Source organism: Streptomyces sp. NPDC048664 (genome assembly GCF_040650555.1).
Classification (GTDB): Bacteria; Actinomycetota; Actinomycetes; order Streptomycetales; family Streptomycetaceae; genus Streptomyces.
Genome location: NZ_JBEZHK010000008.1, coordinates 113,509 through 170,252, shown reverse-complemented (window position 1 = coordinate 170,252; position 56,744 = coordinate 113,509). Strand labels below are relative to the sequence as shown.

Genomic DNA, 56,744 nt, shown 5'->3' with positions numbered 1-56,744 from the left:
TCGTCCACGAGGAGCACCATCTCGCGCGTCAGCGCGTTGAGCGCGGCCGGGCGGTTGAGGGTGATGCGGGCGACACGCCCGGTGGTGTGCAGCAGGACGGGAGCTTCACTGCCGGTCATCCGAAAGCCTCCGGGGGTGATTTCTTCTATTTTGCCGCTTGTATTCGCTTAAGGGCAGGGCAGGCGGGTAGGTGGCGGTCATGAGCCAGATTAGGTGGGAGAGCACGATGGGCGTGCCCGGGGTGCGACCGGTCGGAGTGCCCCCTGGCGAGACCCCGGCGGCCGAGGGGAGCATCGCCGAGACGGTTCCGCAGGGGGACTACCGGACGGCACGCGGCTGGTCCACGGCGCCGATGATCGTCATCACCGTCATGGTGGTCATGGTGGCCGGGTTCTTCCTCGCGTACGCCATCACCCTCATGCAGTGAGGCCGGCCGGGCGACCGGGGCCCCTGCGTCACCGGGCGGGTACGGAGCGAGTTCACCCTTCCGCCCGTCGATCAGTCATGTGAGACTGGCTTCCCGTCCGCAGTGTGGACCCGAACTCCGCACCGACCCCCACGAAATGTGCGCCCGTGCAGTCTCTTCCCCTGCCGCTCGCCCTGACCGCGCGCCTGCTGCCGGTCGTCGTGCTCGCCTCGGCGGGCTGGGCGCTGTCCACCGGACCGCTCGCCGCGGCCCCGGCCACCGGGCACAAGGCGGCGCAGGGGGGGCGGAGCACCGGCGGCACCGAGGACACCGGGAGCGGCGCCTCACCGTCCACGGCGCCCGCGGTCAAGACGTACGCGACGGCTCCCGCGCCGTGCGGCGGGGTCACCGAGGACACGGTCAAGTCGCTGGTCCCGGGCGCCCCGAGCACCGGCAAGGAGATCCGGTCGACGGACGAGTCCGTCCGGCGCACCTGCTCGTGGAACGCGCTCAAGGGCTTCGACTACCGCTGGCTCGACGTCACCTTCGAGATCACGGGTTCCGACGCGCTGGCTCAGAAGTCGTACACGCAGCGCACCACGGACAAGAGCGGGGGCGGCGCGGTCCCGGGCCTCGGCGACGCGGCCTACTCGGTCGTCGACCTCGCCACCGAGGACAAGCAGCAGACCCGGGAGGGCGTGGTGATCGTCCGCCTCTCCAACGCCCTGGTGTCCATCACCTACAACGGCAGCAACTTCGAGACGAAGAAGGCCCCCGGCACGGACGAGATCAACAAGGGTGCCATCAAGGCCGCCAAGGACGCGGCGGCGGCTCTGAAGGCCGCCGGCAGCGTCAAGAGCTGACCGGCCGACCGGTCCTGCGACCGGCCGGCCGTGCGTCAGGCCGCCCCCGTCCGGGTGTCCGGCGTGCTCACCGCGCGTCCGCCGGGTCCCCGGTCCGGTTCCTGCCGCGCGCCGCCATCAGGGCCAGGTACAGCACCATGGAGGTGCCGAGTCCCACCGCCCAGCCGTAGTCGGCCAGGGGCGACAGGGCCGGGACGGGCCGCCCGTCGAACAGCGGGTGGAAGTCCGCGCCGCCGACCGCGAGGAACCCGCCGACCACGAAGGCCAGTACCGCCCGCCAGTTCCAGCCTCGCGCGTACCAGTACCGGCCGCCGGCGCGGTAGAGGTCGGTGAGGTCCAGGTGGGCGCGGCGCAGGACCCAGTAGTCGGCGATGAGGATGCCCGCCACCGTGCCGAGCAGTCCGCCGACCAGTCCCAGCCAGGTGAAGATGTAGCCCTGCGGGTCGGAGTACAGCTTCCACGGGCAGATCACCACGGCCAGCACCGAGGTGATCAGCGCGCCGGTGCGGAAACTGACCTTGCGCGGCGCGACGTTGGAGAAGTCGAAGGCCGGGGAGACCAGGTTGGCGGCGATGTTCACCGACAGGGTCGCCACCAGCACGGTCACCAGCGCGTAGAGCAGCCCGACCACGTTGTCGGTCTTCGCGGCCAACTGCACCGGGTCCCAGACGGGCTTGCCGTACACCGCCTGCGAACCCGAGGTGACCAGCACCGAGAGGAACGCGAACAACGTCATGGTGGTGGGAAGACCCAGGGCTTGCCCCCAGGTCTGCGCCTTCTGGCTCTTCCCGTACCGGGTGAAGTCCGGGATGTTCAGGGACAGCGTGGACCAGAATCCGATCATGCCCATGAGAGAGGGCCAGAACAGCTTCCAGAAGCCGCCGCCCCAGCCGAGCTTCGAGGGCTGGTCGAAGAGCGGGCCGAAGCCGCCGGCCTTGTCGCTCATCCACCACAGCATCACGAGCGCGCCGACGATCACGAAGGGCGCGGCCCAGTTCTCGAACCGGCGGATGGTCTCCATGCCGCGGTAGATGATGGCGACCTGGATCGCCCAGAAGACGGCGAAGGACAGCCACATGGTCCAGGCGTAGCCGCCCACCCGGTCGGCGTTCGCCCAGCTGTCCCCGATGAGCTTGCCGGCGAGGAAGTAGATCGCCTCGCCGCCGATCCAGGTCTGGATGCCGAACCAGCCGCAGGCCACCAACGCCCGTACGACGGCCGGCAGGTTGGCTCCGCGCACGCCGAAGGAGGCGCGGGCGAAGACCGGGAAGGGGATGCCGTACCTGGGTCCCGCGTGCCCGGTGAGCAGCATCGGGACAAGGACGATCAGGTTGGCCAGGGCGATGGTGAACACCGCCTGTTTCCAGTCCATGCCCACGGCGATCAGACCGGAGGCGAGGGTCCAGGACGCGGTGTTGTGGGCCATGCCGACCCACAGCGCGGTGAAGTTGTAGGTGGTCCAGGTACGCCTCTCGACCGGGACCGGCAGCAGGTCCTGGTTGGCGTACGGGCCGCCGGGCGGCGGCGTGCCGGGCGCGAACTCCACGCGCCCGTCGGGACGGGTCACTTGTGCGGCCATCGGTATGGCCCCGGAGGCGGTGTCGGTCATGGGCGGGCCCATCGTGAGACGGAACGGGGAGGCCGTGCGGGTGGCGGTGCCGATGGGGGGTGCGCGTGAGCGCCCTGGCCCCTTCCCGCCGCGAGCGGGAAGGGGACGACCGGGGGAAGGACGGGTCAGCCGGCCAGGGCCGGGATGACCTTGCTGCCGTAGGCGTCGATCACGGCTTCCTGGGCGTCGTGCATGTCGTAGAGGGCGAACTGGTCGACGCCGAGGTCACGCAGTGCGGTCAGCTTCTCGATGTGCCTGTCCACGGGGCCGATGACGCAGAACCTGTCCACGATCTCGTCGGGCACGAACTGGGCGTCGGGGTTGCCGCTGCGTCCGTGGTGCGCGTAGTCGTAGCCTTCGCGGGCCTTGATGTAGTCGGTCAGCTCCTCGGGGACGGCCGAGGAGTGCTCGCCGTACTTGGCGACGAGGTCGGCGACGTGGTTGCCGACCATGCCGCCGAACCAGCGGCACTGGTCCCGCGCGTGGGCCAGGGCCTCGGGCGAGTCGTCCTCGGTGACGTAGGCGGGCGCGGCGACGCAGATCGTGACGTCGGAGGGGTCGCGGCCGGCGGCCACGGCCGCGTCCTTGACGGCTTTGACCATGTACTCGGTGAGGTAGAGGTCGGAGAGCTGGAGGATGAATCCGTCCGCCTCCTCCCCGGTCATCTTCAGTGCCTTGGGCCCGTACGCGGCCATCCACACGGGCAGTTCGGCGCCGGGCCTGACCCAGGGGAACCTGATCACGGCGCCACCGAGGTCGGCCTCCTCGCCGCGCCCCAAGGCCCGGATCACCTTCATGGCGTCGCTGATGCGGGCCAGGGTGTTGGGCTTGCGGCCCGCCACCCGCATCGCCGAGTCGCCGCGGCCGATGCCGCACACCGTGCGGTTGCCGAACATGTCGTTGAGCGTGGCGAACGTGGAGGCGGTCACCTCCCAGGTGCGGGTGCCCGGGTTGGTCACCATCGGGCCCACGGTCAGCCTCTGGGTGTTGGCCAGGATCTGACTGTAGATCACGAACGGTTCCTGCCACAGGACGGCGGAGTCGAAGGTCCAGCCGTGGCTGAACCCGTTGCGCTCGGCCCGCTTCATCAGGCTGATGACCCGTGAGGCCGGCGGATCGGTCTGCAGGACGAGTCCGAATTGCATGTGCGCCACTCCTAGTCGAGGTACTGGCAGGTGGAACGGGGGGTGTAGACGCCGTGTCCCGCGCGTCCGGTGAACTCCCGCTCGGTGATCACCGGTTCGCCGCGCGACAGGACCGTCTCGACCCGGCCGGTCGTGCGCCTGCCCTCGTAGGCCGAGTAGTCGACGTTCATGTGGTGGGTCCGCGCCGACATGACCTGCTCGGCGTGCGGGTCGTAGATGACGATGTCGGCGTCCGCGCCCGGGGCGATGGTGCCCTTCTTCGGGTAGAGGCCGAACATCCGTGCCGGGGAGGCGCAGGCGATCTCGATCCAGCGGCGCCGCGAGATGTGCCCGTCGACCACGGCCTGGTGCAGCAGGTCCATGCGGTTCTCGACACCGGGAAGCCCGTTGGGGATCTTGGAGAAGTCGCCCCGGCCCAGCTCCTTCTGGCCCGCGAAGCAGAAGGGGCAGTGGTCGGTGGAGACCACCTGGAGGTCGTTGGTGCGCAGGCCCCTCCACAGGGCCGCCTGGTGCTCCTGGGGCCGCAGCGGGGTGCTGCAGACGTACTTGGCGCCCTCGAAGCCGGGCTCGGCGAGGTTGTCGGTGGACAGGAAGAGGTACTGCGGGCAGGTCTCGCCGAAGACGGGCAGCCCCTCGTCCCGCGCCCTGGCCAGCTCGGCGACCGCCTCCTGCGCCGAGACGTGCACGACGTACAGCGGGGCCCCGGCGACCTGGGCGAGCTTGATCGCCCGGTGGGTGGCCTCGGCCTCCAGCAGGGCCTTGCGGACCTCGCCGTGGTAGCGCGGGTCGGTCTCGCCGCGGGCCAGGGCCTGCTCCACCAGCACGTCGATCGCGATGCCGTTCTCGGCGTGCATCATGATCAGGCCGCCGTTCTCGGCGGAGCGCTGCATGGCCCGCAGGATCTGGCCGTCGTCGCTGTAGAAGACGCCCGGGTACGCCATGAACTGCTTGAAGGAGGTGACGCCCTCCTCCACCAGCAGGTCCATCTCCTTGAGCGTCTCCTGGTTCACGTCGGAGACGATCATGTGGAAGCCGTAGTCGACGGCGCAGTTGCCCTCCGCCTTGGCGTGCCAGGCGTCCAGGCCCTCGCGCAGCGTGTGGCCCACGCTCTGCACCGCGAAGTCCACGATCGTGGTGGTGCCGCCCCAGGCGGCGGCGCGGGTGCCGGTCTCGAAGGTGTCGGAGGCGAAGGTGCCGCCGAAGGGGAGTTCCATGTGGGTGTGGGCGTCCACGCCGCCCGGGATCACGTACCTGCCGGTGGCGTCGATGACGCGGTCGGCCGTGAAGGCCTCGGCGGCGGGGGTGCCGGTGGCCGCGAGGGCGGCGATCCGGGCGTCCTCGACGAGGACGTCTGCGTGGAGTTCGTCGGAGGCGGTGACCACTAGGCCGCCGCGGATCACTGTGCGGGTCATGTTGCCTCGGTTTCTCGCGGTTCCGACATGCGCGCCTCCCCGCGCCCCGCAGAGCCGGGGCGCGGGGTCGCGCGGGCTACGGGGCCGTCAAGGGGGTGTAGGTCGACGGGGCGCGGTCCCGGTAGAACTGCCAGCGGGCCCGGACCTCCTCCAGCTTCGCCAGGTCCAGGTCCCGGACCACCAGTTCCGTCTCCTTGTCGCTCGCCACCTCGCCCACGAACTGCGCCTGGGGATCCACGAAGTACGACGTCCCGTAGAAGTCGTTGTCCCCCAGTTCCTCCACGCCCACCCGGTTGATCGCGCCCACGAAGTACTCGTTGGCCACGGCCGCCGCCGGCTGTTCCAGCTGCCACAGGTAGCCGGACAGGCCGCGCGAGGTGGCGGAGGGGTTGAACACGATCTCGGCGCCCGCCAGTCCCAGGGCCCGCCAGCCCTCGGGGAAGTGGCGGTCGTAGCAGATGTAGACGCCGATGCGGCCCACCTTGGTGTCGAAGACGGGCCAGCCGGAGTTGCCCGGGCGGAAGTAGAACTTCTCCCAGAACCCCTGCACCTGCGGGATGTGGGTCTTGCGGTACTTGCCGAGGTAGGAGCCGTCGGCGTCGATCACCGCGGCGGTGTTGTAGAGGACGCCGGGCTGCTCCTGCTCGTACATGGGCAGGACGAGCACGATGCCCAGTTCCTTCGCGAGCGCCTGGAAGCGCTTGACGATGGGGCCGTCCGGGATGCGCTCGGCGTACTCGTAGAACGCCGGGTCCTGGACCTGGCAGAAGTACGGCCCGTAGAACAGCTCCTGGAAGCACAGGACTTGCGCGCCCTGCGCGGCGGCGTCGCGGGCCGCCTGCTCGTGCACCCGGATCATCGACTCCTTGTCGCCCGTCCAGGCGGTCTGGAAGACGGCGGCACGGATCACTCTGCTCATCGGGACCTCCGGTCGCTCGGTGTGCGGTGAGCCTAGGAAGTGCGGCGGGCCGGTTTGAGGTGCACCGTGTCACGTCTGCGCACGAGGGGCGTTCCACCGTGTCACCCTGTCCGGTGCGCACGCGTTTCCCGTGCTTTTCCATGGTGTTTCAGCCTTGTTGGGCGTCGTGCGCGAGCAGCGCGATGTGCACGGAGGCAGCTTGTTCGAAGTCGTCCAGGTCGACTCCGAGCCGCGACTGTATGGCCTGGAGCCTGCGGTAGAGGGCGGGGCGGCTGACATGGTGGAGCTGCGCGGTGCGGGACTTGTTGCGGCCGGTGGCGAGATAGGTGCGCAGCACGGGCAGCAGTTCGGCCTCCGCGTCGTGGCCGCACAGCAGTCCGTCCAGCTCCCGTTCGGCGAAGGACTGGACGTGCGGGTCGTCGCGCAGCAGCCGGATCAGGCCCCGCAGATGGACGTCCCTGAGGCGGACGACGGACGGCAGGCCCAGCTCGGCGCGGCGGCCGGCGACGGCGTCGGCCACATGGCGGGCCTCGCGCAGCCCGGCGGGCACGTCCTCCCAGGCGGTGCGCGCGTCGGCGGCCGCGACGACCGTCGCGCCGGGCGCGGCGAGGCGCTCGGCGAAGTGCGCGGTCAGCACCTCGGCGTCCTGGTCGCGGGCGAGGCTGAGCAGGACCGCCGTCACCCCCTCACCGAGGTCGGCGACGAGCCCGGACAGGCCCAGCACCCGCAGGGTGCGATCGAGGTGGGCGGGGTCCCCGTCGCGCACGACCAGCGGGACGAAGGTGCGGCGGTTCACGGGCAGTCCGGCGGCCCGGGCGCGCGGCAGGAGCTGCCGGGCCGGCAGGGCGCCGCAGGCGAGGTCGGTCAGCAGGCTCTGCGCCGAGTGCTCCTCCCAGGTGTGGGTCGTGCCGCTGAGCATGCGGTGCAGGACGAGGGCCTCGGCCGCGCGTTCGGCGAGGAGCCGTCCGATGGCGTGGTCGCCTCGGAAGCCGCACAGCACGACCCGGCCCCAGCGCTCGCCGCGTCCGCCGAGTTCCGCGCGGACCCAGCCGTCACCCTCGGTCCCACCCGCCTGCCGGGCGATGCGTTCCCAGTCGCGCAGCACGTCGTCCACGGCGGGCCGCTCCCCCGCCGTGGCGAGGACCCGGTGGGCGAGGTTGGTGAGGACCACGGGACAGCCGGCGTGCACGGCGATCTCGTCCAGCAGCCGCTGGAGCGGCGCGCCCGTGGTGATGAGCCCGGTCAGCGCGGTGCGGACGGACTCCGACAGGCTCACGGCCGCGAACTTGCGCCGTACGAGCCGGGACTGGACCTCCTCGGTGAGTTCGGCGAAGGGGAAGGGCCGGTGCAGGACCACCATGGGCAGCCCGCAGCGCTCGGCGGCCCGGCGCATCACCTCCGGGGGCGCGGGGAAGGCCCGGCCGAGTCCGAGGACCACGGCCGCGGCCTCCGCGCGGTGCAGGGAGCGGATGTACTCGGCCTGCCGGTCCGTGTCGCCCGCGAGCAGCACCCCGGTGGTGAGGACCATCTCGCCGCCGGCGAGCATCACCCCGACGTCGGCGGCCTCGGCGACGTGCACCCAGCGCACGGGCCGGTCCAGGTTGCCCGCGCCGGCCACCACCTCGGGCTCTCCGGCGAGCACCCGGTCCAGGGTGAGGACCTGGCGGACCGACAGGGCGGGTTCCTGGGCGGTGGTCATGGCGGTGGTCCCTTGCTCAGCTTGCTCCGTTACCCCTGTGGACGGCCGTTTTACGGTCGTCAGTGCACACTCGCCAGGGCGCGGGCCAGGATGGCGGCGCCTTCCTCGGCCTCGTCGGCGGTGAGCGTGAGCGGCGGGGCGATCCGCAGCACGCTGGTGTCGTGGGCGCCGCCCTTGCCGATCAGCAGGCCGTCGGCGCGGGCGGCCTCGAGCACGGCGGCGGCCGCCGCCGGGTCGGCCTCGTCGGTACCGGGGCGCACCAGTTCGACGCCGATCATCAGTCCACGCCCGCGCACCTCCCGGACGGCGGGTGTGCGGGCGGCGGCGGCGCGCAGCCGTTCGATGAGCAGTCCGCCGACGCGCCGGGCGTTGCCCTGGAGGTCGTGCTCCAGCAGATAGGTGAGGTTGGCGAGGCCGGCCGCCATGGTGACCTGGGTGCCGCCGAAGGTGGAGATGGAGTTGGCGTCCAGGCAGTTCATGATCTCGGCGCGGGCGACGACCCCGCCGATGGACATGCCGTTGCCGATGCCCTTGGCGAAGGTCAGGATGTCCGGGGGGCCGCTGCGGCCGTGGGCCTGCCAGCCCCAGAAGTGGTCGCCGGTGCGCCCCCAGCCGGTCTGGACCTCGTCGGAGATCCACAGGATGCCGCGCTCGCGGAGCACGTCGCGGAAGGCCGCGTACAGCCCGTCGGGCGGGGCGGTGAACCCGCCGACACCCTGGACGGGTTCGGCGATCAGGGCGGCCGGGAGGCGGGTGTGCCCGAGCAGGTCCTCGAGGTCCTCGACGCAAGCCGCGATGAAGTCGGCGTCACCGAGGTGGGCGAAGGGGCCCCGGGTGCGGACACCTCCGTGGACGTAGAGCGTCTGGAGCGGGGACAGCGAGGTCGGGGACCAGGAGCGGTTGCCCGTGATGCCGACGGCGCTGAAGGAGCGGCCGTGGTAGCTGTTGCGCATCGCGAGGATCTGGTTGCTGCGCCGGTGGGTGGTCGCGAGCAGCAGCGCGGTGTCGTTGGCCTCGGTGCCGGAGGTGGTGAAGAAGACGCGGGCGTCCGGGATCTCACTCAACTGGGCGATGCGTTCGGCGAGTTCGATCATCGGGCGGTTGAGGTACAGGGTCGAGGTGTGGAGGACGCGCCCGGCCTGCTCGCTGATCGCCTTGGTGACCTCGGGGAGTGCGTGGGCGGTCATCGTGGTGAGGATCCCGCCGAAGAAGTCGAGGTAGCGGCGCCCGTCGGCGTCCCACACGTGGCGGCCCTCGCCGTGGGTGATCTCCAGCGGGTCCTGGTAGTACAGCGCCAGCCACTCGGGCAGGACGGCCCGGTGCCGGGCGTACAGGTCGCTCACGGCGTCACCAGCCCTTCGTAGGCGTCGGGGCGGCGGTCGCGGTAGAACGCCCACTGCTGCCGCACCTCGTCGATGAGGTCGAAGTCGAGGTCCCGCACGAGGAGTTCCTCGTCCTTGTCGTCGGCGACGTCGCCCACGAAGCGCCCGCGCGGGTCGACGAAGTAGCTCGTGCCGTAGAAGTCGTTGTCGCCGTACTCCTCCTGGCCCACGCGGTTGATCGCGGCGACGAAGTACTCGTTGGCCACGGCCGCGGCGGGTTGCTCCAGTCTCCACAGGTAGGCGGACAGGCCGCGCGAGGTCGCGGACGGGTTGTAGACGAGCTGGGCGCCGTTGAGCCCGAGTTGGCGCCAGCCTTCCGGGAAGTGGCGGTCGTAGCAGATGTACACGCCGACCTTGCCCACGGCGGTGTCGAAGACGGGCCAGCCCATGTTGCCCGGCTTGAAGTAGTACTTCTCCCAGAAGCCCTTCACCTGGGGGATGTGGTGCTTGCGGTACTTGCCGAGGTAGGTGCCGTCCGCGTCGACCACGGCCGCGGTGTTGTAGTAGAAGCCGGACTGCTCGACCTCGAACACCGGGACGACGATCACCATGCCGGTCTCCCGAGCCAGTTCCCGCATTCGGGTGACGGTGGGGCCGTCGGGCACCGGCTCGGCCCACCGGTAGTGCTCCGGCTCCTGCACCTGGCAGAAGTAGGGGGCGTTGAAGACCTCCTGGAATCCGATGATCTTCGCGCCCTGCCGGGCCGCCTCGCGGGCGTGCGCCACATGCTTGTCGATCATGGATTCGCTGTCGCCGGTCCAGGTCGCCTGGACCAGCGCGGCGCGTACGACGTGGGCCATTATGCCGCTCCTTCGCCTGGTGCCCCGCGCGGGGACGTCAGAGAGCCTCTACGCCCGTAGACACAGGCCGTAGACGCTTGAACGTAAGCCTCCGGGAGAGCCTTGCCAAGACCATCGTCGTGAACCCGCTGAGTCGATCACGTTTCGCACCCCTGCGGGTGAGTCGTCCGATTGTCGCCGCCGGGGCCCGGGGGCGGCGCGATCGGGCGGCGCGGTCAGGCGCTGAGACGGGCCGGCGCGCACCGGCCCATGAGGTCGTCCAGGGACAGGCCGAGCACCCGCGCCAGGGCCGCGACCGTGAAGAACGCCGGGGTCGGGGCGCGCCCCGTCTCGATCTTGCGCAGCGTCTCGGCGGAGATGCCGGCGCCGGCGGCCACCTCGGCCATGCTGCGGTCCGCACGGGCCTCGCGCAGCAACCGCCCGAGGCGCTCGCCTCGTTCGCGCTCTTCTGGGGTCAGCGGGTTGCGCACCATGGACCCATTCTAATACCGGTCCCCCACTGCCGGACCGGTATAGTAATTGGGGCGAGGCGGTATAGTAATTGGCATGGTGGAACTCAAGACGGACTCCTCGATCGATGCCATGTACGCGGCCGGCCAAGTGGTCGGCCGCGCCCTCACCGCCGTCCGGCGGGCCGCGGCCGTGGGCGTCAGCCTGCGGGAACTGGACGAGGTGGCACGCCAGGTGCTCGCCGACGCCGGCGCCGACTCGCCCTTCCTCGGCTACCGGCCCTCCTTCGCTACGGCCCCCTTCCCGGCCGTCCTGTGCACGTCCGTCAACGACGCGATCGTGCACGGCGTCCCCGACGGCTACCGGCTGCGCGACGGCGACCTCCTGTCCGCCGACTGCGGCGCCGTGCTGGACGGCTGGGCCGGCGACTCGGCCATCAGCTTCGTCGTGGGCGAGCCCCGTCCCGAGGACGTACGGCTGATCGAGACCGCCGAGCGGGCCCTCGCCGCGGGCATCGAGGCCGCGCGCGTCGGCAACCGGATCGGGGACATCGCCCACGCGGTCGGCACGGTGTGCCGGGCCGCCGGATACGGCGTCCCGCAGGACTTCGGCGGGCACGGGGTGGGCCGCCGGATGCACGAGGACCCTCCGGTCCCCAACGAGGGGCGGCCCGGACGCGGCATGCGGCTGCGGCACGGCATGGTCCTGGCCATCGAGCCCATGCTCGTCGGCGGCGGCACGGACGGCTACCACGAGGCCGGGGACGGCTGGACCCTGCTCACCGACGACGGCTCCCGCGCGGCCCACGCGGAACACACGGTGGCGATCACGGACCGGGGCCCCCGCATCCTCACGGCCCGGCAGCAGCCCGACCCCGCCCTCGCGCCGACCGCCCCCGCCGCCGGAGTCTGACGGCGCGCCGCCGCCCCGGCCCGGGAGCGCCTGCCTCGGCCCCGGCAGGCCGCGACGGGCACGACGGGCACGACGGGCACGGCTGGACATGCCGTGGGGGTGCGTTCGTGCCATCGTGGTACGAGCGCCGGGCGCGCCCTGGGCCCTGTCGGCACCGCTTCGCCTGCCCGCGACGCCTGGTGACAGGACCCGGCGGGCCTGGGCCCCCGCCCGGGCACCCGGCACCGGCACCGGCACGTCGATCAGCGAGCGTGTCCCGGGCCCCGCCGGGACGCCGGAACGGAATGCCATGACCAGCGGGTTCAACGGTCCGCAGGGCTACGGCTCGGACCCCTTCGCAGAGTTCTTCGCACGTATCTTCGGCGGCGGACAGCGCCCCGGTCCCCGGCAGGTCGACCTCGGACGGCTGCTCAGCGAGCCCGCCCGGCAGTTGGTCGCCGGCGCCGCGCAGTACGCCTCCGAGCACGGCAGCCGCGATCTGGACACCCAGCATCTGCTGCGCGCGGCGTTGTCCGCGGAACCCACCCGGAGCCTGCTGACCCGTGCCGGCGCGGACCCCGACTCGCTGGCCACGGAGATCGACCAGCGCGCCGGACCGGCCCGCCAGGATCCCGGCGAGACCCCGCCGCCGACCTCGCTGTCCCTGACGCCCGCCGTCAAGCGCGCCCTGCTGGACGCGCACGAGCTGGCGCGGGCGAGCGGCGCCGGCCACATCGGCCCCGAGCACGTGCTCAGCGCCCTGGCCGCGAACCCGGACTCCGCCGCCGGGCACATCCTGCACTCGGCGCACTACGCGCCCCCCTCCCTGCCCGCGGACGGCGGGGAGAGCACGCAGACACGCCAGGAGCGGCCCCGCCACTCCTCCACCCCGACCCTGGACAAGTTCAGCCGCGATCTGACCGAACTCGCGCGGCAGGGCCGCATCGATCCGGTGATCGGACGCGACGAGGAGATCGAGCAGACCATCGAGGTGCTCTCCCGCCGCGGCAAGAACAACCCGGTCCTCATCGGTGACGCCGGTGTCGGCAAGACCGCCATCGTGGAGGGCCTCGCCCAGCGCATCGCCGAGAACGACGTGCCGGACATCCTGCTCGGCCGCCGGGTGCTCGCCCTGGACCTGACCGCGGTCGTCGCGGGCACCCGCTACCGCGGCGACTTCGAGGAACGGCTCACCACCATCGTGGGCGAGATCCGCGCGCGCTCGGACGAACTGATCGTGTTCATCGACGAGATGCACACCGTGGTCGGCGCGGGCACCGGAACCGACGGCGGCTCCATGGACGCGGGCAACATCCTCAAGCCCGCGCTGGCCCGCGGCGAACTGCACATCGTGGGCGCCACCACGCTGGAGGAGTACCGCAGGATCGAGAAGGACGCCGCGCTCGCCCGCCGCTTCCAGCCGATCCTGGTTCCGGAGCCGACCCTGCCGGACGCCATCGAGATCCTGCGAGGTCTGCGCGACCGCTACGAGGCCCACCACCAGGTGCGCTACACCGACGAGGCGCTGGTGGCGGCCGTCGAGCTGTCGGACCGCTACCTCACCGACCGGCATCTGCCCGACAAGGCCATCGACCTGATCGACCAGGCGGGCGCCCGGGTGCGGCTGAGCGCCCGGACCAAGGGCACGGACGTACGGGCCCTGGAACGGGAGGTCGAGCGGCTGACCCGGGACAAGGACCAGGCGGTCGCCGACGAGAGCTACGAGCAGGCGACCCGGCTGCGCGACCGCATCACCGAGCTCAAGGACCGCATCGACCGCACCGCCGACGACACCGAGGCCGACGAGGGGCAGCATCTGGAGGTGACCGCCGAGGCCGTCGCCGAGGTGGTGTCCCGGCGCACCGGCATCCCGGTCAGCCGGCTCACCGAGGAGGAGAAGAAGCGGCTGCTGGGCCTGGAGGAGCACCTGCACCAGCGGGTGGTCGGGCAGAACGAGGCGGTCGCCGTGGTCGCCGACGCGGTCATGCGCTCACGCGCCGGACTGTCCAGCCCCGATCGGCCCATCGGCAGCTTCCTCTTCCTCGGCCCGACCGGCGTCGGCAAAACCGAACTGGCCCGGGCGCTGGCGGAGGTGCTGTTCGGCAGCGAGGAGCGCATGGTCCGCCTGGACATGAGCGAGTACCAGGAGCGGCACACCGTCAGCCGGCTGGTGGGAGCCCCACCCGGGTACGTCGGCCACGAGGAGGCCGGGCAGCTCACCGAGGTGGTACGGCGCCACCCCTACTCGCTGCTGCTGCTGGACGAGGTGGAGAAGGCCCACCCGGACGTGTTCAACATCCTGCTCCAGGTCCTGGACGACGGCCGTCTCACCGACGCCCAGGGGCGCACGGTGGACTTCACCAACACGGTCATCGCCATGACCAGCAACCTCGGCTCCGAGGCGATCACCCGGCGCGGGGGGTCGATCGGGTTCGGTTCGGGCGGCGCGGAGGCGGACGAGGACGCCCGCCGGGACCAGATCCTGCGCCCGCTGCGCGAGCACTTCCGCCCCGAGTTCCTCAACCGGATCGACGAGATCGTGGTCTTCCGGCAGCTGTCCGCCGAGCAACTGCGCCGCATCACCGACCTGATGCTGGACAAGACCCGGCGCCGGCTGCACGCCCAGGACATCGACGTGACCTTCACCGAGCGCGCCGTGGACTGGCTCGCGCAGCGGGGCTTCCAGCCGGAGTACGGTGCCCGGCCGTTGCGTCGCACCATCCAGCGGGAGGTCGACAACCAGCTCTCCCGGCTGCTGCTGGACGGGCGGATCGAGCGGGACGGCTCGGTCGTGGTGGACGTCGAGGACGGGCGGCTCGCCTTCCGCGGCGAACCGGCCGCCCCGAAGGCCGAGACGGCCTCGACGACCGGATGGTGGCAGACGGCGGCCCAACAGGAGGACGGCCCGCTGCGCCCCGGCGGAATCGGCGACGACAGCGGCGGCACGGCCTGAGCCCGCGACACCGGGCTCGTGAAGCCGCTCACCGACGAGCCCCGGCCGCCGCGACCCCCGAAGTCGGACACCCCCCGAACCCTGGCGTGTGGCCTTCTCCGGGCGCCGTAGGGGCCTTCCGCCGCCGGGTCTTCCCGCGGCGTGGGGGCCGCCGATGTGCGGCGGTCACCTCGTGGGGTCGACCACCATCGCGGAGCCTCCCCCGCGCCGTACCTTCTCGGCCGCCGCCAGCCACTGGCCGTCGGGCAGGCGTTGCACGCCGGTGGCCGCGCCGATCTCCGGGTTCAGCGTGAAGCGGTGGCCGATCGCCTCCAACCGCCCCCGCAGATCGCTGTCGTACAGGGCGGGTTCGAGTTCGGTGGTGGCGGCGTTGCGCTGGCTGGCGCGGGGTGCGGCGATGGCGTCCACCAGCGGCAGACGGCGGTCGAGGAACCCGGTCAGGGTCTGGAGCACGGTGGTGATGATGGTCGCGCCGCCGGGCGAGCCCAGGGCGACGACGGGGCGGCGCTGCCGGTCGAGCACGATGGTCGGGGAGATCGAGGAGCGCGGGCGCTTGCCCGGGCCGGGCAGGTTCGGGTCGTGGACGGCCGGGTTCGCGGGCGTGAACGAGAAGTCCGTCAGCTCGTTGTTGAGCAGGAAGCCGCGATGCGGGACCGTGATGGCGCTGCCGCCGGTCTGCTCGATGGTCAGCGTGTAGGAGACGACGTTGCCCCACTTGTCGGCGACCGTGAGGTGCGTGGTGTTGTCGCCCTCGTACGTCGTCGGCGCGGCCGTGCCGCCCTTGCCGCAGGGCGCCGGACGACGCGGGTCACCGGGTGCCAGCGGGCTGGTGAGCACCGAGTCGTCCTTGATGAGGCAGGCGCGCGAGTCGGCGTAGCGCTGCGACAGCAGTCCGGCGGTGGGCACGTGTTCGAAGGCGGGGTCGCCGACCCAGCGGCCCCGGTCCGCGAACGCGATCCGGCTCGCCTCGATGAAGTGGTGCAGATACTGGACCTGGCCGGCCTTGGACAGGTTCGTCCGCTCCAGGATGTTGAGGGCCTCGCCGACGGTGGTGCCGCCGGAGGAGGAGGGCGCGATGGAGTAGACGCCGAGACCGCGGTACGACGTCCTCGTGGGTGCCTGGAGTTTCGCGCCGTACACGGCGAGATCCCGTGCGGACAGCTTCCCGGGGCGGGCGTTCCAGCCCGAGGCGGGGTCCACCGGCGGCTTGTCGACGGTCGCGACGATGTCCTTGCCGAGGTCCCCGTGGTAGATCGCGCCGATGCCCTCGCGGCCCAGCTGCTCGTAGGTGCGGGCCAGATCGGGGTTCTTGAAGGTGGAGCCCACCGCGGGGAGCTGTCCGCCGGGCAGGAAGAGCCTGGCCGTGTCCGGGAAGGCGCGGAAGCGCGTCTCGTTGGACGCGGTCTGCGAGCGGAAGGTGTCGTCGACGGTGAACCCGTCGCGGGCTATGCGCTCGGCGGGCCTCAGGACGGTGCCCAGCCGCCGGGAGCCCCAGCTGTCCAGCGCCTTCTGCCAGGTGGCGGCCGTACCCGGGGTGCCGACGCTCAGCCCGCTGGTGACGGCGTCGGCGAAGGCCAGCGGCTTGCCGTTCTCCAGGAACAGGGAGGAGTCCGCGGTGCGCGGGGCCGTCTCGCGGCCGTCGATGGTGTGCACCGTACGGCTCTTCGCGTCGTAGTAGACGAAGTAGCCGCCTCCGCCGATGCCCGACGAGTAGGGCTCGGTGACGCCGAGCGCGGCGGCCGTGGCGACGGCCGCGTCCACCGCGTTGCCGCCCTGCCTGAGCACCTCGATCCCGGCGGCGGTGGCGTCCTTGTCGACGCTCGACACCGCCCCGCCGCGCCCCACGGCGACGGGCACCTTCTCCTGAGCCGCCGCGGAGGTCGGCGGCGGCGCCGCTCCCACCGAGACCACGGCGGCCGAGACCGCCAGTACTGCCAGATTCCGCGCGAGGGGGTGACGCATGCGTACCTCCAGTCGACGACGACCGTCCACGCAGGGTAACCGCACAACCCCGGTCCCGTCAGTCCCATCGAACACCGGTACACCCGAGCCCGCTACCATGCGCCGCCATGAACGACGACGTCCGCAACATCCTCCTCGGGGTGGCCGCCACCGGTGTCAGCGCCGCTCTCGGCTGGCTCGCCCGCACCTATCTGTGGCGGCGGAAACTGAGGCGCAAGCAGGCGTTCTTCGGCCTTCCGGAGAACTCCGAGTCGCTTCTGGTGGTCAACCGCAACGCGGGCGGTCCCGACCTGACGGTGACGCGGCAGGACGTGTTCGCCCTGCTGGAACTCTCGGCGCTCATCAAGGACTGCGGTGCGCGCGCCCAGGTCGTCGCGCACGACACGGCGCAGCAGGGATTCGGTGAGCGCACGGAGTTCTGCGTGGGCGGCCCGGGCTCGAACCACCGGATGGAGGCCCATCTGCGGTCCTTGCTGCCCGGTGTCCGGGCGGGCGAACCCGGCCCGGACCGCGCCGCGTTCGTGATAGGCGGCGAGCGGTATCCGCTGGAGAAGGGCAGGACCGAGTACGCGATCCTCGCGAGGCTCACCGCGGATCTGGGGCACGGCACGCGACCCGTCTTCCTGTTCTGCGGTCAGCGCGCGATCGACAACCAGGCGGCGAGCCGCTACCTCGCGCGGCACCACGAGCGGCTGGCCCGCAGATACGGCACGGGCTCCTTCGTCCTGCTGCTGAAGGTCGTCAACTCGCAGGCGTACGGGCCCGATGTGGTGGAGCTGGTCGGTGACGTCACCCGGGCCGCCCGCACCCCGGTCGCGGAGCCGGATCCCCAACCCGCCGGTGACACCGCGTAGTTGCTCGTTCACCTCGCAACCTTTACCCGTACGTAACTTACCGACGGGTTACCTCTGGTAAGCCTGGCCGGTTACCGTCGGGTCACTTTGCACTCGTTGAAGTTCGTCCCAGTGAGGAGTGACCCATGAGAAGTGCACGGGGGATCCTGCGTACGACCGCCGTGGGAGCCGTCTCGGCCACGCTGATCGCCGGGGGCGCCTTCGGGCTCGCACCCGCCGCGCAGGCGAGCGACGTGCGGTTCGTCGACATCACCGGGGACGGCGGCACGGTCCTGAAGGCGAACGTCGCCACGCCCGCGCACGCCGACGGCACGCACCGCTACCCGCTCATCGTGATGCCGACGAGTTGGGCCCTGCCCCAGGTCGAGTACCTGGCCCAGGCGCAGAAACTGGCCGACTCCGGCTATGTGGTGGTCGGATACAACGTGCGCGGCTTCTGGCAGTCCGGCGGCGAGATAGAAGTGGCGGGACCACCGGACATAGCGGACGCCTCCAAGGTGATCGACTGGGCGCTGGCCAACACCCCGTCGGACTCGGGCCACATCGGCATGGCGGGCGTCTCCTACGGCGCCGGCATCAGCCTGCTGACCGCCGCGCAGGACAAGCGCGTCAAGGCCGTCGCCTCGCTGAGTGGCTGGTCCGACATCGTCGGCTCGCTCTACTACGGTCGCACCCAGCACCTGCAGGCGGCGGCGATGCTGGCGGGCAGCTCGATGCTCACCGGCCGGCAGAGCGCCGGGACCAAGCAGATGTTCAAGGACTACTTCTCCGGTGACGTGTCCAAGGAGTCCTCGCTGATCGAGTGGGGCAAGGTGCGCTCGCCCTCGACCTACCTCGACCGGCTGAACCGCAACGGCACCGCGGTCATGCTCGCCAACGCCTGGGGCGACTCGATCTTCCCGCCCAACAGCTACGGCGACTTCTACGAGAAGCTGACGGGCCCCAAGCGCCTCGAACTGCGCCCGGGCGACCACGCGACCGCCGAGATGACCGGGCTCTTCGGGCTGCCCAACGACGTCTGGAACGACACCGACCGGTGGTTCGACCACTACCTCAAGGGTGACGACAACGGCGTGGACCGGGAGCAGCCGGTCGAGCTCTCCTCCCGTACCGGCGGCGGCTACGAGGGCTACCCGGACTGGAAGTCGGTGGGCGCGACCAGCCGGAAGATCGACCTCGGCGGCACGAAGAGGATCTACGCGAACGTCGACTCCGGTGCGGACGGCGGCATCCTCTTCCTGTCCAGCATCCTGGACCAGGTCGCGCAACTGCCCCCGATGGCCTCGATCCCGCTGCTGCCGCGCCTGTGGGCGGCCGTGTGGCAGTCCGGGAGGTACGACAGCGCCCAGCGGGTCCGCGGCACGGTGAAGCTGCACACCACGGTCACCGGCACCAAGGAGAACGGCACCCTCGTCGCCTACCTCTACGACGTCGGGCCGCTCGGCATCGGCAAGCTGGTCACGCACGCGCCGTACACCTGGTACGGGCAGACTCCGGGCAAGCCGTTCGGCGTGGACCTGGACCTGCTCTCGACGGCCTACGACGTGCCGGCCGGGCACAAACTGGCCCTGGTCGTCGACACGGTCGACCCGCTCTACATGGAGCACAACCCGTCCGGCGCGCAGCTGACCTTCTCCTCGCCGGCGGACGATCCGTCATACGTGTCCGTACCGCTGCGCGAGCAGTGATCACCGGCTGCGGCCGGCCGGGCCTGGCCCTGTGACTGCCGGTCCCCTCCCCCTACGGCTCAGGGGCCGTGGGGGGAGCCCCGTCCGGCAGCAGTGTCCCCGGCCCGGCCGCGGCCACTTCCACGGCACCGGTCTTGGGACTTCTGCGCTCCCAGCGGGCCACCCACTGCGCGACCCCTGAGAGCAGCATGCACATCCCGATGTAGATCGGCGAGATCACCATCACCACGGGGATGAACGGCAAATCGTAGTCGAGGTTCGATGCGATGAGCTTCCCGGCGTGGAGAAACTCCTCGTAGGTGATGAGGAATCCCAGCGAGGTGTCCTTGAGGGCGACCACCAACTGGCTGATGATGGCGGGCAGCATCGCCCGTACGGCCTGGGGTGCCAGGACGTGGGTCATGACCTGGGTCTTGCGCAGACCGAGTGCGTAGGCGGCCTCCTTCTGGCCCCGTTCCACGGAGTTCACGCCGGAGCGGAACACCTCGGCGAGCACGGAGCCGTTGTAGAGCGTGAGTCCCGCCACCAGCGCCGGCAGGGGCTGCACCTTGAGCGCCACGAAGATGAAGAAGATCATCACCAGCAGCGGCATGGCACGGAAGAACTCCACGACGAGCGTGGACAACACCCGCACCGGAGCATGGTCGGAGAGCCGTCCGGTGGCGAGGGCCGCGCCGAGGACGAGGGAGAGCACGGCGGCGAGCGCGAAGGCCTTGAGCGTGTTGCCGAGGCCGCGCAGCAGCAGTCCCTGGATTCCCGCGTACTCGAAGGGCAGCCACTTCGTGTAGGCGAACTGGCCCGTGTCGACCAGCAGATACGCGATCCAGACGACCAGGGCGAGCAGGACCGCGGTGGCCGCGAGGCCGTAGATCCGGTGCCTGGCACGCGTCTTGGGGCCGGGGACGTCGTAGAGGGCCGTGGCCGCGGCGGTCCTGACGGTCATCGGGCCACCCCCCAGCGGCGCTCCAGGAGATGGAACAGCACGCTCAGGGCGCCGGTGATGACGAGGTATCCGACGGCGATCCAGACGAACGTCCAGACGATGTTGTAGCCGAGCTCGCTCAGCGGCCGGTAGGTGCCGAGCAGTTCGGTCACGCTGAAGGCTCCCGCGATGGCCGAGTTCTTGGCGAGCGCGATCAGGATCGAGCCGACCGGTGGGATCACCGCGCGGAAGGCCTGCGGCAGGACCACGTGCGACAGGGTCTGCCCGAAGGTCATCCCGAGGCTGCGGGCCGCCTCCCCCTGCCCCGTGGGCACGGTGTTGATGCCCGAGCGCAGCGCCTCGCAGATGAACGCCGAGGTGTAGCAGCCGAGCGCGAGGACCGCGAACACCGTGAAGGGCAGCACCAGTCCGAAGCGGGGCAGGCCGAGCAGCACCGCGAAGAACAGCAGGGTGAGCGGGGTGTTGCGCAGCACCGCCACCCACGCCGTGCCGAGCACCCGCAGGGACCGCACCGGCGCGACCCGGAAGGCGGCCATCAGCGAGCCCAGCACCAGCGCCAGCAGGGAGGAGTAGACGGTGAGTTCCACGGTGCCGAGGAAGCCCGCGGTGAAGAGGGACAGATTGTCGGTCAGTACGTTCACGGGAGTCTCGCTGCCGTCTCGCTCAGGGCGCCGGATAGCGGTCGATGGGTGGTGGGGTGGGGGCGGGCACTCCGGACAGGCCGAGGGTCGCCTCGTACGCCCTCTTCCAGTCGCCGTTCTTCTCCCGGGCCGCGAGCGCGTCGTCCAGCGCGAAGCGCAGTGCGTCGTCGGCGCGGGGGACGCCGATGCCGTAGGGCTCCTTGGAGAAGGGGCGGCCGACGACCTTCAGTTCGTCCGGCGCCTTCGCCGCATAGCCGATGAGGATGGCGTCGTCGGTGGTGACCGCGTCGACCTGGTAGGTCAGCAGGTTGTCCACGCACACCGAGTAGGAGTCGTAGGCGACGAGGACCGCCTTCGGGTACGCGTCGCGGATCCGCTGGTAGGGCGTCGACCCCGCGACGGAGCACACGCGCCTGCCGTCGAGGTCCTGCGGACCGTGGATGTCGTCCTCGTCGCGGCGCACCAGCAGGGACTGCCCGGCCAGGTAGTAGGGGCCCGCGAAGCCGACGAGCTTCTTGCGCAGGTCGTTGATGGTGTAGGTGCCGACGTAGAAATCGATCTGCCCGTTCTGCAGGGCCGTCTCGCGGTTGGCGGAGGCGATGGTCACGAAGCGGGTGGTCGTGGGGTCGAAGCCGAGCGAGGCCGCCATCATCCGGGCGATCTCGATGTCGAATCCGGCGTAGGCGCCGGTGGCGGGGTCCTTCTCCCCCAGATAGGGCTGGTCCTCCTTGACGCCGACGACGAGATGGCCGCGCCTCTCGGCCCGCCGCCACGTGGGCGAGGCGGGCAGCCGGAAGCCCTTGTCCACCTGGTAGACGGGGAGTCGGCCGGTGGCAGGGCCCCGGGTCGGGGGGCTGCCGGCCCTGCCGCAGGCGGCGGCCGCCGAGGCCAGGAGCAGAGCCAGGACGACGCACACGCGTCCGGCACGGGTCACAGGTCGCACTCGCACTCTGGTCGGCACCCCTCAGTGCTTGAGGATCTTGGAGAGGAAGTCCTTGGCGCGGTCGCTGCGTGGATGCGTGAAGAACTCCTCCGGGGCGCGATCCTCCAGAATGCGTCCGTCGGCCATGAAGACGACACGGTCGGCGGAGGCGCGCGCGAACCCCATCTCGTGCGTGACCACGACCATCGTCATGCCGTCCTGGGCGAGCCGGCGCATCACCTCCAGGACCTCGTTGATCATCTCGGGGTCGAGGGCGGAGGTCGGTTCGTCGAACAGCAGCACCTTGGGGTCCATCGCGAGGGCGCGGGCGATGGCGACCCGCTGCTGCTGGCCGCCCGAGAGCTGGGCCGGGTACTTGGCCGCCTGGGCCGCGAGCCCGACGCGGTCGAGCAGTTCCCGGGAGCGCGCGTCGGCGGCGTCCCGTCCGCGGCGGCGGACCTTGACCGGGGCGAGCGAGACGTTCTGCAGCACGGTCTTGTGGGCGAAGAGGTTGAAGGACTGGAAGACCATGCCCACGTCGGCGCGGAGCCGGGCCAGGGCCCTGCCCTCCTCGGGCAGCGGGCTGCCGTCGAGCCTGATGGTGCCGGACTGGATGCTCTCCAACCGGTTGACGGTCCTGCACAGGGTGGACTTCCCGGACCCGGACGGGCCGACGACCACGACCACCTCGCCCTTGCCGACCGTGAGATCGATGTCCTGGAGAACGTGCAGATCGCCGTACCACTTGTTCACACCGTCGAGTTCGATCAGCGGATCGACCGCCATGCCCACCCGCCCTGCTCGCTCCGTGCCACCGGTGCCGCAAACTATCCAGCGGTGACCTGACGGAACACCCGACACGCACTTTTCGGGCATTAGCCGTATTTACGGCAAAAGGGAACGGTCTAGGACTCCGCCGCTTCCGCGTACACCTGCGAGAGCTCGGGGACACCGGTGGCCGCCCAGGTGTGGCCGTCGCCGACCACGTCGATCTCGCGGCCGGACGCCAACGCGACCACGGGGTGGCCGCTCGGCCAGATCTTCCAGGCGCTCCCCCGGACGGTGCGCACGATGACCGTGCCCAGATACAGGCCCGCGTCGTTGCCCAGCCAGGGCAGGAGTTCCGGGTCGTCGCGCCAGCGCGGCACGAGCTGGTCGAGCGCCTCCAGCGACCCCGCGGAGTCGTCGAGGACCACGCCCGCGTCCTCGGCGTGGGAGCGCAGCAGCTCGCACTCGGAGAGCAGCTCGGCGACGGCGGCCGCGTCACCACCGCCGTCGGAGAACACCGCGACACCGAAGGCGGGCTCGCGCCTCTTTCGCCGGCGGCCGAGGAAGGGGATGTCCATGCCTCCAGCGTGGCACCGGCGCGGCGGGTCCCTCCACAGGGCGCGCGGCGTCGGCTACACCTCCAGGTCCACCACCACGGGTGCGTGGTCGGAGGCGCCCTTGCCCTTGCGCTCCTCGCGGTCCACGTACGCGTCCTTGACCGCCGCCGCGAACGGCTGGTTCCCGTACACCAGGTCGATGCGCATGCCGCGGTTCTTGGGGAAGCCGAGCTGGCGGTAGTCCCAGTACGTGAACGGCCGGTCGTACTTCAGCGGGCGGGGCACGACGTCCGCCAGACCCGTGGCCCGCAGCTCGGCCAGGGCCGCCCGCTCGGCCGGGGTGACATGGGTGAGCCCCTCGAAGGCCGCCACGTCGAAGACGTCGTCGTCCGTCGGCGCCACGTTGTAGTCCCCCAGGACCGCGAAGGGGCGGCCGCCGCCCGCGTCGCCCGCGACGGCGGCCTTCAGGGCTTCGAACCACTGGAGCTTGTACGCGTAGTGCGGGTGGTCCACCTCGCGGCCGTTGGGTACGTACACCGACCAGACGCGGAGGGGGCCGCAGGTGGCCGACAGGGCGCGGGGCTCCTCGACGCCGTCGTAGCCCGGGTCGCCGGGCAGGCCCTTGACCACGTCCTCGATGCCGACGCGGGAGAGCACCGCCACTCCGTTCCACCGGCCCGTGGCGTGGACCGCGGCCTCGTAGCCCAGCTCGCGCAGCTGCTCGTACGGGAACTGGGCCTCGGCGACCTTGGCCTCCTGCAGGCACAGCACGTCCGTGCCGCTGCTCTCGAGCCAGGCCAGCAGCCGGGGCAGGCGGGCGGTGATCGAGTTCACGTTCCAGGTCGCGATGCGCATGGCCCACAACCTACCCGGCGGGTGTGACAACGCGCTCAGAGCTGGGCGGACGTCCCGGGGGTGAGCCTGAGGTGCTCGGCTCCGCCGAGCGCGGCGATCTGGTGGTCGTAGATCGGACGGGCCAGGTCCGTCAGCAGGGCGTCGTGGATGTCGTAGGCGCGCAGCGGCTTGACCTCGCGGACGTAGTCGATCACCTCGGAGATCTTGTTCCACGGGGCCATCACGGGCAGCATCAGCGTCTGCACCGGGTGGTCGGGGAGGGTCAGCGCGTCGCCGGGGTGGAAGACCTTGCCGCCGTCGACGAGGAATCCGACGTTCGTGATGCGCGGGATGTCCGGATGGATCACCGCGTGCAGTTCGCCGTGCACCTGGACCTCGAAGCCGGCGGCCGTGAACGTGTCGCCGTGCCCGACGGTGTGCACCCGGCCCGGGAACGCCGCCGAGATCTGCTCGGCGACGGAGGCGAGCGTCCAGATCTCGGCGCCCGGATTGGCCTCCATGCCCACCCGCAGCCGGTCCTCGCTGAAGTGGTCGGCGTGCTCGTGCGTGACCAGGATGACCTCGGCGGCGGCCGCGGCGTCCTCCTCGCTGAAGGCACCGGGGTCGATGACGAGCGTGCGTCCGTCCTTCTCCAGACGGACGCACGCGTGCGACTTCTTCGTGAGCTTCATGACCCCATCCTGCCCCGGCCCGGGCGCGGGGCGCCGTTCACTCCTGGGGTGTCGTCTCCTCCCGGATGACGCGCTGGGCGACCTTGAACGCGCTGTTCGCGGCCGGGACGCCGCAGTAGACGGCCGCCTGCAGCAGCACCTCCCTGATCTCCGCCGGGGTCAGCCCGTTGCGCAGGGCCGCCCTGGTGTGGTCGGCGAGGTCCTCCAGGTGACCGCCCGCGACCAGGGCCGTGAGCGTGACCGTGCTGCGCGTACGGCGGTCGAGGCCGGGCCGGTCCCAGATCTCGCCCCACGCGTAGCGGGTCACGAACTCCTGGAACTCCCCGGAGAACTCGTCCGCCGAGGCGAGCACCCGGTCGACATGGGCGTCACCGAGCACCTCGCGGCGGGCCTTGAGCCCGGCCTCGTACGGGTCGTCGCGGTCCGTGGCTGGGCCCCGCCCGCCTCCCGGACGCGCGGGGCCGATCTCGGCCACGGGAGCCGTGGGCGCCGCGGCGGCCAGGGGCGCCCCGGAGGCCGTCGGCGGCGGCCCGGCCAGGACCGGCTTCACCGGGGAGGCCGCGATCGCCGACATCTGGCCGGTGGCCTCGAACGTGGGCTGCCATGCCGTGGAGAAGTGGTGGACCAGCAGGTCCGTGACCGCCGCGGGCTGTTCCACGGGCACCAGATGGGAGGCTCCGGGCACGACCGCGAGCCGGGCGTCCGGTATCCCGGCGACCAGGGTGCGCGCCTCGGCGGGCCCGGTGACCTGGTCGTCGGAGCCGACGAGGACCAGGGTGGGGGCGCCGACACGGCCGAGCTCGGCCCGCACGTCGAAGGCGGCGAGCGCCTCGCAGGCCGCGATGTAGCAGCCGGGGTCGGTGGTGCGCACCATCTGCACCGCCCACTCGGTGATCGCGGGCTGGGCCGCCGCGAAGCCCCCGGTGAACCAGCGCTCCGGCGAGGTCCGCGCGATCGGGTCCAGGCCGTTGGAGCGGACGATCACACCGCGCTGACGGAACTCGTCGGCCGTGCCGAAGCGCGGGGAGGCGGCGATCAGGGCGAGCGAGGCGAGCCGCTCCGGGTGGCGCAGGGCCAGCTGCACGCCGACGGCGCCGCCGAGCGCGCAGCCCGCGTATCCGAACCGCTGCACCCCGAGCATGTCCAGGGTCGCGAGCAGGCGGGCGGTGAGGTCACCGACGGAGGTGACCGGGTGGGCGGGGGCGCCGCCGTGCCCGGGGAGGTCGAACCGGAAGACACGCCACTGCTTGGTGAGCTCGGGAACCTGCCGATCCCACATGTGCCAGGTGGTCCCGAGTGAGGGTCCCAGGATCAGGACGGGGGCGTCCTCTGGCCCGTCGAAGCGGTATTGCAAGGTGTTAGGTGGTGTCTCGCTCACCCGTCCGAGCCTCTCATCTGTCATGAGATGTCACATCGCCGGGGTGAATCTAGCGGGCCTCGTCCCACTCCCGGTCCCACTCTTGACAAATCACCCGGCTGGTGCACCGTGTGACTCACGCCTGCATCCGGCGCTCTGCGCGGGGCGCGGTCCTGCTCGTGATCCGGGAACAACCGGCTACCACGCTCTGACCTGCACGCCAAACGGGGTTCACGGTATGCGAACCCCTGTTGCCGCCCGCCGATGACGGATTGTGCCGTCGGCGAGCAGCCGCGATTCTCGCTGAGCAGTCAGAGTCCTTACCGCCGACCGGCCGATGGGAGCAGGTCTCAGGCAGGCGGCTCCCGACTGCACGGAGCACCGCTCCCGCTCACGTGCGGCGTCGCCGCGACGAAGCAGCCACCCATCGGACCGGAGGAGCACACCCATGTCCGCGCCGCTCACCAGCACGCGCACATCCACGGACGAGAGCCGGCCCACGACCGGGCCGCGTCGGTACGGAACCCGCCACCGCTGGGTCATCCTCGGCATCGGCATCGCCTCGCAGGCGGCCTTCTCGGCAGCCTTCCAGGGCATCCCGACCACCTCGACCGCCATGCGCAGCGCGTACCACCTCACCAACGGCAGGCTGGGCATCGTTCTGGCGGCCGTCTCCCTGGGTATCGCGATCTCGGAGGTGCCCTGGGGGATGTGGACCGACAGGTTCGGTGAGCGGCGCATCCTGCTCACCGGGCTGCTCTCCACCGGCGTGGTTCTGGCGCTCATGGCCGGCGCGGTGGTACCCGGCGGCGGCGCCGTCCCGGCCCTCGGCCCGCTCGGGGCCGGGCTCCTCCTGGTAGGTGTGCTGGGCGGGTCGGTCAACGGGTCTTCCGGACGTGCGGTCATGGCCTGGTTCAAGGACGGCCAGCGGGGACTGGCCATGAGTTTGCGGCAGACCGCGATTCCGGCCGGAGGGGCCATCGGCTCCGCCCTGCTTCCCTGGCTTGCCGTCGGTTTCGGATTCCGCGCCGTCTACGGGGTCCTCGCCCTCTTCTGCTTCGCCGCGGCCGCCGCGACCTACCGGTGGATGCATTCCCCGCAGGAGGACGCGCCCTCGGCCGACGGCGTCGCGGCTGCGGCGCAAGCACCCCGGACCTCTCCCCTGAAGAGCATCGAGGTGTGGCGACTCGCACTGGCGTCAGGCTTGCTGACGATCCCGCAGTTCGCCATCCTCACCTTCGTCGCCGTCTTCCTCCACGACGCCCACCACGCGTCGCTCGCCGTCGGAGCCACCGCCATCGTCATCGTCCAGATCGGTGGAGCCGCCGCCCGCGTGGCCTCGGGCCGCTGGACCGACCAGCACGCCGGATCCCGACGGCCCTACGTTCGGGCGGTCGGCGTGGGCGCCACGGTGGCCCTGGCGGCGGCAGCCGTCCTCAGCCACTCCAGCACCCCCGCGGTCGTCGCCGCGCTGATCGTCTCGGGCATCCTGGCCAACGCCTGGCACGGCGTCGCGTACACCGAGATCGCCCATATGGCCGGGGCGAGCCGCGCGGGCACCGCGCTCGGCCTGGAGAACACCACCGTCTTCGCGGCGGGGTTCGTCGCCCCGCTCATGGTGCCCCTGGTGGCCGGGGTGTCGTGGTCTCTGGTCTGGGTGATCTGCGCCGCCGCCACCCTCTTGGCCGTGCCGCTCGCGCCCGGCAGGGAGTGACCCACCCGTGTACGCCCCTACGCAACTGCGCTTCGACGCCGGCCGGATCCACCTGAACCCGCTCGCCGCTCGGAACGCCGACGCGGGCCGACCGCCCGTCTAGACGGTCGGGGCAGACGTGGACAGCCGCATTCTCCGCAGGTGGAGTGCCACATCCGTCGGGCACTTGCGCACGTTCCAGACCACTTCAGTGATCACCTTGGCGCCGGTGTACACCGGAAGTGCCTTCACCTTCCCGCTGGACAACCACGGCTTGATCGCGACCACCGGCAGCAGACCGACACCCAGTCCGGCCAGAGCCGCCGACTTGACACCCTCCAGGTTGCCGACCTGGAGCACCTCCGCGCCGGGGAGCTGGCGCAGGATCTCACGCTCGGTCAGCCGGCGGTACACGCAGTCCGGTCCGGTGACCAGCACCCGCCGTGGTGACGCGGCCTCGTCGCCCGTGCCCACGAGGACGGTCTCCTCCTCCCACAGGGCCTGTCGGGCGAGGCACTCGGAGTCGGCCAGGTCGCGGTCGTCCTCCGACCGGACGCCGTTGACGAGGACCACTTCCGGCCGTCCCGCGACGACCTGCTCCCGCAGCCGGGTCGCCGCCCCCGTCTCCACCTCGACCTTCACGTTCGGAACGAAACGAGACAGCATGCGCAGGAAGATCGGCAGCCGATACGCGCAGACCGAGTCGGTGGCACCGACGTGAAGCGACGCCTCGGTACCGCCCTCCGCCTCGACCACCGCCACCCGGGCACGCTCCATGCTGTCGAGGATGTCCTCGGCATGGTCCAGGAGGGCCACACCCGACATCGTCAGCGGATGACTCGGCGAGTGGCGGTCGAAGAGCTTGACGCCCAGCGAGCGTTCGAGGTTCTGGATATGGCCCGTCACGGTGGAGCGCGCGTAGCCGAGCCGATCGGCCGCGCCGCTCATGCTGCCCTCGCGGGCTGCCACGGCGAACGTCTCGAGCCAGCGAATCTCCATGTCTCCCCCAGCACTCCGCCACAGCGCGGGCACGACCGAATTCCGCCCAGCACACCAGTCTGCCTGCATTCAAGGCCAGCCGGTCCACGGAGACAACACCGAAAAGACACGGAGGCCGCATTCCCGCCATACGTAGCGAGGGTCGTCCGCATACTGGGTGCGTGCGGACGATCCGACAACGCGGCGAGGTGCCGTAGCTGTCGTCGCGCGCCCGCCGGGGATTACGGGACAGCCCTTGGCCGCACTCCGGTACCGCGGTCTCCAGCTCGTGGCCGTCAACGATCTCGCCGCTCCGCTTCGGGTTCGTTGCCGCGCCGGGTGTGATGGAACAACAGGTTCATCAGGAACGCGGTCAGCGTCGCGCTGGTGATGGCGCTGCCGCCGATGATCTGCACCCAGGTCGGGAACCCGTGGTAGATCGTGGGCGCCACGACGGGCAGCATGCCGACGCCGATGGAGACGGCCACGATCAGCAGGTTGTCGGTGCCCTCGAACTCCACCGTGCGCAGGGTGGTGATGCCGACCGCGGTGACGGTGGCGAACATGACCAGGCCGGCCGCGCCGATCACCGGGCCGGGCAGCGAGGCGACGATCTTGCCCAGCCTGGGGACCAGGCCGAGCGCGACGAGGATGCCTCCGGCGACCGCGGCGACGTAACGGCTGCGGACCTTGGTCATGCCGACCAGGCCGACGTTCTGCGCGAAGACGGTGTCCACGAAGCCGTTCATGACGCCGGCGAAGATGCCGGAGACGCTGTCGCCGGCGAGGCCGCGGGCCAGGTCGCTCCTGCTCAGCGGGCGGCCGGTCATCTCGCCGACGGCAAGCATGTCGGCGGTGGACTCGGTGAACGTCACCAGCATCACCACACACATCGAGATCACCGCGGCGACCGGGAACTCGGGGGTGCCGAAGTGGAACGGCGAGGCGAGCCCGATCCAGTCGGCGTCCCCGACCGAGGAGAAGTCCGTCAGGCCCATCGGGATCGCGACCAGCGTGCCGACCACCAGGCCCAGCAGAACACCGAGTTGGGAGAAGAAGCCGCTGGTGAAGCGGCCGACGAGGACGATCAGGAGGATGATGCCACCCGCGAGGGCCAGGTGGCCGGGGGCCGCGTAGTCCTTCGCGTGGGGGTCCGGCCCGGCGATCAGCCCCGCGGCCACCCCGATGAGCGAGAGCCCGATGACGGTGATGACCGAGCCGCTGACCAGGGGCGGGAAGAACCGCACCGCCCGGGCGAACGGTACGCAGACCAGCAGTCCGAAGACACCGGCGGCGATCATCGAGCCGTAGACGGCCCGCATCCCGTACTCGCCCGCGATCAGGATCATCGGGGTGACCGCGGTGAACGTCGCGCCCGCGACGACCGGCAGCCGCACCCCGAGGACCTTGCCGATGCCGAGCGTCTGAAGCAGCGTCACCAGGCCGGCGACCAGCAGGTCGGCGTTGATGAGGAGGCCTGTGGTGGAGGTGTCCAGCTTGGCCGCCGCCCCGAAGACCAGCGGGACCGTGACGCAGCCGGTGTACATCACCAGCACGTGCTGGAGACCGAGCAGCCCCAGCCGGGCGGGCGGCAGGACCTCGTCGACCGGGTGCCGGGCGGGTTCGGTGGTGGACGGGGACGCGGGCGCGTCAGGGGCCTGGGACACAGAGAGCCTCCGGAGGCGAAGCCGAGCTGGCCGGAACAGCGGGTTCAACTTTTTGTTGACTTCATTCGTCGGCATTTCCACAGCAGAACAGAGAGGTTGCTTTTCCTGTGGCGCGAGACGCGCACGCCCCCAGCACCGCACGCAGGGTCCGGGAGGCGGCCTACGCCTGGGGGGCCGTCCCGAGGCCCGTCAGCGCGCCCACGGGGTCCAGGTCCGGGGTGCCTCGGGGCCACCAGTCCTCCTCGTGGTCCGGCTCGGACTCGTAGGCGTACCAGAGGCCGTCCTGGCCGAGGCGGAGCTGGGCTCGGCCGGCCGGATGGGTCAGACGGTTGCGCCACGGCCGGAACGCGGGGAAGTCGGCGGCCAGCAGCAGGGGCCGGGCGCGGTCGAATCGTCCGGCCGGCGGATCCCAGGGCTCCTCCAGCACGGTCAGCGCCTCCTGCCCGCCCTGCCGCCAGGCGGCCACCGCCCGTGCCAGGTCGCCCGGAGTCCGCCCGGTGGCGGCGGCCAGCGAGGCGTACAGCGCCCGGGTGCCGGCGGTGAGGCCCGAACCGGGACGGGCGGCGGCCAGTCGCACGGCGTCCTGCCACAGCGTCAGCTCCCCCACCGGATCGCGCCCGCTCACCAGCAGGGCGTGGGCGCGGGCGGCGGCGTCCGTGGCCAACTGGTCCAGGGCGAAGGGGTCGGGGCCGTCCGGTGCGCCCGGGCAGACCGGCGGCTGCTCGGGATGGGCGGGCGGTGGCAACGGCGCGGGCAGCGGCGGCAGCGCCGTGCGGGCCAGCGCGTCCCGCGCCCGCACGCCGGGCAGGGGCGCCGGCCCGCGGTCCCGGGTGGCCTGGGCGGCGTGTGCCGCGTTGCGCCGGGACAGCGCGTCGAGCACCTCGCGCTCACCGCGGCCGCGCAGCAGGAGCAGGACGAAGGGGTCCTGGTCGAGCAGGCGCGCGGTGCGGTAGCAGACGGCGGCGGCGTGCTTGCACGGGCGGCCGGAGTCCGGGCAGGTGCAGTGCGGTTCGAGGTCACCGGGGCCGGGGAGCAGCCGGACTCCGCAGTCGGCGAGGGACTGCGGCATCTGCCGGTCGAGCAGGGCGGCGATATGCCCGGGGCGTTCGGCGGCGGCGTCCAGGAACCGGTCCCACTCCTCCTGCGAGAACGTCCGCAGACGTACCTCCACACGGTACGGGCGCGGGCGGCCGCCCTGGACGTACGCCAGCACGAGGCCGGGCGTGACGGTGACGGAGTCCACGTTCCCCCGGCCCTCGTACGCTCTGCCCCGTGCCAGGCGGGCGGCGTCGAGGGCGCCCTGCTCCAGCGCCTCGACCCAGGCGCCGCCCCACCAGGTCCCGGCGTGCTGCCGGCTCGTCCGCTCGGTGAAGCCCGTGAAGGTGCGGCGCAGTTCACCGTCGCGGTCGGGGGCGGCCATGGAGCGCGGATAGCGGGCCTGCGCCGGCTCGTCGGCCCGGTCGGGCTGTCGCGACGGGTCGCCCGACGGTTCGCCGGAAGCGGGGGGAGCCGCGGGGGACGGCGAGGGCGGGGAAGCGGAGGGGCCGGAGGGGGCCCCGGCCGCCCTGGAGACCCCGGCCGCCCTGGAGGCCCCGGCCGCCCTGGAGGCGCCGGGCGCCTCGGCGCGCGGCAACTCGAAGGCGCCGGCGAGCAGTTCGCGCAGCTCCCGGGCGCGGGGGTCCCTCGGACTGCGCCGTGTGCTCGGCGAGCCGGAGGGGCCGCCTGTCCCGGCGTCCGGCGCACCCGCCGCGACGGGTCCGCCGGGCTCGTCCGGGTGGCGTGCCGCCTCGGTGCGCGCGGCCCTGAGTGCCTCGCGTGCGGCGTCACCGGGGCGTGCCGCCGGTTCGGCACCGTCGCCGTCGGCGGCGGGGCTCGGGGTGGCGGCGCTCCCGCCTTCGGCGGTCGGGCTCTCGGACGACGTGTCCCCGGCGGGCCGCCCCTCCTCCGCGGGCTCCGACTCGGTCCCGTGGTCCGGCGAGGTCCCCGCCGCGCTGCGGCGTTCCGCGTTCGCCCGCCGCAGCGCCGCGCGCGCCGCGTCGCCGGGGCGGCTGCCCGGGGACGAGGCCCGCTCGTCGTGCCGCCGCTCCGGCTCGCGCGCCCCGCCGTCCCCCTGCGGTCGCTCGCCCTGCGACCTGTCGCCCTCAGCCGGCCCGCTCTCCTCGTGCTCGCGCCCCGGTTCCCGTTCTCGAGCGGCGCGCAGCGCGCGGCGTGCCGCGTCCGCGGGCCGCTCCTCGCCGCCGGTCGTCGTCCGCTCCTCGCCGTCCCCGCTCATCGCGACCTCCGCAGCGACACCAGATCGGACAGCTCCCGGTCGGACAGCTCCGTCAAGGACGCCTCCCCGGATCCCAGGATGGCGTCGGCCAGGGCGCGCTTGGACTCCAGCATCTCGGCGATCCGGTCCTCGACCGTGCCCTCGGTGATCAGTCGGTGCACCTGCACCGGCTGGGTCTGGCCGATGCGGTAGGCGCGGTCCGTCGCCTGTTCCTCCACGGCGGGGTTCCACCAGCGGTCGAAGTGGATGACATGGCCCGCGCGAGTGAGGTTCAGGCCGGTGCCCGCGGCCTTGAGCGACAGCACCAGCACCGGCGTCGTGCCGCTCTGGAAGCGGTCCACCATCCGCTCCCGCTCGGGCACGGCGGTGCTTCCGTGCAACAACTCCACAGGCACAGCGCGGGCGGCGAGATGCCGGGTGATCAGGCGCGCCATCCCGACGTACTGCGTGAACACCAGAGCCGAGCCGTCCTCCGCGAGCAGGGTGTCCAGCAACTCGTCCAGCAGCGCGAGCTTGCCGGAGCGGGCGGTCAGGCCGGAGGCGCTCGCGGTGGCCTCCTTCAGATACAGCGCCGGATGGTCGCAGATCTGCTTGAGCGCGCCGATCAGCTTGAGCACCAGACCCCGTCGGGCGATGCCGTCCGTCGCCTCGATCATCGCCATCGACTCGCGCACGACCGCCGCGTACAGCGCCGTCTGCTCCCGGGTGAGCGGTACCGGATGGTCGGTCTCCGTCTTCGGCGGGAGCTCGGGGACGATTCCGGGGTCCGACTTCTTGCGGCGCAGCAGGAACGGGCGGATCAGCCGGGCCAGTCGCCGCGCCGCCTCCGCGTCCTCGCCGTTCTCCACCGCCCGTGCGTGCCGGGACCGGAAGGCCTTCAGAGGTCCGAGCAGTCCGGGTGTCGTCCAGTCCAGCAGGGCCCACAGCTCGGAGAGGTTGTTCTCGACGGGGGTGCCGCTCAGGGCGACGCGCGCGGGCGCGGGGATGGTGCGCAGCGCCTTGGCGGTGGCCGAGTAGGGGTTCTTCACGTGCTGCGCCTCGTCGGCGACGACCAGGCCCCAGTCCTGTTCGGCCAGTCGAGGGGCCGTCGTCCGCATGGTGCCGTAGGTGGTGAGCACGAAGCCGCCCGGCAGTCGGTCCAGGGAGCGCTCGGCGCCGTGGAAGCGGCGGACCGGCACGCCGGGCGCGAACCGGGTGATCTCCCGCTCCCAGTTGCCGAGGAGGGAGGCGGGGCAGACGACGAGGGTCGGCTCCGTGCGTGCCCGGCGCAGGTGCAGGGCGATGACGGTGATCGTCTTTCCGAGCCCCATGTCGTCGGCGAGGCAGCCGCCGAGGCCGAGGGAGGTCATGAGGTCCAGCCAGGCCAGGCCCCGCAGCTGGTAGTCCCGCAGGGTGGCGGCGAGACCCGCGGGCGGCTCGGCGGGGGTGATGCCCGCGGTCAGCCGGTCCCTGAGCGCGGCCAGCGCTCCGACCGGTACCGCTTCCACCGTCTCCCCGTCTGCCTCCGCGCTGCCGGTGAGCGCCGCGGACAGGGCGTCCACCGGGTCGAGCAGTCCCAACTCCCGTTTGCGAGCCTTGCGGACGAGCGCCGGGTCGACCAGCACCCACCGGTCCCGCAGCCGGACGATCGGGCGGTGGGCCTCCGCGAGGGCGTCCATCTCGGCCTCGGTGAGCGGGTCGTCGCCGAGGGCCAGCTGCCAGCGGAACTGGAGCAGGTCCCCGCTCTCGAAGAAGCCGGTCCCGTCGGTGGCGGAGCCGGGGGCGGGCCGCACGATCGCCGACGCGCTCAGGTCGTGCGCCAGGTCGCGGGGCCAGTGCACGGCGACACCGGCCGCGCTCAGCCGGGCGGCGGCGGCACCCAGCAGGTCGCTCAGCTCCTGCTCGGACAGGGCCAGGACGCCCGGCACGTCCTGTTCGGCGAGCCGTTCCAGGGGCGCCCAGACCCGGGCCGCTCGGCGGACGGCCAGGGCCGCGTCCACCCGGGCGCGGGGACCGAACGTCTCGTCGGCCTCACCGGCCCACAGCGCCACGGCGTCCACGACCAGGGTCGGGTCGGCGAGGCTGTGCACCTGCACGACCGCGGCACCGGCGCGGCGGGCGTCCTGCGCGTCGTCGAAGAGGTCGTAGGCCGACAGGTCGAGGCGCAGGGACACGCGCACGCCCGCGTCCATGCCCGCGGCGACCTCGGCGGCCCAGTCGCGCGCCCGGGGCAGGGGCTGCGGCTCCCGCGCGGCGAACGGCTTTCCCAGGGCGTGGGCCGCGGCCGGGGTGCGGGGCAGGCTGTCCGCGACCGCGTCCAGGAAGGAGCGCATCAGGGGCTCCGGCTCGGGCAGGGTGAGCGGGCCCCTGCCCGGGAGCGGGACGGCGTGGCCCTCGTGGGGCAGGGCGGCGGCGATGGCCCTGAGATGGGTGATGTCGTCGGGCTCCAGGGGGCCGGCGCGCCAGGCGTCGTATCCCTGGGGGGTGAGTCCGGGGAGCAGCCGCCCGCGCGCGACGAGCCGCAGGGCGTGCAGGGTGGCCGCGCCCCAGCAGGCGGTGGCGGGGTGGGAGGCGGGATCGCGCCGGGCGCGCACGAGCAGCGGCAGGGCCTCGGCGAGGGGCAGGGACAGGGCGGGCACGGTGCTGCGGCGCACCCCGGATCCGTGGGGTCGTACGACCGTCAGTTCGTCCGCGGCCCCCGGGGGCGGGGCGTCGCCCTCCGGGTCCCAGAAGGCGACGCGGCCCTCACGGGGTACCGGCGCGGGCAGGAACACGGCGGCCAGCCGCACGGGGACGCCGGCGCCGGCCGTCGGCTCGGCCCCGCCTGTCGTGGCCATGCGTCCGGTCATGTCCGGTCACCTCCCGCCGCGCCGTGTCGGATCGGTCGGTCGACAGAGCGCGTCGACCGTCCGGATCGATCCCGCGGATCGATCGTCTTCGACTCTACGGGCGGGGTCTGACAGTCGGTCCCGGCTGTGGACGAGGGCGGCAGGAGGGTCAGGGGACCGTGCGCGACACCACGTACACCACGGGGTGAGCGGGGTCGGTCTTGTTGACGACGACGTCCAGGGTGGGCGCCGGGTTCTTCTGCTCGTGGGTCAGGCCGTACCAGGGCCCCTGCGCCGACAGATTCCATCCGACGACGTTCCGGTCGCGCGTGCCGATGGCCATGTCGTCCTGCTTCAGCGACGCCTGGGTGGTGCTCTGGTGGGCGAGGAACCGGTTCAGGCCGTCTTCGGTGGTGGTGAACTGCACGTACAGACGGCTGGTCTTCCAGTTGTTCGTCTCGTAGTACGCGACGTCCACGGCGTCCATGGGCAGGATCACCCGGTACAGGCGGCGCTGCACGCGCGAGGGCCAGCCCTCGGCGAGCCCGGTCGCCTCGTACTTGGCTTCCTTGTCCTTGCCGCTGTCGCGGCTCTGGGCGGCGGAGATGACCAGGTAGCCGGCGGGGACGCCGATGAGCAGCCCGATGATCAGGAGGGTCAGCGCGCGGCGGCGGATCATGTGCCCGCGGCCCTCCGGGGGCCTGCCGGGCTCGTCCGGCGGGGCCGACTGGTGCGGTAGCGGTGTGGTGACCGTCACGGTGTCCCCTTTCCGGTGCGTCGGGATTCCGCGAACCGCTCGTAGCGCTCGTGCCGCTCGACACGGCGCCGGTTGGCGCGCCGGAAGCGGCGGGCGACGAGCCGGGCGAGGTCCGCGGCACCGACCATACCGGCCTCAGGCCCGAGCTGGGCGCGGGTGATGCGGGCCTCGGGGCGGTAGCCGCGGCCCGTCAGGTGGCGCTTGAAGGCGTCCCGGGCGGGGCCGATCAGCAGGTCGTCCGCGGCGCTGACGCCGCCGCCGATCACGAAGCAGGAGGGGTCCAGGGCCGCGGCGAGGTTGGCGATGCCGACGCCGAGCCACTGGCCGATGTCCTGGAGCAGTTCCACGCACATCGCGTCGCCCTCGCGGGCCAGCTCGGTGATCATCGGGCCGCTGATGTCGGCGATGTTGCCCTTGACGTGCTCGATGATCCCGTAGGCCACCGGGGAGTCGGCCGCGGCCAGCTCCCGGGCCTCGCGGACCAGGGCGTTGCCCGAGCTGTACTGCTCCCAGCAGCCGCGGTTGCCGCAGGGGCAGCGGTGTCCGCCGGGGACGACCTGCATGTGGCCGAACTCTCCGGCGACACCGAACTTGCCGCGCTTGACCTGGCCGTCCTCCAGGATGGCGCCGCCGATGCCGGTGCCGAGCGTGATCATGACGAGGTGGTCCTCGTCGCGTCCGGCGCCGAAGCGCCACTCCGCCCAGGCGGCGGAGTTGGCGTCGTTGTCGACCAGGACGGGGACGGCGAGCCGGCCGGCGAGGCGGTCGCGCAGGGGCTCGTTGCGCCAGGACAGATGAGGGGCGAACAGGACGCGGCTGCGGTCCGCGTCCACCCAGCCGGCCGCGCCGATGCCGACGGCGTGCACGTCGTGGCGGTCGGAGAGGTCCAGGACCAGCTCCACGATGGTGTCCTCGACCACCTTGGGGCTCTTGGACTTGTCCGGCGTCTCCGTGCGGAGCTTCTCCAGGATGTTTCCGTCGGCGTCCACGACACCGGCCATCACCTTCGTGCCGCCGATGTCGATGCCCACCGTGGGGACACGGGGCGCCGACAGGTGGGAGCGGCGCTCGCGCGTGCCCACGGTCCGCAGGACGGTGGCCCGGGCGGAGCCGCGGTGGGTGAGGTCGCGGTAGGTGCTCATCGGCCCCGATTCTGCCTCACGCCCCGCCCGGGACGCACCGTGGAGCACTCCTGTCACGGACGTCTCCACGGTTTCCCGTTCCGGGCCCCGCACAAGATCACGCGCTGTTCGCAGCGTCCGCGCCGGACGGGTGGGGCACCGTCCCGGGTGCCGCCGGCGCCGCGGCCGCGGCGGCCTCGCGCGCGCCCGCCGGGGCGCGGCTCTCCAGCTCGTGGCGCAGATCGTCGAGCTCGTCGCCGCCCGCCATCTGGCGGGTCAGCTCCTCCACGGTGATCTCGTCCCGGCTGTGGCTGCCCACCATCGTGCCGCGCTTGAGCAGCACGAAGCGGTCCCCGACCAGGTAGGCGTGCTGGGGGTTGTGGGTGATGAACACAACACCCAGACCGGCGTCCCGGGCGGCCGCCACGTAGCGCAGGACCATGCCCGACTGCTTCACGCCCAGCGCCGCGGTCGGCTCGTCCAGGATCAGCACCTTGGCCCCGAAGTACACCGCGCGCGCGATGGCCACGCACTGGCGTTCGCCGCCCGACAGGGTGCCGATGGGCTGGTCGACGTCGCGCAGGTCGATGCCGAGGCGCAGCAGCTGCTCCCGCGTCGTGCGCCGCATGAGGTCCACGTCCAGGCGCTTGAAGGGGCCTGTTCCCGTGCGCGGCTCGGAGCCGAGGAAGAAGTTGCGCCACACGGGCATCAGCGGGACCACCGCGAGGTCCTGGTGGACGGTGGCGATGCCGCGGTCCAGGGCCTGGCGGGGCGAGGACAGCCGGGTCTCCTCGCCCTCGATGCGCAGGGTTCCGCTGTCGTGCGCGTGGAGCCCCGCGACGATCTTGATGAGGGTCGACTTGCCCGCACCGTTGTCGCCCAGGACGCAGGTGATCCGCCCCGCGTGGACGTCGAGGGTGACTCCTTCGAGGGCGCGCACGTTGCCGTAGCGCTTGCCGATGTCCTCGAGGCGGACGAGGGCGGTGGTGTCGTGCGTCATGCCGTGGCCTCCGCCCGCTTGCGGACCCAGGCGTTGAGCAGGGTCGCGAGGAGCAGCATCGCTCCGAGGAAGAACTTGAACCAGTCGGGGTTCCACTGGGCGAAGACGATGCCCTTGCTCGTCATGCCGAAGATGAGCGCGCCCACGGCCGAGCCGATGGCCGAACCGTAGCCGCCGGTGATCAGGCAGCCGCCGATGACGGCCGCGATGATGTAGATCAGCTCGTTGCCGACGCCCTCGCCGGACTGGACGACGTCGTACGAGAACAGCAGGTGCTGTCCGCTGATCCAGGCGCCGAACGCGACGCCCATGTAGAGGCCCGTCCTGGTCCTGCCGACCGGGACGCCGAGCGCGCGGGCGGCGTCCTTGTCGCCGCCGACGGCGAAGATCCAGTTGCCCGCGCGGGTGCGCAGCAGGACCCAGGAGGCGAGGGCGACCAGGGCGAACCACCACAGGATGGTGACCTTGACGTCCACACCGCCGACGGTGAGCGTGGAGGCGAACACCGCCCTGGCCGAGGAGAAGCCGTCCATGTCGGAGATCGACCTGGTGGAGACGGTGGTGCTGATCAGCTTGGTGAGGCCGAGGTTCAGTCCGGTCAGCATCAGGAACGTGCCGAGGGTGATGATGAAGCTCGGCAGTCTGGTACGGGTCAGCACGAAGCCGTTGAACGCGCCGATCGCGAGGGTGACGAGCAGCGAGACGCCGGCGCCGACCCAGACGTTGGCGGTCATCTGGTAACTGAACATGGACGAGATCAGCGCGGACGACGTGACCAGGACACCGGCGGACAGGTCGAACTCGCCGCCGATCATCAGCAGCGCGACCGGTACGGCCATGATGCCGATGGTGGAGGCCGCGTACAGCACGGTGCTCAGGCTGGACGCGCGCAGGAAGCTGTCGGCGGCGAGGGAGAAGAAGAGGAAGACGGCGAGGGCGCCCACCACCGAACCCAGTTCGGGGCGGCCGAGGAGCCGCTTCAGGGGCGAGGAGCGGAGCAGCCGCTCGTCCGGCGTCCCGTGCGGTGCGGGCGGGCTGGTCCCGGGGGCGGAGGCGGGTGCCGTGGTGCTCATCGGGTCCCCCGCTCGGTGTAGCGCTCCAGGGCCGCGGCCTGGTCCTCGGTGATGATCTGGGGGCCGGTCAGGACCGGCAGGCCACCGCCGAGGGCGTTGGCGTTGTACTTGTACAGCCAGAGCTGGTCGACGGCCTCGTAGCCCTGGAGGTAGGGCTGCTGGTCGACGGCGAAGCCGAGGGTCCCGTCCTTCAGCTCGCTCGCGACCTTGGCGTTCAGGTCGAAGGTGTCGATCTCCGCCTTGCTGCCCGCGTCGTTCCTGGCCTTGACGGCGGTGTCGGCGTAGGGGGCGCCCAGGGTGACGACCGCGTCGAGCGAGCTGTCCGACTGGAGCCGGGCCTCGATGGCGGACTGCACGTCCGGCATGTCGGTGCCGTTGACGTAGAGGTTCTCCACGGTCCCGTGGAAGGCCTTCTTCACGCCCGCGCAGCGCTGTTCGTGGCCCACGTTGCCCTGCTCGTGCAGGACGCACAGCACCTTCTTGCGCCCGCGCTTGTCGAGCTCGTCGCCGACGGCCTCGCCCGCGATCGTCTCGTCCTGGCCGATGTGGGTGAGCGCGCCGAACGCCTTGGACTCGGCCGAGCCGGAGTTCACCGTGACCACCGGGATGCCGGCCTTCCGGGCGCGGGCGAGGGAGGCCTTCATCGCGTCGGGCTTGGCCAGGGTGACGATGATGCCGTCCACCTTCTGGTCGACCGCCGCGTCCACGAGCTGGGCCTGCTGCTGGGCGTTCGCGTCGTGCGAGTACAGGAAGTCGATGTTGTCCTTGACGGCGGCCTGCTTGGCGCCGCTCTGCACGATGTCCCAGAAGGTGTCGCCGTCTCCCGAGTGTGTGATCATCGCAAAGGTCCAGCGCGGGGTGTCCACCGCCGCGTGCCCCTGGGCGGAGGCGGCCTCGCGGGCCTCCTCGGCGCGCTTGCCGCCGTGGCTGCTGCACCCCGCGAGGGAGAGGCCGAGTGCTCCCGCGAGCGCGATGGTTGCCCAGGTACGAGTCGGTGCCACGAGGCTGTGCCCTTCTTGCGTAGTCCCTGCGTAGTCGCTTTTGACTACCCAGTATCACCGACTTGGGCTACCAGACTTCACCGAGTGACGGTTGACACGGGCGCTCAGGGGCGTACGAGCAGCTGGAACTCGAAGGAGTAGCGCGAGGCCCGGTAGGTGTGGGTGCCGAACTCGACGGCACGGCCCGTGTCGTCGAAGGTGGTGCGTTCCATGGTGAGCAGCGGCGCGCCCGCGGGTTCGTCGAGCCGTTCGCCCTCGGCCTCGGTGGCGGCGCGGGCCCCCACGGCCTGCCGGGCGCTGTGCAGTGTGATTCCCGCCGCACGCATCATCCGGTAGAGGCCGGTGGACTCCAGCCGGTCCGGGTCGAGGTCGAGCAGGCCCGCGGGCAGGACGTTGCGGAGGTACGCCATCGGCTCGCCGTGCGCGAGGCGCAGTCGCTCGATCCGGTGCACCTGCGCGCCTTCGGCGAGGCCGAGCGCGGCGGCGGCCTCGGCGGAGGCGGCCTCGGTCTCGCTCACCAGCAGCCGGGTCGCGGGGCGCTGCCCGGCCGCCTCCAGGTCGTCGTACAGGCTGCTGAGTTCGAGCGGGCGTCTGACCTGGCTGTGCACGACCTGGGTGCCGATGCCGCGGCGGCGCACCAGCAGGCCCTTGTCGACCAGGGACTGGATGGCCTGGCGGACGGTGGGCCGGGACAGGCCGAGGCGCGCGGCCAGCTCGATCTCGTTGCCCAGCAGGCTGCCCGGCGTCAGTGCCCCGTGCTCGATCGCGGTCTCCAGCTGCTGGGACAGCTGGAAGTACAGCGGTACCGGGCTGTTCCGGTCGACGCTGAGCTGAAGTGCGGCGGTCGGGTCCACATCCTGTTTGGGCACGGGCCGAGCGTAGTCCCGGGACCTGTTGACGGAAAGTCGTGTAGTCAGATTGTCCGGACAAGCTGTGGACAAGGTCATTGACAGGGTACGGGCGCCGCCGCCACGTTGTTCCCATGCGCATCGGACTCATCGGGGCAGGTCGCATCGGTACGTTCCACGCGACCACCCTCAGCCGCCATCGTGACGTCGGCTCGCTCATCGTCACGGACGTCGACTTCGCCCGGGCCCACGCACTCGCCGACCGGCTGGGCGAGACCGCGGCGCCCGGTGTGGACGAGATCTTCACCTGGGGTGTGGACGCCGTGGTCATCACGGCGGCGACCGCGGCCCACGCCGAACTGATCAGCCGCGCGGCACGTTCCGGGCTCCCCGTGTTCTGCGAGAAGCCGATCGCCGCCGATCTGCCGGGGACGCTGGCCGCGCTCGCCGAGGTGGACGCCGCGGGCACGGTGCTGCAGATGGGCTTCCAGCGCCGTTTCGACGCGGGGTACACCGGCGCGCGCGAGGCGGTGCGGTCGGGCAGCCTGGGACGCCTGCACACGATCCGTGCGCTGACCGCCGACCCGGCGCCGCCTCCGGCCGGCTATCTCCCGCTCTCCGGCGGCCTCTACCGGGACTGCCTCGTCCATGACTTCGACATGGTGCGCTGGGTGACCGGTCACGAGGTCACCGAGGTGCACGCGAGCGGCTCGGACGCGGCAGGGGCGATGTTCCGCGAGGCGCACGACGTGGACACCGCGGCGGCGGTGCTCACCCTCGACGACGGCACGCTGGTCCTGGCGAGCGCCACCAGGGTCAACGGGGCCGGGTACGACGTCCGCATGGAACTGGCCGGTGAGCGGGACACCATCGCGGTGGGCCTGGACGACCGCACGCCCATCACGTCCACCGAGCCCGCCGGCCCGCCGGCCGCGGACAAGCCGTGGACCGGCTTCCTCGAGCGCTTCGCGCCCGCCTACCAGGCCGAGCTGGCCGCGTTCGTGGAGGTGGTGCGCGGCGAACGCGCCAACCCGTGCGACGGCGGGGAGGCGCTCCAGGCGCTGCGCGTGGCCGAGGCGTGCGAGCTGTCCCGCCACGAGCGGCGGCCGGTACACCTCGCGGAGATCTCCGGCGCACCGGGCTGAGGGGCGGGACCCACGCCGGGGTGGCGGGCCCCACACCGGAGAGCCGGCCCGGCGCTGGGCGGCGGGACCGGCGCAGAAGGCCGGCCCGGCGCCGGGAGGCGGGCCCCGCGTCAGGGGGTCGGCCTGGTGCCGGGGGGCAGGCTCGGCGCAACGGGACCCGCGGCCGGGGAGCGGGCACGGCGGCAGGGGAGCGAGAAGGGCGGCCGGGGGACGGGAACGGCGGCCGGGGTGGTCGGTTCCTCAGGCCGGGTCGGGTCCGTCGCCGTGGTCGTACTCGTACGCGTCCAGCAGGCCCGCGTCGTAGGCCAGCAGCGCGATCTGCACCCGGTTGTTCAGGCCCAGCCGGGCGAGGATGCGCGAGACGTGCGTCTTGACCGTGGGCACGCTCAGGTACAGCTCCGCGGCGATCTCGGCGTTGGAGGCGCCCCGGCCGACGGCCACGGCCACCTCCCGCTCACGGTCGTTGAGTGCCGCGATCCGCTCCCGGGCCGTGCCGCGCCTGGAGTCGGGCCGCGCTCCCGCGGCGTGCGCCATCAGCTGGCGGGTGACGGCGGGTGACAGGACCGGGTCGCCGGCCGCGACCCTGCGCACCGCTTCGAGGATCTCGGCGGGCGGGGTGTCCTTGAGCACGAAGCCGGCGGCGCCCGCGCGCAGCGCCCGGATCACCTGGTCGTCGGCGTGGAATGTGGTCAGGACCACGACCTGGGGCGCGTCCGGGCGGCGGCGGAGCAGTTCGGTCGCGGTCAGGCCGTCCACGGTGGGCATCCGGATGTCCATGAGGACGACGTCCGGCCGGGTGCGGCCCACGAGCCGCCCGACCTCGCTTCCGTCGGCGGCCTCACCGACGATCTCGATGTCGTCGGCGCCGCCCATCATGAAGGACAGCCCGGCGCGCACCAGGGGGTCGTCGTCGACGAGGAGGAGTCGGATCGGTCGGCTCGCGGTCATGCCCCTACCGTAGTGATCCAGCCACCTGCTCCGCCCCCGGTGCCGGCCAGGGCAGCCAGGCCCGCACCCGGAAGCCGCCGTCGCCGGTCGTGCCGTGGTCGAGGCTGCCGCCCGCCAGGGTCGCCCGTTCGGTGAGTCCGATCAGGCCCTGCCCGGATCCGGGCACATGCGGGACCTCGCCGGGCGGCGCGGGGTTGCGCACGGTCACGGTGAGCCCGTCACCGGGGGTGCCCGTGACGCTGAGCGTGACCTCGCTGCCGGGTGCGTGCTTGCGCGCGTTGGTCAGCGCCTCCTGCGCGATGCGGTAGGCGGTACGGCCCACGGAGGCCGGCACCGCGGAGGCGTCGGCGACCTGATGGTCCAGGACGACCCGCATGCCGGCCTCGCCGCACTCGGCGACCAGGGCGTCGAGCGCGGACAGCGTCGGCTGGGGGCGGCCCGCCTCCTCGCCGTCCCCCGCCCTCAGCACGCCGATGATCTCCCTCAGGTCCTGGAGGGCGTCGTGTGCGCTCTCCCGGATGACCCCCGCCGCCCGGGCTATCTCCTCCCGGGGCGCGTCCGGACGGAACTCCAGCGCTCCCGCGTGCACGCTGAGCAGGGTGAGCCGGTGCGCGAGGACGTCGTGCATCTCGCGCGCCATGGCCTCGCGGGCCAGCCGCTGGGCCTGCTCGGCCCGCAGCGCCGCCTCCGTCTCGGCGCGCCGGGCCCCGTCGCGCAGGCTCAGCATGAGCTGACGCTTGGACCGCACGAACAGGCCCCAGCCGACGGCCGTCGCCGTCAGCAGCAGGCCCGCCACGACATCGACGAGGTAGGGCGTGTCCGGGTCGGGGCGCAACCAGGAGACCAGCGGCATGATCGCGAGCTGTGTGCCGCTGATCCAGGCGGCGTACCGGAAGGGCCGGTGCACGGCGACGGTGAACAGGGAGACCAGGGCGGCGCCGCCGGCGGTGAGCGAGACCATGCCGACCGGGATCATCGCCAGGGCCAGCCCGAGCGGCCAGCGGCGGCGCAGCCAGACGGCGGCGCAGGCGAGCACGCCGAGCACCAGGTCCACGGTCGCGAGCCAGGTCGGTGTCTGCCCGTCGTCGCCCACCGTGGTCTTCGCCGTGAGGGCGATGAGGGCGGCCAGGGTGAAGCAGCCGAAGTCCACGGCCCAGTCCCGCACGGTACGGCGGGGGCGGCCCCGGCCGCCGCCGGCCTCGGGGTCGAGCTCGGCGATCACGGCGGAGGGCAGGTACCAGCGGCGCCTGGGCAGCCCGTAGACGATCGCCGCCTGCCCCACCGAGGCGACGGGCGGGGAGGACAGGGTCGAGGGAGCCGGCCGCGCGCCTCGCCACCGGCCCCGTCGGGGCTTCTCGGCAGGGGACGCGGTGGGGCCCGTCGGGTGGTGTGCGCTCACGGGCGACCAATCTAGGTGGGGATGCGCGCGGGTCGTCCTTCCGCGGCCCGGATCCGCGACCAAAGTCACGGCGCCGCAGACTTTCGGCCAGGACGCGCCTCGCCCCGCGGCCGATGGTTCCTGGGGGGGCCGCGGGGCGAGGTTGCGGGTCCGGTCCGGGTCAGGTCCGGGTCAGCAGCTGAAGTCGACCAGGTCGAACGTCGCGTAGTGGTCCGAGGTGTAGTAGTCCTCCTTGGACTTCTCACCCGTGACGATCCGGCGGGCGCCGCGGTCCGGGGAGCCCGGCGTGACGACCGTGTACTCGTGGTAGTAGCTGTTGTCCGACTGCTGGGGCAGGACGCCCTCGCGGTTGGTGAAGACGGTGCCGTCCTGGTCGTACGGGTAGGGGCCGCCGGCCGTGATCAGGTCCAGGGTGTCGTGTGCCTGGGAGGGCAGCTTGCCGTAGCAGATGCTGCCCACGGACGCGGCGGAGACGTGCGCGGTGGTGGCGTACGAGGTGACGGGGGCGGCCTGCGAGGTGGTCGCCGAGATCGTGCCGCCCACGAGCAGGGCGGACACGAGCGCGGCCGAGGCGCCGATACGGGACATGTGTGGGGGGAAGTTCATGGCGCCATGATGACGCGCGTAGAGCATGGCATGTCAATGTCAAGTTGGCCGACTTCCACCGACTCGCCCGATGCGTTTTCACCGTGTTCACCTGCCGCCCGACACCAACACGCCGTCGTCACAGACCCGTTGCACCGGCGCCCGAATGGGCCGCCCGTCAGGCGAACGGGCCCTCCACCGTGAAGCGGCGCAGATTGCGGGCGAACGCCTCGGCCTCGCCCGGCGCCCAGGAGGACACGCTCCCCGCGATCCGCTCGGCCAGGCGCGCCCGCAGCTCCTCCACCACCCGCTCGCCCTGCTCGGTGAGCACCAGCAGATACGCCCGGCGGTCGGCGGGGTCCGTCTCGCGGCGGATGAGGCCCGCGTCCTCCAGACGGGACGCGCGCCGGGTGACGCCGGAGCGGTCGACGCCGACGAGGGGGGCGAGATCGGCCGCGCTGCGGGGCCCCGTCCTGGCCAGCGCGCTGATGACGGGGTACGTCAACTCGTCCACCGCCTCCCCCATGCCCTCGGTGAGCTGCCGGTGCAGCTGGGTGCGCGTGGTGCGCCTCAGCAGGACGCCGAGCGCCTCCGCGATCTCCTGTCCGATCTCGTTCTTTCCCATGCACACCACAATAGCGTGCACGTCGCACGCTTTTGGGGTGCGAAGGGGTCAGCCCGCGTGGGTGGAGAACAAGCCTCCCGTGGGGCCCTGCTTGTCGCCGCCCTGGGCCTTCTTGAGGGCGTTGGCGAGGCTCTCGATCGTGAGGGACTGGAGGATGACCCGGCCGTTGCCCTCCAGGGTGGCCAGGGACAGGCCCTCGCCGCCGAACACCATGTTCATCAGGCCCTGGCGGTTGAGGCCGCCGATGCGCTGGACGCCGTACTCGATTCCCTCCTCGAAGGCGACGACGCACCCGGTGTCGACCTCTATGCGACCGCCGAAGTCGGCGGGGTTGAGGTCGATGAAGTTGCCCGCCCCGGCGATGATCACCGTGCCGTGGCCGGTGAACTTCTCCAGGACGAAGCCCTCGCCGCCGCTCATGCCGGTGCGCCCGCCCTGGAAGGCGATGCCGAAGTCGACGGTCGACTCCGCGGCCACGAAGGCGTCCTTCTCCGCGAACCACGCGCGCGAGCCGTCCAGCTCCAGCGCGCGCATCTCACCGGGGAGCACTCCCGCGAACCCGACCGTGCCCTCACCGCCCTGCGAGGTGAAGTACTGGAACGCCAGGGACTCCCCCGCCAGCGCCCGCTGGCCGACCTGCATGGCGGTGCCCATGGCCTGGCGCAGGAGGCCGCCCATGCCGCCGCCGGACCCACCGCCCTGGGACTGTCCGCCCCCGTTGCCCGACGGGCCGGACAGGCGGGTCTCCATGGTCACGTTGGTCGTCTTGAACAGGAACTTTCCCGCTTCGCAGTACACCGTCTGCCCGGGGCTCAGGTTCACGACCGCCATCTGCATGGCGTTGCCGACGATTTCTTGCTGAAGAGTCACGGCCCGAGAACGGCGGACAGGGGGCGAAGAGTTCCTGGGATTCCGGTCGGGGTGACGGGCGTCACCCGCCGAGTTCCTGGTGTCTGGCCGCCAGTCGGGCCGCCCCCTCCTCGGTCAGGGAGCCGAACAGGCGCAGTCGGGAGATGCCTCCGTCGGGGAAGATGTCCACGCGCGCGTGCGTGCCGACGGCCGCTTCGGGGAGGGCGAACCGGTGGTTCGTGTCGGGCTGGAGAGGGGTGCGCGCCAGGATCTCGCGCCACCGGCCCGCGCCGTCGCCCTGCTCACCCCGCTCGTGCTGTTCGCCCCGCCGCTCGTCCTTGACGGACACGGTCGCCCAGCCCGCCGCGTTCCCCTTCAGGCACGCCGTGTCGATCTCGACGGCCCTGATCAGCGACCGCTCCGCCAGCCGGTAGCTGATCCAGTCGTTGCCCTGGTCGCGGCGGCGCCGGGTCTCCCAGCCGTCGTCCATCGTGCGGGAGCGGCCCGGCAGGATGGTGTTGCCGGCGGGCGAGTAGAAGAAGTCGGAGGCGTCCTCCACCCGGCCGCCGTTCTCCAGGGCGACGGTGTCGAAGGTGCCCAGCGCCCGGAGCCACTGCGGATCCGCCACCACCTCGCCGTGCACCCGCAGGCGCGCGATGCCGCCGTCCGGGTGCTGGTTGACGCGCAGGTGCGTGAAGCACTGCTCGACGGTGACCTCGAAGCCGTTGGCCGCGTGACCGCCCACCGGGGTGCGCGGGACCAGGGTCGTCCACTTCACGTCGTCGCCCGCGAGCCGCTGCGGCGACGGGAAGCCCGGCACGCACGTCCCCTCGACGGACACGGCCGCCGGGTGGTTGCCGCGGAAGTGGGCCGTGTCGACGACGATGCCCCGGACGACGCCGGGCGCGCCGAGGCGGACCAGCGCCCAGTCGTGGTCCTGGTCCGTCGGCCACGGATGGGCCGCCGAGGCCCCACGGCGGCGCCGGGTCTCCCAGCCGTCCATGACCTTGCCCTTGTGCCCGAAGTGCTCCGGGTCGAAGTGCGCGCGCCCCGGCACCAGCAGGTTCTCGCGCTGGGCGAAGAACTCGTCCCCCGCGGCGATGACGCTCGCGCCCAGCCGGCGGTCGGCGAGGTCGGCGAGGCGGGTGAAGGGGAACTCGGCGGTGCGGTAGTCCGCGTACGGGTCGCCGCCGCCGTAGGGGTTCGCGTCGCCGGTGAAGCGGGGGATCGCCGTCACAGTGATCAGGCCTTCCTTTCGTGGTGGGGCGCGAGGCCCGGGTCCGCGGCGGCAGCGCGGGTCAGTCGTCCCGGCCGAGGAGGCGGCCCTTCGGTTCGGTGAAGTCACCGTCGGCGGTGACGCGTTCGCCGCGCAGCCAGGTGGACCGGACGACGCCGTACAGGGTCTTGCCCGCGTACGCCGTCACCCGGTTGCGGTGCTGGAGGGCCGCCGGGTCGACCGTGAAGGCCTCGTCGGGCGCGAGGACCGCGAAGTCGGCGTCCCGGCCCACCTCGATGGCCCCCTTGCGCGCCTGGAGCCCGACCAGCCGCGCCGTGTTCGCGGACATCCAGCGCACCACGTCCTCCAGCCCGTGGCCGCGGCGCCGCGCCTGCGTCCACACCGCGGACAGGCTCAGCTGCAGTCCGGATATACCGCCCCAGGCGGTGGCGAAGTCGTCGGTCTTCAGGTCGGCGGTGGACGGGGAGTGGTCGGTGACCACGCAGTCGACGGTGCCGTCGGCGAGGGCCCCCCACAGCAGGTCCTGGTTGGCGGCCTCGCGGATGGGCGGGCAGCACTTGAACTCGCTCGCCCCGTCCGGGACCTCCTCGGCGGTCAGGGTGAGGTAGTGCGGGCAGGTCTCGGCGGAGACCCGCACGCCCTCGGCTCGCGCCGCCGCGATCAGCGGCAGCGCGTCGGAGGAGGAGAGATGCAGGATGTGGACGCGCGCGTCGAGCCGCCTCGCCTGGGCGATCAGGTGCGCGATGGCCCTGCCCTCGGCGGCACGGGGCCGGGAGGCGAGGAAGTCGGCGTACTTCGGGCCGCTGTGCCGGGGGGCCGCGGCGAGGTGGTCGGGGTCCTCGGCGTGCACGACGAGCAGTCCGCCGAACCCGGCGATCTCGGCCAGGGAGCGGGCCAGCCGCTCCTGGTCGAGGTGCGGGAACTCCTCCACACCCGAGGGCGACAGGAACGCCTTGAAGCCGAACACGCCCGCGTCGTGCAGGGCCCGCAGCTCCTCGACGTTGTCCGGCAGCGCGCCGCCCCAGAACCCGACGTCGATGTGCGCCTTGGCGGCCGCCACCTCCCTCTTCACCCGGAGGTGCTCGACGGTCGTGGTCGGGGGCAGGGAGTTGAGCGGCATGTCGACCAGGGTGGTGATGCCTCCGGCCGCCGCGGCACGCGTCGCGGTCCAGAAGCCCTCCCACTCGGTGCGGCCCGGGTCGTTGACATGGACGTGGGTGTCGACGAGTCCGGGCAGCAGCGCGTCGTCACCGAGGTCCTCCAGCCGGGCCCCGGCCGGTACCTGCGCGTCGTACGGCAGCACGGCGGCGATCGTGCCGCCGGCGACGACGACCGACGCGGCGCGCGTCCCCTCGGGAGTGATGACGCGCGTCGAGCGCAGCACCAGTTCGGCTTCGGACACCCGGACACCCTCCTTTTCAACGTTCTGTTGAAGGAGTCTTCTCCGCCTGCCTGACCCCGTCAAGAGCATGGCATCCCCCGCGCCCCACCCCTGGATGTTTTCCACAGGGCGGAACTAGACTTTCGTACGATACGACTGAAGGGCCCGCGAGGCAGCCGGACAGCGCACGCACGGAGACGGGGACCCGATCGGCCGCCGGGTAGGCTTCTGCCCCTCCGCCAGCCCCGAAAGGAACGCGCCGTGCCGACGCCGACGTCCAGCGCCAGCGACTCCCCCGCCAAGTCCGCCGCGGGCGGCGGCGTCCAGTCCCTCGAGCGCGCCTTCGACCTGCTGGAGCGGATGGCCGACGCGGGCGGCGAGGTCGGCCTGAGCGAACTGTCCGCGCACAGCGGGCTGCCGCTGCCCACCATCCACCGGCTGATGCGCACCCTGGTGGTCTGCGGTTACGTACGCCAGCAGCCCAACCGCCGCTATGCGCTCGGCCCGCGGCTGATCCGGCTCGGCGAGTCCGCCTCGCGACTGCTGGGCACCTGGGCCCGCCCGTATCTGGCACGCCTGGTCGAGGAGACCGGCGAGACCGCGAACATGGCGCTGCTCGACGGCGACGAGGTCGTCTATGTGGCGCAGGTGCCGTCCAAGCACTCGATGCGGATGTTCACCGAGGTGGGCCGGCGGGTGCTTCCGCACTCCACCGGCGTGGGCAAGGCGCTGCTCGCCGGGGCCGCGGACGACGAGGTGCGCGCCCTGCTGGCGCGCACGGGCATGCCGGCCGCGACCGAGAAGACGATCACGACCCCGGACGCGTTCCTCGCCGCGCTCAAGGACGTGCGCGGCGCCGGGTACGCCGTGGACGACAACGAGCAGGAGATAGGGGTCCGTTGTCTCGCCGTGTCCGTGCCCGACGCCCCGACGGCCGCGGCGATCTCCATCTCCGGTCCGGCGGGTCGGGTGACGGAGGCGGCGACGGAGAGGATCGTGCCGGTGCTCCAGCAGGTGGCGGCGGAGCTGTCCGAGGCCCTGGCGGGCGTGGGCCCGGCGGTCTGAGCACCCGCCCCCGCGCACGGCGTGGGCTCAGCCGCGCGGCGGCTCCCCGAAGAGTTCCACCGCGCTGCGTACGCCGGCGAGGCTCGCCCCCAGCGCGCTGACCGAGCCGATCGCCCCGGCGACCAGCAGCAGGGAGCCGCGCAGGCGCGGAACCTCGGGGGCGCCACCGACGGCCATCGCCGCCAACGCGGCGAGCTCGTCCTCGGCTATCCCCCGGTCGGGGAAGTCGGCGGGATGCGCGGCGAGTTCACGGCGCAGCCGCGAGACGGCGGTCCGCAGTTCCGCCACCCTCGGGTCCTCGGCGTCACCGCCGGCCGCACCGCTGCCGGCCGCCGGCCTCTGCCCCACGCTCCGCAACACAGCTCTCCCCCCTCGCACCCGCTTCGTGCGCACGGCTTCGATACGCGGCCCCGTCACCCCCGTGGCGTTGAGTCGAGCACCGGGGACGGTCAGTAAACGCCAACCGGCGCGCCGGGCGCCACCGTACGGACCGAAATTCAGCCCATGGAGACCACTGCCGCGGGGCGCTGTCCGGTATGCAGGAGGCATGACGCGCGACGACGACCGGAAGACCCCCGCAGCCGGACTGCTCCTTGCGGCAGGCGGCGGACGCAGGCTCGGCGGCCGGCCCAAGGCACTGCTGGAGCATCGAGGGAGCCTTCTCGTGGAGCGCGCCGTGAACGTTCTGCTAACGGCCGGATGCGATCGGGTCCATGTGGTGCTGGGCGCCGCGGCCGAGGTCGTGCGCGAGCGGGCGGATCTGACCGGGTGCGTACTGGTGGACAACCCGGACTGGGAGCAGGGCATGGGCTCCTCGCTGCGCGCCGGGCTCGACTCGCTCGCCGGGACCGGCGCGCCGGCGGCGCTGGTGCTGCTGGTGGACCAGCCGGGCATCGGACCGGAGGCGGTGGCCCGGGTCCTCGGCGCCCGCGAGAGGGGCGTCGCCGGCGAGGACCCGATGGCGCTGGCCTCCGCCGCCTACGCGGGGGCGCGCGGCCATCCGGTGCTGCTCGGCGCCGGCCACTGGGCCGGTGTCGCGGCGGCCGCGACGGGCGACCGGGGCGCGCGTGCGTATCTGAAGGCGCATGAGGACGCGATCGCCGTGGTGGAGTGCGGGGACGTGGCGCGGCCCTACGACATCGACACCGAGGACGACCTGGGCCACCTTGAGTGAAGGGGGGTGGCACCGAGCGCCACCCCGGCTCGAAGCGGAGATTCCCGACGTCGGCAGATCCGTCAACAGATCATTGAACTTCCACCATGAGGAAACTAGTATCCACTTTTCAGAAGGGGCCCTGGCCGCCGTCGGTGACCCGTGACCCCCGCGCACACCCGACCGGACCGCCTGGCACCTGGTGCCATCGCCGAAGGAAGTGACCGCTGATGTCCGCACCCGCGCCGTCGCCGGCCGTCGTCGCCGCCGAGCCCCTGCCGCGGCAGGACGAGGTCCTCGGCGAGGCGGCCCTCGCCTTCGTGGCCGCCCTCCACCGCCGGTTCACGCCCCGGCGCGACGAGCTGCTCGCGCGCCGGGCCGAACGCCGCGCCGAGATCGCCCGCACCTCGACGCTCGACTTCCTTCCCGAGACCGCCGCGATCCGCGCGGACGACTCCTGGAAGGTGGCGCCCGCGCCCGCCGCCCTGGACGACCGCCGGGTGGAGATCACCGGTCCCACCGACCGCAAGATGACCATCAACGCCCTCAACTCGGGCGCCCGGGTGTGGCTCGCGGACTTCGAGGACGCCTCCGCGCCGACCTGGGAGAACGTGGTCCTCGGCCAGTTGAACCTGATCGACGCCTACACCAGGAACATCGACTTCACGGACCCGGGCTCGGGCAGGTCGTACGCCCTGCGGCCGGACGAGGAGCTGGCGACGGTCGTCATGCGCCCGCGTGGCTGGCATCTGAACGAACGTCACCTCCTGGTGGACGGGCAGCAGGTGCCCGGCGCGCTCGTCGACTTCGGCCTGTACTTTTTCCACAACGCCCAGCGCCTGCTGGACCTGGGCAGGGGACCGTACTTCTACCTCCCGAAGACGGAGTCGCACCTCGAGGCGCGCCTGTGGAACGACGTCTTCGTGTTCGCCCAGGAGTACCTCGGCATCCCGCAGGGGACCATCCGCGCCACCGTCCTGATCGAGACGATCACGGCGGCCTACGAGATGGAGGAGATCCTCTACGAACTGCGCGACCACGCCTCGGGATTGAACGCGGGCCGATGGGACTACCTCTTCTCCATCGTCAAGAACTTCCGGGACGGCGGCCCGAGGTTCGTGCTGCCGGACCGCAACGCGGTCACGATGACGGCCCCGTTCATGCGCGCCTACACCGAACTCCTCGTCCGCACCTGCCACAAGCGCGGCGCGCACGCGATCGGCGGCATGGCGGCGTTCATCCCGTCACGGCGCGACGAGGAGATCAACCGGGTCGCCTTCGAGAAGGTCAAGGCGGACAAGGACCGTGAGGCGGGCGACGGCTTCGACGGCTCCTGGGTCGCCCATCCCGACCTGGTGCCGATCGCCATGGCCTCCTTCGACCGGGTGCTGGGCGACAGGCCGAACCAGAAGGACCGGCTGCGTGAGGACGTGGACGTCAAGGCCGCCGACCTGATCGCCGTCGACTCCCTCCACGCGAGGCCGACGTACGCGGGCCTCGTCAACGCCGTGCAGGTGGGCGTCCGTTACATCGAGGCGTGGCTGCGCGGACTGGGCGCCGTCGCCATCTTCAACCTGATGGAGGACGCGGCCACCGCCGAGATCTCCCGCTCCCAGATCTGGCAGTGGATCAACGCGGGCGTCGAGTTCGAGGACGGCCGCAGGGCGACCCCGGAACTCGCCCGTGAGGTCGCCGCCGAGGAACTCGGACGCATCAGGGCCGAACTCGGCGAGGACGCCTTCACGTCGGGCCACTGGCAGCAGGCCCACGACCTGCTGCTCAAGGTCGCCCTGGACGAGGACTACGCGGACTTCCTGACCCTGCCCGCGTACGAGCAGCTCGCGGACTGACTCAGTCCGCCCGCCGCTCCGAGTGGCCCAGGGACCTGCCCGGGGCCACTCGGTCGCGCACCAGCCGCTTGACCGCCGTGGGCTCCGGGAAGCCCTGTGCCCGGCGGTCCCAGACGATCTCGTCGTCGACCCGCACGACGAAGACGCCGCCCGTGCCCGGCTTGAGGGCGAGCTCCGTCAGCTCGGTCTCGAACGTCGTGAGCAGTTCCTGCGCCAGCCAGGCCGCACGGGGCAGCCAACGGCACTGTGTGCAGTACTCGATCTGAACGCGATGGGTGTCCGTCATCCCAGGTGCACCGACCAATCCTGTTGCGCGGCTGGTTTGCCGTGCAGGTCCGGGACCCGCTTGAGCCAGTCGGGCCGTGCCCTGCGCGTCCGTGCCGCGCGGCGGGCCTCCTCGGCGGCGATCTCCGCGCGGGAGGGGAAGTCGGTGGGCAGCCAGGCCGCGGACGCCTCGGCCCGGGCCGCGAGATAGCCGACGTAGGCGTCCCGCACGTCGCCGGGCGACGCGAAGCCCGGCTCTCCTTCGAGCCATGCGTCCGGCACCTGCGCGGCGACCTCCCGCAGCAGCTCCACGGTCACCTTGGGCGCCAGCTCGGCCTCGGCGGCACGGGTGTCCGGGGCGAAGTGGCCGAGCGCGTGATGGCGGAAGTCGTACGCCTTCTCGGGCGCCGAGGCGTCCCAGCGGTGGTGGAAGACGAGGGCCGCGCCGTGGTCGATGAGCCACAGCCTCGGGGGCGCGATGCCGAACGTGGGCCAGACCATGAGGTTGGAACTGTGCACCGTGCGGTCGACGTTGACGGTGAGCGCGTCCAGCCAGACGATCTTCCCCGCCTCCACCGGGTCGACCGTGCACGCGGCGGCGACCTCGGGGGTGAAGTCACGGGCGCCCGGCAGGAAGTCCATGCCCAGGTTCAGCCCCGGGCTCGCGTCCAGCAGGTCCCGCACCTCCTGGTGGGGCTCGTGCGCGGCGAGGGCCGGATCGAAGTGCGCGAGCACCAGTTCGGGCACCCGGAGGCCGAGCTCGCGCGCCAGGCCCCCGACGATCACCTCGGCGACCAGTGCCTTCACGCCCTGCGCCGAGCCGGTGAACTTCACGACGTACGTCCCGAGGTCGTCGGCCTCGACCACCCCGGGCACGGAACCCCCGGACCGCAGGGGCTCGACGTAGCGGGTCGCGGTGACCTCTCTCAGCATCTCTCCCCCTGACGACCGGTCCACTCACGGCCCTCGAACCGCGACGACCATCGTAACCAGGCGAGACGTCCGGGGCGGGCCGCGTGTCAGGGGGCGGGTGCCAGGTTCGCTCGACGCCAGTCTGTGGGGGACATGCCGTAGGCACGTCGGAACGCGCGGCTGAAGTGGGCCGCGTTGACGAAGCCCCAGCGGTGGGCGACCGCCAGGACGGAGGGGCCGTTCCTGCCCGCGTGCGCGAGTTCGCGGCGGCACTCCTCCAGGCGGCGCCGCTGTATCCAGCGGCCGAGCGTCAGGTCCTGGGCGGCGAAGAGCTTGTGGACGTAGCGCACCGAGACGAAGTGGGCGGCGGCGATCGACGCGGGGGAGAGTCCGGGGTCGGCCAGATGGGCCTCGGCGTACCGCCGGATGCGGGCCACCAGCGTGTCGGCGGCGCTGTCCTGCGCGGACCGTGCCGTGTCGTGGTTGCGTTCGGCGACCACGGTCGCCAGCATGTCCGCCGCGTGGCCCGCCAGGCGCTCGCCGAGCCAGGGCGGGCACGGCCGCCCCGAGCCGGCGATCGAGCGCAGCAGCGACGACAGGGGTTCCGCCGCGCCGCCCTCCCCCGGCCGGACCGGCGCCGCGACGATGCGCCGCAGGTCCGGGTCGGAGACCGCGAGGGCGCCGCGCGGCATCCGGAAGACATGGAGCCTGCCGGGCCGTCGGTGCTCCACCAGGCTGGGGCGGGCGGAGTCGTGCAGGAACATGTCGCCAGGGGCCAGCTCGGTGCTGCGGTCGCCCTGGGTGATGACCGCGGTGCCCGAGTCCTGCACGCTCAGGACGACCGCCTCGGCGTCCGCCTCCCGGCTCGGCCGACCGGCCCCGCCCGTGGCGCCCGGCGCCGCTTCGAGGGTGGAGATGCGGAGAAACCCCAGGGCGGCCGAATTATGCGCGTCCGACGTCATCGTGCCTCACCCGTGTGCGTGTTCCCGCCCGCCGCGACCGCGCCGGGCGCCTCCCACCCTGCCCCGGTGGGGCCGCCCGCGCATCAGGGAAAGTCCCCAGTCCGCGGCGCGGGAACACCCCGGGGCACCGCGCCCCTCGGGCGTCCGGACTGGGAAGGTGGGTCCGCAAAGGCCGATAGTGTCCGATCATGCTCATGTACGATCGGGAGGCTGAGCGAGCCGTCTTGGACGGCCTGCTCGTCACGGCACGCGAGGGTCTCAGCGGAGCCGTCGTCCTGCGCGGCAGCGCGGGCATCGGCAAGACCGCTCTGCTGGAGCACACCGTCGGCCGCGCCTCGGGGTTCCGCGTCAGCCAGGTCGCGGGCGTGGAGGTGGAGCAGGAACTCGGCTTCGCCGCCCTGCATCGTCTGCTGCTCCCCTTCCTCGACCGACGCCACCGGCTGCCCTCGCCCCAACGGGACGCCCTGGAGACCGCGTTCGGGATGAGCGCGGCGCCTGCCCCGGACCGTTTCCTGGTCGGCCTGGCCACCCTGACCCTGCTCGCGGACGCCGCCGCCGAACTGCCCCTGCTGATCGTGTGCGACGACGCCCAGTGGGTGGACCGGGAGTCGCTCGACGTCCTGGCCTTCGTCAGCCGCAGGCTGCACGCGGACTCCATCGTGATGCTGTTCGGCGTCCGCGCGGACGACGTCCTGGCGGCTCCCTTCGGCGGCCTGCCCGAACTGGAGGTCACGGGACTGCCGGCCCCGGACGCCCTGGCCCTGCTCACCGACGAGGTGGACGGCGGCCTCGACCGCGTGGTGGCCGAGCGGATCCTCACCGAGACCGCGGGCAACCCGCTGGCGATCCGCGAACTCGCCCGGACGGTCGCCGCGGGCGAACTGGCCGAGGGGGAACCCCTGCCCCTGGACCGCCGGGTGGAGGCGCGCTTCCTGACCCGGGTGCGCGAACTCCCCCCGCTGGTGCAGACGGTGCTGCTCGCCGCCGCGGCCGACTCCACCGGCGACGTCGCCCTGGTCCGGCGGGCCGTCCAGCGCTTGGAGCCCGTCACGGACGACGCGGTCGCGCTGGCCGTCGAGGACGCCACCCGCATGGACCTCTTGGCCGAACGCGCGGCCGACGGCACGGCGCGCTTCCGCCACCCGCTGATCCGGTCCGCCGTCTATAGCGGCGCGTCGCTGGTCGACCGGCGGCGGGTGCACGCCGCCCTCGCGGCGGAACTGGACCGGCCCGCGCAGGCGGAACGCCGCGCCTGGCACCGTGCCGCCGCTTCCAGCGGCCCGGACGAGGAGGTCGCCGCCGAGCTGGAGGCGTGCGCGGAGCGCGCCCGCGAGCACGGCGGGTACCTCGCGCAGGCCGCCTACCTCCAGCGTGCCGCCGAGTTGTCCCGGGAGGGCGTCGCCCG

General features: G+C 72.3%; 51 protein-coding genes (2 of these 51 only partly in view). 12 read left to right on the top strand and 39 right to left on the bottom strand.

The genetic code is table 11. The annotated features are described in order from the left end of the window. A protein-coding gene (locus tag AB0C59_RS11600; protein ID WP_363003141.1) for an enoyl-CoA hydratase/isomerase family protein crosses the window boundary here: on the bottom strand, positions 1-119 show its beginning. It extends 955 nt beyond the left edge of the window; the window shows 119 of its 1,074 coding nt (coding positions 1-119); it begins with the start codon at positions 117-119; its stop codon lies beyond the left edge, outside the window. Positions 120-199: 80 nt separating this feature from the next. Between AB0C59_RS11600 and AB0C59_RS11595 the strand changes: the two genes are divergently transcribed. Together AB0C59_RS11595 and AB0C59_RS11590 are read left to right on the top strand one after the other, a co-directional pair. Continuing rightward, complete coding sequence (locus tag AB0C59_RS11595; protein ID WP_363003139.1) at positions 200-427, top strand: DUF6480 family protein; 228 nt, start codon at positions 200-202, stop codon at positions 425-427. A gap of 146 nt (positions 428-573) precedes the next feature. Continuing rightward, the gene (locus tag AB0C59_RS11590) at positions 574-1,269 is read left to right on the top strand and encodes a hypothetical protein (RefSeq protein WP_363003137.1); all 696 of its coding nucleotides are present in this window, start codon (positions 574-576) and stop codon (positions 1,267-1,269) included. 67 nt (positions 1,270-1,336) lie between these two features. Here AB0C59_RS11590 and AB0C59_RS11585 read toward each other — a convergent pair whose 3' ends face one another. From AB0C59_RS11585 to AB0C59_RS11550, 8 genes are all read right to left on the bottom strand, one after another. Further along, positions 1,337-2,878, bottom strand: a complete 1,542-nt coding sequence (locus AB0C59_RS11585) for an NCS1 family nucleobase:cation symporter-1 (protein WP_363003135.1) — start codon at positions 2,876-2,878, stop codon at positions 1,337-1,339. A gap of 125 nt (positions 2,879-3,003) precedes the next feature. Next, positions 3,004-4,023 (bottom strand): TIGR03842 family LLM class F420-dependent oxidoreductase, encoded by a 1,020-nt coding sequence (locus tag AB0C59_RS11580; protein ID WP_363003133.1) that lies wholly within the window; start codon positions 4,021-4,023, stop codon positions 3,004-3,006. A gap of 11 nt (positions 4,024-4,034) precedes the next feature. Then, positions 4,035-5,435 (bottom strand): dihydropyrimidinase, encoded by a 1,401-nt coding sequence (gene hydA, locus AB0C59_RS11575; RefSeq protein WP_363003131.1) that lies wholly within the window; start codon positions 5,433-5,435, stop codon positions 4,035-4,037. A 76-nt stretch (positions 5,436-5,511) separates the two neighbouring features. Continuing rightward, positions 5,512-6,354, bottom strand: a complete 843-nt coding sequence (locus AB0C59_RS11570; RefSeq protein WP_363003129.1) for a nitrilase-related carbon-nitrogen hydrolase — start codon at positions 6,352-6,354, stop codon at positions 5,512-5,514. Positions 6,355-6,502: 148 nt separating this feature from the next. Next, on the bottom strand, positions 6,503-8,053 hold the full coding sequence (locus AB0C59_RS11565) for a PucR family transcriptional regulator (protein WP_363003127.1): 1,551 nt from the start codon (positions 8,051-8,053) through the stop codon (positions 6,503-6,505). 59 nt (positions 8,054-8,112) lie between these two features. Beyond that, positions 8,113-9,396 carry an aspartate aminotransferase family protein gene (locus tag AB0C59_RS11560; RefSeq protein ID WP_363003125.1) on the bottom strand — a complete coding sequence of 428 codons (1,284 nt, stop codon included), beginning with the start codon at positions 9,394-9,396 and terminating at the stop codon, positions 8,113-8,115. Then, positions 9,393-10,235 carry a nitrilase-related carbon-nitrogen hydrolase gene (locus AB0C59_RS11555; RefSeq protein ID WP_363003123.1) on the bottom strand — a complete coding sequence of 281 codons (843 nt, stop codon included), beginning with the start codon at positions 10,233-10,235 and terminating at the stop codon, positions 9,393-9,395. The genes AB0C59_RS11560 and AB0C59_RS11555 overlap by 4 nt, the downstream gene beginning before the upstream one ends. Before the next feature lie 215 nt (positions 10,236-10,450). Next, the gene (locus AB0C59_RS11550) at positions 10,451-10,708 is read right to left on the bottom strand and encodes a helix-turn-helix transcriptional regulator (protein WP_363003121.1); all 258 of its coding nucleotides are present in this window, start codon (positions 10,706-10,708) and stop codon (positions 10,451-10,453) included. A gap of 73 nt (positions 10,709-10,781) precedes the next feature. On the opposite strand from AB0C59_RS11550, the gene map reads away from it, so the two are divergent. After that, complete coding sequence (gene map / locus AB0C59_RS11545) at positions 10,782-11,597, top strand: type I methionyl aminopeptidase (RefSeq protein WP_363003119.1); 816 nt, start codon at positions 10,782-10,784, stop codon at positions 11,595-11,597. Between the two features lie 289 nt (positions 11,598-11,886). Continuing rightward, positions 11,887-14,529 (top strand): ATP-dependent Clp protease ATP-binding subunit, encoded by a 2,643-nt coding sequence (locus AB0C59_RS11540; protein WP_363003117.1) that lies wholly within the window; start codon positions 11,887-11,889, stop codon positions 14,527-14,529. A 165-nt stretch (positions 14,530-14,694) separates the two neighbouring features. Here AB0C59_RS11540 and ggt read toward each other — a convergent pair whose 3' ends face one another. Next, positions 14,695-16,491 carry a gamma-glutamyltransferase gene (gene ggt, locus AB0C59_RS11535; RefSeq protein ID WP_363003115.1) on the bottom strand — a complete coding sequence of 599 codons (1,797 nt, stop codon included), beginning with the start codon at positions 16,489-16,491 and terminating at the stop codon, positions 14,695-14,697. Positions 16,492-16,598: 107 nt separating this feature from the next. Between ggt and AB0C59_RS11530 the strand changes: the two genes are divergently transcribed. Together AB0C59_RS11530 and AB0C59_RS11525 are read left to right on the top strand one after the other, a co-directional pair. Continuing rightward, on the top strand, positions 16,599-17,345 hold the full coding sequence (locus tag AB0C59_RS11530) for a hypothetical protein (RefSeq protein WP_363003113.1): 747 nt from the start codon (positions 16,599-16,601) through the stop codon (positions 17,343-17,345). Positions 17,346-17,470: 125 nt separating this feature from the next. Continuing rightward, positions 17,471-19,033 carry an alpha/beta fold hydrolase gene (locus AB0C59_RS11525; protein ID WP_363003111.1) on the top strand — a complete coding sequence of 521 codons (1,563 nt, stop codon included), beginning with the start codon at positions 17,471-17,473 and terminating at the stop codon, positions 19,031-19,033. A gap of 52 nt (positions 19,034-19,085) precedes the next feature. Here AB0C59_RS11525 and AB0C59_RS11520 read toward each other — a convergent pair whose 3' ends face one another. From AB0C59_RS11520 to AB0C59_RS11485, 8 genes are all read right to left on the bottom strand, one after another. Beyond that, positions 19,086-19,976, bottom strand: coding sequence for an amino acid ABC transporter permease (locus AB0C59_RS11520; RefSeq protein WP_363003109.1), 891 nt, complete (start codon positions 19,974-19,976; stop codon positions 19,086-19,088). Next, positions 19,973-20,617 (bottom strand): amino acid ABC transporter permease, encoded by a 645-nt coding sequence (locus tag AB0C59_RS11515; protein ID WP_363003107.1) that lies wholly within the window; start codon positions 20,615-20,617, stop codon positions 19,973-19,975. The genes AB0C59_RS11520 and AB0C59_RS11515 overlap by 4 nt, the downstream gene beginning before the upstream one ends. 22 nt (positions 20,618-20,639) lie before the next feature. Then, entirely contained in the window at positions 20,640-21,551 is a 912-nt protein-coding gene (locus tag AB0C59_RS11510) for a glutamate ABC transporter substrate-binding protein (protein WP_363003105.1), read from the bottom strand. 30 nt (positions 21,552-21,581) lie between these two features. Then, positions 21,582-22,325, bottom strand: a complete 744-nt coding sequence (locus AB0C59_RS11505; RefSeq protein WP_363003103.1) for an amino acid ABC transporter ATP-binding protein — start codon at positions 22,323-22,325, stop codon at positions 21,582-21,584. A 119-nt stretch (positions 22,326-22,444) separates the two neighbouring features. Further along, complete coding sequence (locus AB0C59_RS11500; protein ID WP_363003101.1) at positions 22,445-22,885, bottom strand: DUF6278 family protein; 441 nt, start codon at positions 22,883-22,885, stop codon at positions 22,445-22,447. Between the two features lie 54 nt (positions 22,886-22,939). Then, entirely contained in the window at positions 22,940-23,719 is a 780-nt protein-coding gene (locus AB0C59_RS11495; protein WP_363003099.1) for an exodeoxyribonuclease III, read from the bottom strand. A 35-nt stretch (positions 23,720-23,754) separates the two neighbouring features. Next, positions 23,755-24,390: an MBL fold metallo-hydrolase gene (locus AB0C59_RS11490; RefSeq protein WP_363003097.1), complete on the bottom strand. Its 636-nt coding sequence runs from the start codon at positions 24,388-24,390 to the stop codon at positions 23,755-23,757. A gap of 37 nt (positions 24,391-24,427) precedes the next feature. Further along, positions 24,428-25,768 (bottom strand): alpha/beta fold hydrolase, encoded by a 1,341-nt coding sequence (locus AB0C59_RS11485; RefSeq protein WP_363003095.1) that lies wholly within the window; start codon positions 25,766-25,768, stop codon positions 24,428-24,430. Between the two features lie 427 nt (positions 25,769-26,195). Between AB0C59_RS11485 and AB0C59_RS11480 the strand changes: the two genes are divergently transcribed. Next, the gene (locus tag AB0C59_RS11480) at positions 26,196-27,461 is read left to right on the top strand and encodes an MFS transporter (protein WP_363003093.1); all 1,266 of its coding nucleotides are present in this window, start codon (positions 26,196-26,198) and stop codon (positions 27,459-27,461) included. A gap of 99 nt (positions 27,462-27,560) precedes the next feature. Here AB0C59_RS11480 and AB0C59_RS11475 read toward each other — a convergent pair whose 3' ends face one another. The 10 genes from AB0C59_RS11475 to AB0C59_RS11430 all read right to left on the bottom strand — a co-directional run bounded on the left by AB0C59_RS11475 (position 27,561) and on the right by AB0C59_RS11430 (position 40,970). Next, positions 27,561-28,439, bottom strand: coding sequence for a LysR family transcriptional regulator (locus AB0C59_RS11475; protein ID WP_363003091.1), 879 nt, complete (start codon positions 28,437-28,439; stop codon positions 27,561-27,563). Between the two features lie 275 nt (positions 28,440-28,714). Next, positions 28,715-30,085, bottom strand: coding sequence for a nucleobase:cation symporter-2 family protein (locus AB0C59_RS11470; protein ID WP_363003089.1), 1,371 nt, complete (start codon positions 30,083-30,085; stop codon positions 28,715-28,717). 160 nt (positions 30,086-30,245) lie between these two features. Beyond that, positions 30,246-32,357, bottom strand: a complete 2,112-nt coding sequence (locus tag AB0C59_RS11465; protein WP_363003087.1) for an SWIM zinc finger family protein — start codon at positions 32,355-32,357, stop codon at positions 30,246-30,248. Continuing rightward, entirely contained in the window at positions 32,354-35,185 is a 2,832-nt protein-coding gene (locus AB0C59_RS11460; RefSeq protein ID WP_363003085.1) for a DEAD/DEAH box helicase, read from the bottom strand. The genes AB0C59_RS11465 and AB0C59_RS11460 overlap by 4 nt, the downstream gene beginning before the upstream one ends. Positions 35,186-35,333: 148 nt before the next feature. Next, entirely contained in the window at positions 35,334-35,921 is a 588-nt protein-coding gene (locus tag AB0C59_RS11455; protein WP_363003083.1) for a sugar kinase, read from the bottom strand. Next, positions 35,918-37,063 (bottom strand): ROK family glucokinase, encoded by a 1,146-nt coding sequence (locus tag AB0C59_RS11450; RefSeq protein ID WP_363003081.1) that lies wholly within the window; start codon positions 37,061-37,063, stop codon positions 35,918-35,920. The genes AB0C59_RS11455 and AB0C59_RS11450 overlap by 4 nt, the downstream gene beginning before the upstream one ends. A 97-nt stretch (positions 37,064-37,160) precedes the next feature. Further along, positions 37,161-38,042, bottom strand: a complete 882-nt coding sequence (locus tag AB0C59_RS11445; RefSeq protein ID WP_363003079.1) for an ATP-binding cassette domain-containing protein — start codon at positions 38,040-38,042, stop codon at positions 37,161-37,163. Then, entirely contained in the window at positions 38,039-39,115 is a 1,077-nt protein-coding gene (locus AB0C59_RS11440; RefSeq protein WP_363003077.1) for an ABC transporter permease, read from the bottom strand. Before AB0C59_RS11440 ends, AB0C59_RS11445 begins: the two co-directional genes overlap by 4 nt. Beyond that, positions 39,112-40,116: a sugar ABC transporter substrate-binding protein gene (locus AB0C59_RS11435; RefSeq protein WP_363003075.1), complete on the bottom strand. Its 1,005-nt coding sequence runs from the start codon at positions 40,114-40,116 to the stop codon at positions 39,112-39,114. Before AB0C59_RS11435 ends, AB0C59_RS11440 begins: the two co-directional genes overlap by 4 nt. A gap of 104 nt (positions 40,117-40,220) precedes the next feature. Then, a complete protein-coding gene (locus AB0C59_RS11430; RefSeq protein WP_363003320.1) occupies positions 40,221-40,970 on the bottom strand; it encodes a GntR family transcriptional regulator in 750 nt (249 codons plus the stop codon). A 128-nt stretch (positions 40,971-41,098) separates the two neighbouring features. Between AB0C59_RS11430 and AB0C59_RS11425 the strand changes: the two genes are divergently transcribed. Further along, on the top strand, positions 41,099-42,109 hold the full coding sequence (locus tag AB0C59_RS11425) for a Gfo/Idh/MocA family oxidoreductase (RefSeq protein ID WP_363003073.1): 1,011 nt from the start codon (positions 41,099-41,101) through the stop codon (positions 42,107-42,109). Positions 42,110-42,349: 240 nt separating this feature from the next. Here the strand turns inward: AB0C59_RS11425 and AB0C59_RS11420 are convergent, their stop codons facing one another. The 7 genes from AB0C59_RS11420 to allB form a co-directional block, all read right to left on the bottom strand. Continuing rightward, a complete protein-coding gene (locus AB0C59_RS11420; protein ID WP_363003071.1) occupies positions 42,350-43,057 on the bottom strand; it encodes a response regulator transcription factor in 708 nt (235 codons plus the stop codon). Positions 43,058-43,061: 4 nt separating this feature from the next. Continuing rightward, positions 43,062-44,339 carry a histidine kinase gene (locus tag AB0C59_RS11415; RefSeq protein ID WP_363003318.1) on the bottom strand — a complete coding sequence of 426 codons (1,278 nt, stop codon included), beginning with the start codon at positions 44,337-44,339 and terminating at the stop codon, positions 43,062-43,064. A gap of 288 nt (positions 44,340-44,627) precedes the next feature. Further along, positions 44,628-45,062, bottom strand: coding sequence for a ribonuclease domain-containing protein (locus AB0C59_RS11410; protein ID WP_363003069.1), 435 nt, complete (start codon positions 45,060-45,062; stop codon positions 44,628-44,630). Between the two features lie 157 nt (positions 45,063-45,219). Then, a complete protein-coding gene (locus tag AB0C59_RS11405; protein WP_363003067.1) occupies positions 45,220-45,666 on the bottom strand; it encodes a MarR family transcriptional regulator in 447 nt (148 codons plus the stop codon). Between the two features lie 48 nt (positions 45,667-45,714). Continuing rightward, on the bottom strand, positions 45,715-46,536 hold the full coding sequence (locus AB0C59_RS11400; RefSeq protein ID WP_363003065.1) for an AIM24 family protein: 822 nt from the start codon (positions 46,534-46,536) through the stop codon (positions 45,715-45,717). A gap of 61 nt (positions 46,537-46,597) precedes the next feature. Then, positions 46,598-47,752 (bottom strand): allantoicase, encoded by a 1,155-nt coding sequence (gene alc / locus AB0C59_RS11395; protein ID WP_363003063.1) that lies wholly within the window; start codon positions 47,750-47,752, stop codon positions 46,598-46,600. Between the two features lie 61 nt (positions 47,753-47,813). Next, entirely contained in the window at positions 47,814-49,154 is a 1,341-nt protein-coding gene (gene allB, locus AB0C59_RS11390) for an allantoinase AllB (protein ID WP_363003061.1), read from the bottom strand. Between the two features lie 240 nt (positions 49,155-49,394). Here allB and AB0C59_RS11385 point away from each other — a divergent pair, with 240 nt between their 5' ends. Further along, positions 49,395-50,198 carry an IclR family transcriptional regulator gene (locus AB0C59_RS11385; protein WP_363003059.1) on the top strand — a complete coding sequence of 268 codons (804 nt, stop codon included), beginning with the start codon at positions 49,395-49,397 and terminating at the stop codon, positions 50,196-50,198. A gap of 27 nt (positions 50,199-50,225) precedes the next feature. Here the strand turns inward: AB0C59_RS11385 and AB0C59_RS11380 are convergent, their stop codons facing one another. Next, positions 50,226-50,558 carry a DUF5955 family protein gene (locus AB0C59_RS11380; RefSeq protein WP_363003057.1) on the bottom strand — a complete coding sequence of 111 codons (333 nt, stop codon included), beginning with the start codon at positions 50,556-50,558 and terminating at the stop codon, positions 50,226-50,228. A 187-nt stretch (positions 50,559-50,745) separates the two neighbouring features. On the opposite strand from AB0C59_RS11380, the gene AB0C59_RS11375 reads away from it, so the two are divergent. Continuing rightward, positions 50,746-51,372: a nucleotidyltransferase family protein gene (locus AB0C59_RS11375; protein WP_363003055.1), complete on the top strand. Its 627-nt coding sequence runs from the start codon at positions 50,746-50,748 to the stop codon at positions 51,370-51,372. Between the two features lie 209 nt (positions 51,373-51,581). Further along, the gene (gene aceB / locus AB0C59_RS11370) at positions 51,582-53,201 is read left to right on the top strand and encodes a malate synthase A (RefSeq protein ID WP_363003053.1); all 1,620 of its coding nucleotides are present in this window, start codon (positions 51,582-51,584) and stop codon (positions 53,199-53,201) included. Position 53,202: 1 nt separating this feature from the next. On the opposite strand, the gene AB0C59_RS11365 is transcribed toward aceB, so the two are convergent. The 3 genes from AB0C59_RS11365 to AB0C59_RS11355 form a co-directional block, all read right to left on the bottom strand. Further along, complete coding sequence (locus tag AB0C59_RS11365; RefSeq protein WP_363003051.1) at positions 53,203-53,487, bottom strand: SelT/SelW/SelH family protein; 285 nt, start codon at positions 53,485-53,487, stop codon at positions 53,203-53,205. Continuing rightward, positions 53,484-54,398 (bottom strand): HipA family kinase, encoded by a 915-nt coding sequence (locus AB0C59_RS11360; RefSeq protein ID WP_363003049.1) that lies wholly within the window; start codon positions 54,396-54,398, stop codon positions 53,484-53,486. The genes AB0C59_RS11365 and AB0C59_RS11360 overlap by 4 nt, the downstream gene beginning before the upstream one ends. Before the next feature lie 86 nt (positions 54,399-54,484). Next, positions 54,485-55,339, bottom strand: coding sequence for a helix-turn-helix domain-containing protein (locus AB0C59_RS11355; RefSeq protein WP_363003047.1), 855 nt, complete (start codon positions 55,337-55,339; stop codon positions 54,485-54,487). Positions 55,340-55,527: 188 nt separating this feature from the next. Between AB0C59_RS11355 and AB0C59_RS11350 the strand changes: the two genes are divergently transcribed. Next, positions 55,528-56,744, top strand: partial view of a LuxR C-terminal-related transcriptional regulator gene (locus tag AB0C59_RS11350; protein WP_363003045.1) — the 5' end (the start) only. It continues 1,528 nt past the right edge of the window; the window shows 1,217 of its 2,745 coding nt (coding positions 1-1,217); its start codon is at positions 55,528-55,530; its stop codon lies beyond the right edge, outside the window.

Excerpts from the sequence above, each read along its gene's own strand:
- AB0C59_RS11595 (WP_363003139.1), top strand. The coding sequence starts at position 200 with ATGAGCCAGATTAGGTGGGAGAGCACGATGGGCGTGCCCGGGGTGCGA.
- AB0C59_RS11585 (WP_363003135.1), bottom strand. The coding sequence starts at position 2,878 with ATGACCGACACCGCCTCCGGGGCCATACCGATGGCCGCACAAGTGACC.
- AB0C59_RS11580 (WP_363003133.1), bottom strand. The coding sequence starts at position 4,023 with ATGCAATTCGGACTCGTCCTGCAGACCGATCCGCCGGCCTCACGGGTC.
- hydA (WP_363003131.1), bottom strand. The coding sequence starts at position 5,435 with ATGACCCGCACAGTGATCCGCGGCGGCCTAGTGGTCACCGCCTCCGAC.
- AB0C59_RS11570 (WP_363003129.1), bottom strand. The coding sequence starts at position 6,354 with ATGAGCAGAGTGATCCGTGCCGCCGTCTTCCAGACCGCCTGGACGGGC.
- AB0C59_RS11565 (WP_363003127.1), bottom strand. The coding sequence starts at position 8,053 with ATGACCACCGCCCAGGAACCCGCCCTGTCGGTCCGCCAGGTCCTCACC.
- AB0C59_RS11555 (WP_363003123.1), bottom strand. The coding sequence starts at position 10,235 with ATGGCCCACGTCGTACGCGCCGCGCTGGTCCAGGCGACCTGGACCGGC.
- AB0C59_RS11550 (WP_363003121.1), bottom strand. The coding sequence starts at position 10,708 with ATGGTGCGCAACCCGCTGACCCCAGAAGAGCGCGAACGAGGCGAGCGC.
- map (WP_363003119.1), top strand. The coding sequence starts at position 10,782 with ATGGTGGAACTCAAGACGGACTCCTCGATCGATGCCATGTACGCGGCC.
- AB0C59_RS11540 (WP_363003117.1), top strand. The coding sequence starts at position 11,887 with ATGACCAGCGGGTTCAACGGTCCGCAGGGCTACGGCTCGGACCCCTTC.
- ggt (WP_363003115.1), bottom strand. The coding sequence starts at position 16,491 with ATGCGTCACCCCCTCGCGCGGAATCTGGCAGTACTGGCGGTCTCGGCC.
- AB0C59_RS11530 (WP_363003113.1), top strand. The coding sequence starts at position 16,599 with ATGAACGACGACGTCCGCAACATCCTCCTCGGGGTGGCCGCCACCGGT.
- AB0C59_RS11525 (WP_363003111.1), top strand. The coding sequence starts at position 17,471 with ATGAGAAGTGCACGGGGGATCCTGCGTACGACCGCCGTGGGAGCCGTC.
- AB0C59_RS11520 (WP_363003109.1), bottom strand. The coding sequence starts at position 19,976 with ATGACCGTCAGGACCGCCGCGGCCACGGCCCTCTACGACGTCCCCGGC.
- AB0C59_RS11505 (WP_363003103.1), bottom strand. The coding sequence starts at position 22,325 with ATGGCGGTCGATCCGCTGATCGAACTCGACGGTGTGAACAAGTGGTAC.
- AB0C59_RS11500 (WP_363003101.1), bottom strand. The coding sequence starts at position 22,885 with ATGGACATCCCCTTCCTCGGCCGCCGGCGAAAGAGGCGCGAGCCCGCC.
- AB0C59_RS11495 (WP_363003099.1), bottom strand. The coding sequence starts at position 23,719 with ATGCGCATCGCGACCTGGAACGTGAACTCGATCACCGCCCGCCTGCCC.
- AB0C59_RS11490 (WP_363003097.1), bottom strand. The coding sequence starts at position 24,390 with ATGAAGCTCACGAAGAAGTCGCACGCGTGCGTCCGTCTGGAGAAGGAC.
- AB0C59_RS11480 (WP_363003093.1), top strand. The coding sequence starts at position 26,196 with ATGTCCGCGCCGCTCACCAGCACGCGCACATCCACGGACGAGAGCCGG.
- AB0C59_RS11475 (WP_363003091.1), bottom strand. The coding sequence starts at position 28,439 with ATGGAGATTCGCTGGCTCGAGACGTTCGCCGTGGCAGCCCGCGAGGGC.
- AB0C59_RS11465 (WP_363003087.1), bottom strand. The coding sequence starts at position 32,357 with ATGAGCGGGGACGGCGAGGAGCGGACGACGACCGGCGGCGAGGAGCGG.
- AB0C59_RS11460 (WP_363003085.1), bottom strand. The coding sequence starts at position 35,185 with ATGACCGGACGCATGGCCACGACAGGCGGGGCCGAGCCGACGGCCGGC.
- AB0C59_RS11450 (WP_363003081.1), bottom strand. The coding sequence starts at position 37,063 with ATGAGCACCTACCGCGACCTCACCCACCGCGGCTCCGCCCGGGCCACC.
- AB0C59_RS11445 (WP_363003079.1), bottom strand. The coding sequence starts at position 38,042 with ATGACGCACGACACCACCGCCCTCGTCCGCCTCGAGGACATCGGCAAG.
- AB0C59_RS11440 (WP_363003077.1), bottom strand. The coding sequence starts at position 39,115 with ATGAGCACCACGGCACCCGCCTCCGCCCCCGGGACCAGCCCGCCCGCA.
- AB0C59_RS11425 (WP_363003073.1), top strand. The coding sequence starts at position 41,099 with ATGCGCATCGGACTCATCGGGGCAGGTCGCATCGGTACGTTCCACGCG.
- AB0C59_RS11420 (WP_363003071.1), bottom strand. The coding sequence starts at position 43,057 with ATGACCGCGAGCCGACCGATCCGACTCCTCCTCGTCGACGACGACCCC.
- AB0C59_RS11410 (WP_363003069.1), bottom strand. The coding sequence starts at position 45,062 with ATGAACTTCCCCCCACACATGTCCCGTATCGGCGCCTCGGCCGCGCTC.
- AB0C59_RS11405 (WP_363003067.1), bottom strand. The coding sequence starts at position 45,666 with ATGGGAAAGAACGAGATCGGACAGGAGATCGCGGAGGCGCTCGGCGTC.
- AB0C59_RS11375 (WP_363003055.1), top strand. The coding sequence starts at position 50,746 with ATGACGCGCGACGACGACCGGAAGACCCCCGCAGCCGGACTGCTCCTT.
- aceB (WP_363003053.1), top strand. The coding sequence starts at position 51,582 with ATGTCCGCACCCGCGCCGTCGCCGGCCGTCGTCGCCGCCGAGCCCCTG.
- AB0C59_RS11365 (WP_363003051.1), bottom strand. The coding sequence starts at position 53,487 with ATGACGGACACCCATCGCGTTCAGATCGAGTACTGCACACAGTGCCGT.
- AB0C59_RS11360 (WP_363003049.1), bottom strand. The coding sequence starts at position 54,398 with ATGCTGAGAGAGGTCACCGCGACCCGCTACGTCGAGCCCCTGCGGTCC.
- AB0C59_RS11355 (WP_363003047.1), bottom strand. The coding sequence starts at position 55,339 with ATGACGTCGGACGCGCATAATTCGGCCGCCCTGGGGTTTCTCCGCATC.